Source organism: Clostridium hydrogeniformans DSM 21757, assembly GCF_000686705.1.
Lineage (GTDB): Bacteria > Bacillota > Clostridia > Clostridiales > Clostridiaceae > Clostridium_Z > Clostridium_Z hydrogeniformans.
Genome location: NZ_JMLJ01000013.1, coordinates 1 through 57671, shown reverse-complemented (window position 1 = coordinate 57671; position 57671 = coordinate 1). Strand labels below are relative to the sequence as shown.

At 29.6% G+C, this 57671-nt stretch carries 59 protein-coding genes, 4 tRNA genes and 3 pseudogenes; 20 read left to right on the top strand and 46 right to left on the bottom strand.

Annotated elements, in window-relative coordinates:
- Positions 1–402: 402 nt before the first annotated feature.
- From BR69_RS22390 to BR69_RS0108260, 23 genes and pseudogenes are all read right to left on the bottom strand, one after another.
- Positions 403–870 (bottom strand): annotated as a pseudogene (locus tag BR69_RS22390) (cyclase family protein); the annotation flags it as partial.
- Between the two features lie 90 nt (positions 871–960).
- Positions 961–1389 (bottom strand): annotated as a pseudogene (locus tag BR69_RS22385) (MarR family transcriptional regulator); the annotation flags it as partial.
- A gap of 327 nt (positions 1390–1716) precedes the next feature.
- Positions 1717–1917 (bottom strand): annotated as a pseudogene (locus tag BR69_RS22460) (M23 family metallopeptidase); the annotation flags it as partial.
- A 243-nt stretch (positions 1918–2160) separates the two neighbouring features.
- Positions 2161–2433 (bottom strand): CD3324 family protein, encoded by a 273-nt coding sequence (locus BR69_RS0108355; RefSeq protein WP_027632780.1) that lies wholly within the window; start codon positions 2431–2433, stop codon positions 2161–2163.
- Positions 2434–2583: 150 nt separating this feature from the next.
- On the bottom strand, positions 2584–3057 hold the full coding sequence (locus BR69_RS0108350) for a hypothetical protein (protein ID WP_027632779.1): 474 nt from the start codon (positions 3055–3057) through the stop codon (positions 2584–2586).
- Positions 3058–3264: 207 nt separating this feature from the next.
- Positions 3265–4122, bottom strand: a complete 858-nt coding sequence (locus BR69_RS0108345; RefSeq protein WP_027632778.1) for a pentapeptide repeat-containing protein — start codon at positions 4120–4122, stop codon at positions 3265–3267.
- 108 nt (positions 4123–4230) lie between these two features.
- Positions 4231–4599 (bottom strand): hypothetical protein, encoded by a 369-nt coding sequence (locus BR69_RS0108340; protein WP_027632777.1) that lies wholly within the window; start codon positions 4597–4599, stop codon positions 4231–4233.
- A gap of 346 nt (positions 4600–4945) precedes the next feature.
- Complete coding sequence (locus tag BR69_RS0108335) at positions 4946–5131, bottom strand: hypothetical protein (RefSeq protein WP_027632776.1); 186 nt, start codon at positions 5129–5131, stop codon at positions 4946–4948.
- Positions 5128–5715 carry a DUF1700 domain-containing protein gene (locus BR69_RS0108330; RefSeq protein ID WP_027632775.1) on the bottom strand — a complete coding sequence of 196 codons (588 nt, stop codon included), beginning with the start codon at positions 5713–5715 and terminating at the stop codon, positions 5128–5130. Before BR69_RS0108330 ends, BR69_RS0108335 begins: the two co-directional genes overlap by 4 nt.
- Positions 5708–6025 (bottom strand): PadR family transcriptional regulator, encoded by a 318-nt coding sequence (locus tag BR69_RS0108325; protein ID WP_027632774.1) that lies wholly within the window; start codon positions 6023–6025, stop codon positions 5708–5710. The genes BR69_RS0108330 and BR69_RS0108325 overlap by 8 nt, the downstream gene beginning before the upstream one ends.
- A gap of 263 nt (positions 6026–6288) precedes the next feature.
- Positions 6289–6843 carry a GNAT family N-acetyltransferase gene (locus BR69_RS0108320; protein WP_027632773.1) on the bottom strand — a complete coding sequence of 185 codons (555 nt, stop codon included), beginning with the start codon at positions 6841–6843 and terminating at the stop codon, positions 6289–6291.
- Between the two features lie 95 nt (positions 6844–6938).
- Positions 6939–7922, bottom strand: a complete 984-nt coding sequence (locus tag BR69_RS21140) for a phosphotransferase enzyme family protein (protein WP_051623545.1) — start codon at positions 7920–7922, stop codon at positions 6939–6941.
- A gap of 197 nt (positions 7923–8119) precedes the next feature.
- A complete protein-coding gene (locus tag BR69_RS0108310) occupies positions 8120–8941 on the bottom strand; it encodes a VanW family protein (RefSeq protein WP_027632772.1) in 822 nt (273 codons plus the stop codon).
- Between the two features lie 350 nt (positions 8942–9291).
- On the bottom strand, positions 9292–11529 hold the full coding sequence (locus BR69_RS0108305) for an ATP-binding cassette domain-containing protein (protein ID WP_027632771.1): 2238 nt from the start codon (positions 11527–11529) through the stop codon (positions 9292–9294).
- A 199-nt stretch (positions 11530–11728) separates the two neighbouring features.
- Positions 11729–12436, bottom strand: a complete 708-nt coding sequence (locus BR69_RS0108300; RefSeq protein ID WP_027632770.1) for a DNA alkylation repair protein — start codon at positions 12434–12436, stop codon at positions 11729–11731.
- A 420-nt stretch (positions 12437–12856) separates the two neighbouring features.
- Complete coding sequence (locus tag BR69_RS21135; RefSeq protein ID WP_051623544.1) at positions 12857–13684, bottom strand: GNAT family N-acetyltransferase; 828 nt, start codon at positions 13682–13684, stop codon at positions 12857–12859.
- Between the two features lie 442 nt (positions 13685–14126).
- Positions 14127–15035 carry a metallophosphoesterase family protein gene (locus tag BR69_RS0108290; protein ID WP_027632769.1) on the bottom strand — a complete coding sequence of 303 codons (909 nt, stop codon included), beginning with the start codon at positions 15033–15035 and terminating at the stop codon, positions 14127–14129.
- A gap of 268 nt (positions 15036–15303) precedes the next feature.
- Positions 15304–16173: an AraC family transcriptional regulator gene (locus BR69_RS21130; protein ID WP_051623543.1), complete on the bottom strand. Its 870-nt coding sequence runs from the start codon at positions 16171–16173 to the stop codon at positions 15304–15306.
- A 548-nt stretch (positions 16174–16721) separates the two neighbouring features.
- Positions 16722–17111 carry a VOC family protein gene (locus BR69_RS0108280; protein ID WP_027632768.1) on the bottom strand — a complete coding sequence of 130 codons (390 nt, stop codon included), beginning with the start codon at positions 17109–17111 and terminating at the stop codon, positions 16722–16724.
- Positions 17112–17293: 182 nt separating this feature from the next.
- Complete coding sequence (locus BR69_RS0108275; RefSeq protein WP_027632767.1) at positions 17294–18301, bottom strand: ROK family protein; 1008 nt, start codon at positions 18299–18301, stop codon at positions 17294–17296.
- A gap of 948 nt (positions 18302–19249) precedes the next feature.
- The gene (locus BR69_RS20200) at positions 19250–20530 is read right to left on the bottom strand and encodes a serine hydrolase domain-containing protein (RefSeq protein ID WP_051623542.1); all 1281 of its coding nucleotides are present in this window, start codon (positions 20528–20530) and stop codon (positions 19250–19252) included.
- A gap of 393 nt (positions 20531–20923) precedes the next feature.
- On the bottom strand, positions 20924–22750 hold the full coding sequence (locus tag BR69_RS0108265; protein ID WP_027632766.1) for an ABC transporter ATP-binding protein: 1827 nt from the start codon (positions 22748–22750) through the stop codon (positions 20924–20926).
- A 4-nt stretch (positions 22751–22754) separates the two neighbouring features.
- A complete protein-coding gene (locus BR69_RS0108260) occupies positions 22755–24482 on the bottom strand; it encodes an ABC transporter ATP-binding protein (RefSeq protein WP_027632765.1) in 1728 nt (575 codons plus the stop codon).
- Positions 24483–24590: 108 nt separating this feature from the next.
- Here BR69_RS0108260 and BR69_RS0108255 point away from each other — a divergent pair, with 108 nt between their 5' ends.
- Positions 24591–25391: a MerR family transcriptional regulator gene (locus BR69_RS0108255; RefSeq protein ID WP_027632764.1), complete on the top strand. Its 801-nt coding sequence runs from the start codon at positions 24591–24593 to the stop codon at positions 25389–25391.
- Between the two features lie 207 nt (positions 25392–25598).
- On the opposite strand, the gene BR69_RS0108250 is transcribed toward BR69_RS0108255, so the two are convergent.
- Positions 25599–26531, bottom strand: a complete 933-nt coding sequence (locus BR69_RS0108250; protein ID WP_027632763.1) for a helix-turn-helix transcriptional regulator — start codon at positions 26529–26531, stop codon at positions 25599–25601.
- Positions 26532–26653: 122 nt separating this feature from the next.
- Between BR69_RS0108250 and BR69_RS0108245 the strand changes: the two genes are divergently transcribed.
- Together BR69_RS0108245 and BR69_RS0108240 are read left to right on the top strand one after the other, a co-directional pair.
- Positions 26654–27076 (top strand): pyridoxamine 5'-phosphate oxidase family protein, encoded by a 423-nt coding sequence (locus BR69_RS0108245; protein WP_027632762.1) that lies wholly within the window; start codon positions 26654–26656, stop codon positions 27074–27076.
- 218 nt (positions 27077–27294) lie between these two features.
- The gene (locus tag BR69_RS0108240; RefSeq protein WP_027632761.1) at positions 27295–27618 is read left to right on the top strand and encodes a hypothetical protein; all 324 of its coding nucleotides are present in this window, start codon (positions 27295–27297) and stop codon (positions 27616–27618) included.
- A 254-nt stretch (positions 27619–27872) separates the two neighbouring features.
- Here the strand turns inward: BR69_RS0108240 and BR69_RS0108235 are convergent, their stop codons facing one another.
- The 6 genes from BR69_RS0108235 to BR69_RS21795 form a co-directional block, all read right to left on the bottom strand.
- Complete coding sequence (locus BR69_RS0108235; protein WP_027632760.1) at positions 27873–28331, bottom strand: methylated-DNA--[protein]-cysteine S-methyltransferase; 459 nt, start codon at positions 28329–28331, stop codon at positions 27873–27875.
- Between the two features lie 41 nt (positions 28332–28372).
- Positions 28373–28951, bottom strand: coding sequence for a bifunctional transcriptional activator/DNA repair enzyme AdaA (locus BR69_RS0108230; RefSeq protein ID WP_027632759.1), 579 nt, complete (start codon positions 28949–28951; stop codon positions 28373–28375).
- A 99-nt stretch (positions 28952–29050) separates the two neighbouring features.
- Positions 29051–29371 (bottom strand): CGGC domain-containing protein, encoded by a 321-nt coding sequence (locus tag BR69_RS20195; protein WP_051623541.1) that lies wholly within the window; start codon positions 29369–29371, stop codon positions 29051–29053.
- Between the two features lie 234 nt (positions 29372–29605).
- Entirely contained in the window at positions 29606–30703 is a 1098-nt protein-coding gene (locus BR69_RS0108220; protein ID WP_027632758.1) for an agmatine deiminase family protein, read from the bottom strand.
- Between the two features lie 49 nt (positions 30704–30752).
- A complete protein-coding gene (locus tag BR69_RS0108215) occupies positions 30753–31568 on the bottom strand; it encodes a MerR family DNA-binding transcriptional regulator (protein ID WP_027632757.1) in 816 nt (271 codons plus the stop codon).
- Between the two features lie 479 nt (positions 31569–32047).
- The gene (locus tag BR69_RS21795; RefSeq protein ID WP_160169940.1) at positions 32048–32212 is read right to left on the bottom strand and encodes a hypothetical protein; all 165 of its coding nucleotides are present in this window, start codon (positions 32210–32212) and stop codon (positions 32048–32050) included.
- 600 nt (positions 32213–32812) lie between these two features.
- Here BR69_RS21795 and BR69_RS0108195 point away from each other — a divergent pair.
- The 3 genes from BR69_RS0108195 (at position 32813) to BR69_RS21495 (ending at position 34633) form a co-directional block, all read left to right on the top strand.
- Complete coding sequence (locus BR69_RS0108195) at positions 32813–33454, top strand: TetR/AcrR family transcriptional regulator (RefSeq protein ID WP_027632755.1); 642 nt, start codon at positions 32813–32815, stop codon at positions 33452–33454.
- Between the two features lie 85 nt (positions 33455–33539).
- Entirely contained in the window at positions 33540–34385 is an 846-nt protein-coding gene (locus BR69_RS0108190; RefSeq protein ID WP_027632754.1) for an alpha/beta hydrolase, read from the top strand.
- A 92-nt stretch (positions 34386–34477) separates the two neighbouring features.
- Complete coding sequence (locus tag BR69_RS21495; RefSeq protein WP_479723102.1) at positions 34478–34633, top strand: cysteine-rich KTR domain-containing protein; 156 nt, start codon at positions 34478–34480, stop codon at positions 34631–34633.
- 491 nt (positions 34634–35124) lie between these two features.
- On the opposite strand, the gene BR69_RS0108180 is transcribed toward BR69_RS21495, so the two are convergent.
- The 4 genes from BR69_RS0108180 to BR69_RS0108165 all read right to left on the bottom strand — a co-directional run bounded on the left by BR69_RS0108180 (position 35125) and on the right by BR69_RS0108165 (position 37672).
- Positions 35125–35568, bottom strand: coding sequence for a hypothetical protein (locus tag BR69_RS0108180; RefSeq protein ID WP_027632752.1), 444 nt, complete (start codon positions 35566–35568; stop codon positions 35125–35127).
- Positions 35569–35686: 118 nt separating this feature from the next.
- On the bottom strand, positions 35687–36820 hold the full coding sequence (locus BR69_RS0108175; protein WP_027632751.1) for a DUF1266 domain-containing protein: 1134 nt from the start codon (positions 36818–36820) through the stop codon (positions 35687–35689).
- A 169-nt stretch (positions 36821–36989) separates the two neighbouring features.
- A complete protein-coding gene (locus BR69_RS0108170) occupies positions 36990–37220 on the bottom strand; it encodes an HNH endonuclease (RefSeq protein ID WP_027632750.1) in 231 nt (76 codons plus the stop codon).
- A gap of 206 nt (positions 37221–37426) precedes the next feature.
- A complete protein-coding gene (locus BR69_RS0108165; RefSeq protein ID WP_242840672.1) occupies positions 37427–37672 on the bottom strand; it encodes an RpnC/YadD family protein in 246 nt (81 codons plus the stop codon).
- On the opposite strand from BR69_RS0108165, the gene BR69_RS22455 reads away from it, so the two are divergent.
- Positions 37596–38306 carry a transposase gene (locus BR69_RS22455; RefSeq protein WP_084315366.1) on the top strand — a complete coding sequence of 237 codons (711 nt, stop codon included), beginning with the start codon at positions 37596–37598 and terminating at the stop codon, positions 38304–38306. The genes BR69_RS0108165 and BR69_RS22455 overlap by 77 nt on opposite strands.
- Before the next feature lie 174 nt (positions 38307–38480).
- Here the strand turns inward: BR69_RS22455 and rlmH are convergent, their stop codons facing one another.
- From rlmH to BR69_RS21480, 7 genes are all read right to left on the bottom strand, one after another.
- On the bottom strand, positions 38481–38960 hold the full coding sequence (gene rlmH, locus BR69_RS0108155; RefSeq protein ID WP_027632747.1) for a 23S rRNA (pseudouridine(1915)-N(3))-methyltransferase RlmH: 480 nt from the start codon (positions 38958–38960) through the stop codon (positions 38481–38483).
- A gap of 82 nt (positions 38961–39042) precedes the next feature.
- Positions 39043–39540 carry an SEC-C metal-binding domain-containing protein gene (locus BR69_RS0108150; RefSeq protein ID WP_027632746.1) on the bottom strand — a complete coding sequence of 166 codons (498 nt, stop codon included), beginning with the start codon at positions 39538–39540 and terminating at the stop codon, positions 39043–39045.
- A 247-nt stretch (positions 39541–39787) separates the two neighbouring features.
- Positions 39788–39955 carry a CxxH/CxxC protein gene (locus tag BR69_RS21485; protein WP_242840671.1) on the bottom strand — a complete coding sequence of 56 codons (168 nt, stop codon included), beginning with the start codon at positions 39953–39955 and terminating at the stop codon, positions 39788–39790.
- Positions 39933–40505, bottom strand: coding sequence for a GerMN domain-containing protein (locus BR69_RS0108140; RefSeq protein ID WP_027632745.1), 573 nt, complete (start codon positions 40503–40505; stop codon positions 39933–39935). Before BR69_RS0108140 ends, BR69_RS21485 begins: the two co-directional genes overlap by 23 nt.
- Positions 40506–40519: 14 nt before the next feature.
- Positions 40520–41305, bottom strand: coding sequence for an MBL fold metallo-hydrolase (locus BR69_RS0108135; RefSeq protein WP_027632744.1), 786 nt, complete (start codon positions 41303–41305; stop codon positions 40520–40522).
- 12 nt (positions 41306–41317) lie between these two features.
- On the bottom strand, positions 41318–42574 hold the full coding sequence (locus tag BR69_RS0108130; RefSeq protein WP_027632743.1) for a UDP-N-acetylglucosamine 1-carboxyvinyltransferase: 1257 nt from the start codon (positions 42572–42574) through the stop codon (positions 41318–41320).
- Positions 42575–42891: 317 nt separating this feature from the next.
- Positions 42892–43053: a DUF1540 domain-containing protein gene (locus tag BR69_RS21480; protein ID WP_084315361.1), complete on the bottom strand. Its 162-nt coding sequence runs from the start codon at positions 43051–43053 to the stop codon at positions 42892–42894.
- A gap of 176 nt (positions 43054–43229) precedes the next feature.
- Here BR69_RS21480 and BR69_RS0108120 point away from each other — a divergent pair, with 176 nt between their 5' ends.
- The 6 genes from BR69_RS0108120 (at position 43230) to BR69_RS0108095 (ending at position 47993) form a co-directional block, all read left to right on the top strand.
- Positions 43230–43775, top strand: a complete 546-nt coding sequence (locus BR69_RS0108120) for a hypothetical protein (protein WP_027632742.1) — start codon at positions 43230–43232, stop codon at positions 43773–43775.
- A gap of 118 nt (positions 43776–43893) precedes the next feature.
- Positions 43894–44379: a dUTP diphosphatase gene (locus BR69_RS0108115; protein WP_027632741.1), complete on the top strand. Its 486-nt coding sequence runs from the start codon at positions 43894–43896 to the stop codon at positions 44377–44379.
- Between the two features lie 67 nt (positions 44380–44446).
- Positions 44447–44878: a DMT family transporter gene (locus BR69_RS0108110; RefSeq protein WP_027632740.1), complete on the top strand. Its 432-nt coding sequence runs from the start codon at positions 44447–44449 to the stop codon at positions 44876–44878.
- A gap of 22 nt (positions 44879–44900) precedes the next feature.
- Positions 44901–45752, top strand: coding sequence for an MBL fold metallo-hydrolase (locus tag BR69_RS20185; RefSeq protein ID WP_051623540.1), 852 nt, complete (start codon positions 44901–44903; stop codon positions 45750–45752).
- A 20-nt stretch (positions 45753–45772) separates the two neighbouring features.
- Complete coding sequence (locus tag BR69_RS0108100) at positions 45773–46669, top strand: selenium metabolism-associated LysR family transcriptional regulator (protein ID WP_027632739.1); 897 nt, start codon at positions 45773–45775, stop codon at positions 46667–46669.
- A gap of 103 nt (positions 46670–46772) precedes the next feature.
- The gene (locus BR69_RS0108095) at positions 46773–47993 is read left to right on the top strand and encodes a S8 family serine peptidase (protein WP_027632738.1); all 1221 of its coding nucleotides are present in this window, start codon (positions 46773–46775) and stop codon (positions 47991–47993) included.
- Positions 47994–48250: 257 nt separating this feature from the next.
- On the opposite strand, the gene BR69_RS21120 is transcribed toward BR69_RS0108095, so the two are convergent.
- The gene (locus BR69_RS21120) at positions 48251–49471 is read right to left on the bottom strand and encodes a peptidoglycan DD-metalloendopeptidase family protein (RefSeq protein WP_051623539.1); all 1221 of its coding nucleotides are present in this window, start codon (positions 49469–49471) and stop codon (positions 48251–48253) included.
- A gap of 181 nt (positions 49472–49652) precedes the next feature.
- Between BR69_RS21120 and BR69_RS0108085 the strand changes: the two genes are divergently transcribed.
- From BR69_RS0108085 to BR69_RS20175, 7 genes are all read left to right on the top strand, one after another.
- The gene (locus BR69_RS0108085; RefSeq protein WP_027632737.1) at positions 49653–50627 is read left to right on the top strand and encodes a DnaD domain protein; all 975 of its coding nucleotides are present in this window, start codon (positions 49653–49655) and stop codon (positions 50625–50627) included.
- The gene (locus BR69_RS0108080) at positions 50620–51606 is read left to right on the top strand and encodes an ATP-binding protein (RefSeq protein ID WP_027632736.1); all 987 of its coding nucleotides are present in this window, start codon (positions 50620–50622) and stop codon (positions 51604–51606) included. The genes BR69_RS0108085 and BR69_RS0108080 overlap by 8 nt, the downstream gene beginning before the upstream one ends.
- A gap of 327 nt (positions 51607–51933) precedes the next feature.
- Positions 51934–54075: a formate dehydrogenase subunit alpha gene (gene fdhF, locus BR69_RS0108070; protein ID WP_084315357.1), complete on the top strand. Its 2142-nt coding sequence runs from the start codon at positions 51934–51936 to the stop codon at positions 54073–54075.
- Between the two features lie 126 nt (positions 54076–54201).
- Positions 54202–55416, top strand: a complete 1215-nt coding sequence (locus BR69_RS0108065; RefSeq protein ID WP_027632733.1) for a molybdopterin molybdotransferase MoeA — start codon at positions 54202–54204, stop codon at positions 55414–55416.
- On the top strand, positions 55394–55927 hold the full coding sequence (gene mobB / locus BR69_RS0108060; protein WP_027632732.1) for a molybdopterin-guanine dinucleotide biosynthesis protein B: 534 nt from the start codon (positions 55394–55396) through the stop codon (positions 55925–55927). The genes BR69_RS0108065 and mobB overlap by 23 nt, the downstream gene beginning before the upstream one ends.
- A gap of 136 nt (positions 55928–56063) precedes the next feature.
- Positions 56064–56573 carry a 4Fe-4S binding protein gene (locus BR69_RS0108055; RefSeq protein ID WP_027632731.1) on the top strand — a complete coding sequence of 170 codons (510 nt, stop codon included), beginning with the start codon at positions 56064–56066 and terminating at the stop codon, positions 56571–56573.
- 86 nt (positions 56574–56659) lie between these two features.
- Positions 56660–57166 (top strand): 4Fe-4S dicluster domain-containing protein, encoded by a 507-nt coding sequence (locus BR69_RS20175; protein WP_034849587.1) that lies wholly within the window; start codon positions 56660–56662, stop codon positions 57164–57166.
- Between the two features lie 110 nt (positions 57167–57276).
- Here BR69_RS20175 and BR69_RS0108045 read toward each other — a convergent pair.
- From BR69_RS0108045 to BR69_RS0108030, 4 genes are all read right to left on the bottom strand, one after another.
- Positions 57277–57352: transfer RNA gene (locus BR69_RS0108045), tRNA-Thr, on the bottom strand.
- Positions 57353–57357: 5 nt separating this feature from the next.
- Positions 57358–57434, bottom strand: a tRNA-Asp gene (locus tag BR69_RS0108040).
- A 7-nt stretch (positions 57435–57441) separates the two neighbouring features.
- Positions 57442–57517: transfer RNA gene (locus BR69_RS0108035), tRNA-Val, on the bottom strand.
- Between the two features lie 8 nt (positions 57518–57525).
- A tRNA-Glu gene (locus tag BR69_RS0108030) sits at positions 57526–57600 on the bottom strand.
- Positions 57601–57671 lie beyond the last annotated feature (71 nt).

The window sequence follows — 57671 nt, the reverse complement described above, 5'->3', positions numbered from 1 at the left end:
AATTTATTACTCATATTTATCTTAGTAAAAATAAAAAGAAGAGAAAATCATACTATATGAAACCTCTTCTTACTTATACTTTTATCTTTAAACTAAATTTTTAATATCTCTCTATCCTATGAATATAAAACTGTGTATTTAATTCTTTTATTCCGTCCTTAATTTTAAACTCTTTATTTTATCTAATTTAAAAAGTACATATGCCACTACATTAAAAATAAAAAATAGAATTACCCATGATAAACTTAATCTATTACTGTAATATATATTAATGGTCCCCAAAATACCAAATAATATCCAATATGCTGCAAAAAGTATTTTTGTACTAATTAATAATATAGATTTAATGAATAGATTGAATCTCTTAATATTAAATCCTTTTATCTTAAATAAACCATGTATTTATATAGTTTCAATTTCAACTTTTATTGCTGTTGCTCCCTCTAATTGTAACCATTTTAGGCTTGCCTTAAAATCAAAAGAAACTTTATCTAAGTTACATATATTCTCTACAACATATGAACCCTTACTTTCAACATACTTATCTATTTCAACATGATCTTTACCATGTTGTATTCCACCTAAATCTATTCCTATTAGCTTAACATTAAATTCTAATAACTTATCTACAAGATCTCTAGTTAAATAGGGCTTTGATTCAGAATTAAAATACTCCTCACTTCCATATCCGTATTTCTCTAAATATCCTGTTCTAAATATTACAAATGAATTTTTCTCTACTTTAACATTTTCCAAGATATTTGTATCTATAATATCTAAACCTCTCACATCTATTACCTTAACATCTATCTCTGATGGTAACTCTATATTTGATAGATTATAACAATCTATGTGAGTTCCTATATGTTGTCTCTGATGTGCTGGCTGTGAGTCTCCCCACTTTAATATTTCCTGAGGAATACTAAATTCCTTTAAATGTAAGTTCATATTTTTTCTCTCCTCTTCTTCTATTATTTCATCTAAATAGTTACTAAACCTTTTTAGAAAACTAACTATAACTTCTCGATTTTTTTTATCTATATCTTTAAAAAATTTATCATTTCTTTCTTCCCATTGTTTATGTTTTATCTCATGATACTTATATAACTTATCACCTAGTTCCGTTAACTTAAAATATATTTCCTTATTGTTATCAGGATTTTTATACTTATAAATAAGATTATTATTTATAAGTTTTTTACATATTTTACTTACAGCACCTCTAGTCATATTCATACCTTGCGATATTTTAGTAACATTAGGATCTTTTATCTTTCCTATTAAATCTACGCAATGTATTTCTGAAACTCCAAACTCCTCATATTCTCCCTTAAATGCTAATTTTCCTAAGGTTTCTTCTTTTTCATATATCTCTTTAAAACTATTCATTATAATATTAATCTTATCCAGTCTTAACCACCTCCATATTGTTTCCTCAGAAACAATATTATACCCTTTTTGTTTCTTTGTCAACAATTTAAACAAATTATTAAGGGTACTAGCGGAAATATTTTGTTTTATAAAAACTAAAAGTTGTAGTTAAACCTATATTTAACTACAACTCTTGAATAATACATTGGTTATAAAATAGGTATATATATTAAAATATTTAAAAATATCTAATATCTACACCTATCTTAAAACATTAGTCTTATAAATATATCAAAATTACTAACACAATTTTTTAATAATAAATTTTTTATTCTATGATATTTCTTATTTAGCATGAACCATAGTATATTCTTCAGTAATAAATTCTATAGGATCTCCAACTACGTTATAGATATTAGTAAAATGACAGGGTAAGCTTCTTTCTTCTTCATAAATACCAGTTACTAACTCAAAGTGAAGATGCGGACACCCTGATAGTCCTGTATTCCCTACTAATCCAATAACTTGTCCTTGTTTCACTTTTTCTCCAACTTTTAAATAAAAAACTAAATACTAAAATTAATGCTTTATTATAATTAAATTATTTATATCTCCTTCTTTACTAAAAATCTATTACATTAAATTTTTATAATTATATTGTAATAAATTCAATTATAAACCTATTATGTATTTTTATATTATCACTTACTAATTGGGAGTCTCAACCTAAAAAACTTTTCTTAAATAAAAATGAGCCATAACTATAAAATTAGTTTTGACTCACAGTTTTTACTTAGATTTTTCTTTTAATATTATTCTATCTATACTCTTTTTAGATAGAAAGTACTTTTCCGCCAATTCACCTCTACTGGTTCCATTTAAATATTCATTATAAATATAAGAATTCCTTAAAGTAATTTCTTTTCTAGCGCTTGTTTTTGTTCCCCAAGCTTGTCTATTAGACTCCTTTTTAGGAATATAAATGTATTCACCCTCAATATATTTTTGAATTAATTCGATTATCTCTGTAGGTAATACTTCTTTAGCTGCAATATAGCTCATAATGCCCTCCTAAATATTGTAATTTAATTTAGGTTTAAGCAAAGGCTATTTAATTTAATTATATATTAATGCAATAGCCTTGCTATGCATTGTTAGCAGGTGTCATTGTACATTCCTCCTTTTTATTTCGTTATAATTAATATAATTTATTTATTCAATTCTCATAGTATTTTCCTTTTTAGGCCCTATATTATATCCAAATTTCATCATTGAACTTGAATTATTATTTTCAAAATATATTATTACCTTCCATTGACCTTCCATGCCTTCATAGGCTTCTCTAAATGTTTCATTATCATATAATATCCCTGTCTTGACTCTCTCCCCCTTAGGATTTATAATATGGAATTCTAATCCCTCACTTACATTTTTACTGCCGGTACTCTCTAACATAATATTCACATATCTATCTGATGGACCAGAACTAAATACTATTTCATTATTATTTCTATCCATTATTTCACTTGATACCATTACTTTTGATCCTCTAGAAAATATCTTGCTTATACTCATTACCCCATCTGATGCTATTGAATTTGCCTCTGCATTTGACAGTTTAATTATGAAAATCACAAAAAACAATATTAATATTATTAATAATTTCTTCTTACTTTGCTTTTTCATAGAAAATCTCCCACTATGTAATCACATTCTATTTTATTGTATTTTTTAAATATATTCCCATTGAAAATGTATAGTATTTCTTATGTTTTTACCTCTTTAATAAGGTTTAAAACATATAAAAACACTATTTATATTCATAGTATATCACAGAATTTCCCAACCAACAATTTACATTTTTGCATTTCATTCAAATAATGAACTTTATCTCTACCAATATGTAGGGCGTGTTAATGCTACTGGCAGCTTGGTATTAGAGTCTCCTTTAGCACCATTAATCTGGCCTTGAGTAATAAATATACTATTTGTGAGATTAGCACCCCTTATATCAGCATCTCTAAGGTCTGCTCCAATAAGATCTGCTCCACTTAGGTCAACACCTCTTAGATCTGCTGCAATAAGTAATGCTCCCCTAAGGTCTGCTCCTCTGAGATTCGTTTTTTTAAGGTCTGCTCCAATAAAATTTGGTCTTCCAGCAATTGTTTTCTTCCACTTTAAAGTACTCTTTCTTCCCATATTAGTATTATATCGTACAACTTCACTAGTTTTAGAAAGAATAGCATTAACCTTATTTCTATGTGATACTAAATCTAGCTTCATAATATTAATATCTTCTAAGTTGGTAAGTTTAATTGTTTCCTCTATCATATGACTAATTTCTTCTTTAATAATGCTATTGTCTTGAGCATTAAGTGCATTTGTTAGGTACCATAACATTTCATGAAGTTGTCTCATGATTAAAAAAGTATCAAACATTTGATTTGCTCTTTGTGGATTTTCTCTCCAATCCTTGCCTCCATATGTAACTTGAGCAACTTTTTGTCCTGCTCCAAAGCAATCATAAGCAGTACACCCCTTAAGCCCTTTCTCTCTAAGATTTTTATGGACAGAACACTTAAAATCAGATTTTAAATTTATACATGGCTTACCAGCATCCTTATCATTTGGGAACCCTTCTGTCTTAGAAAAATATAATGCAACACAGCAAAATCCAAAACATTTCTCACAGTCAATCTTTAAACTTTTATATAATTCTTTTCTGTAATTAACCTCATTTTCATATATCATATTTATCATCTCTCCATATTTTAAAACTACAAGTTATATCGTAGATTAATATTAACTTATATACTAATTTTTGTCACAAATTCATTGCTATTTTGTGTAGCTAATACATTAATTAAATTCATATCTTATAGTGATTTCCTCACAACCATGTCTTAGCAAATATAAATCTTCTTCTACCTTTGAAGAAGAATAATGTTCAATTAGTATCCCTTCTGCTTCCTCTTCTCCTTTTTCATCATATGCTTTATTCACTTCTTCAATAAGAATTAAACTTAAGTTGTCATAAATTACCCATCCTTTATCTGAAAATCTTTTATCAAATAATTCTACTTGGTGAATAAAATTTTTTAAGCTCTTATTAGTTTCTCTTAATTTTTTTCTAAAATTCTTCCCCATTAAAAGCCCCCAAAACTTCATACCCCTAATTTCCTTATTTAGTTTTTTTATGCTAGGCATATCTTTAACTATGGCCTTCATCTTATTCCCCCAATCTTTAATAAACCTTTTACATCATAAGTATACTATATTTTACTAATGTATATTGGGACCTAAAAAATACATATAATTTGCTGAAACTAATAAATCAATATGCTTTTATCACAACATATATAAAAATCGCCTCAGTAAACTAAAGCGATTTTTATTATCTTTATACATAGAGTAATTATAAGGTTATAGTATTTTATTAAATAATAGTTATTTCTCTATATCCAGAGTTACTATACTCTTACTCAATATATTTAAGTATAAGTTCTTTAATTACTCTATCTCATATCCTTCTATATACACTATGTCCTTTTGGGCCTTCCTTCATTAAAATCATTTATAAACTTAAAGATAGCCCTTCACTAATTCTAATAGTTCGATACCATTTATATGTATCATTTTTTTCAAATTTACTTAAATTGAATCCAGATATTCCAAAGCCTAATATTGCAATTATACATCCTATGACTATTAGGTAAACACTCATTGTAATAGCCTTTTTCTTAAGCTTTCTTATTATCATAATCTCACTACTTTCTTATTAAATTTCTTACATATGATCAAGATTAATTGCTTTGTAATCACTGCAAGTTTCCTAGATAAAAATAGGGTTAAAAATGCTAATAATATAGAAAGACCAATTGATGCAATTCCCACTCCTAATTGCACAATACCTACTTCTAATATATCTGCCATCATAAATGGTGACCCAATTATACTAACTAAGGCTGCTATTAAAAAAGCAATTGAACTTACTCCTGTAGTGAATGGAATACACCAAATAATAATATTTGCAGACAGTATAAGTAAAGTTAATGCTAACAATATACTTCCCCATAATGGAAATCCTAAGATTAATAGTATTACATTTAATATATTATTACGGAATGGTGATACCTTAACATTAATATTATCTTGATCACTTAAAATATCATTAGCTATGATATGCGGATTCCCTAGTTTATCAATGGCCTCTTTTTCTGTTAATCCACTTTCTTTATAGTCTTCAAAAATTTCTTCATAATAAATAATAAACTTATTACACTCCTCTTTACTTAGAGGTGTTAATGACGCCCTTAAACTATTAAAAAAATCTGATTTAGTCATCTATTTTTTCTCCTTTTATAAAATAATAAATCTTCATAACTTGTTGCCAATCATTTAGAAACTCTTTTATGTGATCTTTTCCTTTTTCCGTGATTTTATAGTACTTTCTTAAACGACTATTATGCTCTACAGAGTATGTTTCAACATAAGAATTGGATTCTAATCGCTTTAATATGGGATACAATGTAGATTCTGATATTTCAATACACTCTGATACATCTTTTACTATTTGATAACCATATGAATCTGACTTTTGTAGTGCTGAAAGAACGCAAAATTCTAGTAGCCCCTTTTTCAACTGTGTATCCATAATACCCCTCCTAATACATTATACTATATATTACATAGTATAATGTGTCAAATAGTATATATTTAATTATTTTCCGTTCTCATAAGATTATGAACTTTCCTCTCAATATTCTCCATTAAAATCCAATAAATATAAAATAAAATATTATAAATAACAAAGAGACCTATTTTTAGTGTTAAATAAGTATAGCCATAAGATATTTTTATTATCTTATGGCTATTTGTTACGAATTGTTTCTACGCTGAACAGCTTAATTTAACTTATCAAAAAGAATTAGATTTACTTTGAATTCTGCCAAACAGCAATGCATCATAATATTTACCTTCTATAAAATAGTTATCTTTTAATCGTCCTTCTAACTCATACCCGTTCTTTTCTAATATCCTAGCAGAACCAATATTTGCGTCTACTACACAGGCATGTATCTTGTGTAGATTAAGTGATTCGAAGGCGAAATCACTCATCAATGCAACGCACTCTGAGCCATATCCCTTACTCCAATGATCTTTATGAAAAACATAACCAATTTCAGCTTGTTTTGCTTCTTCGTCAAAATTGAAAATCATAGCTGTACCTATAATTTTCTGAGTTGATTTTATAATAACAGAGGCATATAAATGAGTCCCATTCGCCTCACGCTTTAACATTGTTTCAATATGCTCACTAGTTTCATTTAAAGTTTTCATTAATTTCCAACCAATAAAACGTGAAACTGCTTCATCGGATGCATAACTATGTATATCTTGAGCATCATCTTTACTTAGTTTTTTAAAATAGATATTTTCACCTTCTAAGGAATGAAATAAATTTATGTTCATGTTTTTCTCCTCCTTACTATTATTTTAAATTTATTGTATTATTTGGAATTCATTCTGTCAATATAAGCTAGTGCATCATAAAATTTTACCTATATCTATACAAATAGATTGATTTTTGAATTATCCAAAACCAAACTTATCCAATTAATCATTTTAATATTATTCTCTGCCAGTTCTGTATATCCATCTCGTGCAAAAAATGCAATCATAATTAGTTCTATTGAATAGAACATATACTTAATACTACATTTCTCTTCTATTGTCATTTCAGATTTACTTTCATATCCGTTAATAACAGCCTTTGAAAAGTCCAGCCACTTTTCTCTCTTATCTTTTTCATCAAATACTTTTGCTAAAGCCCCTGTACATAAATAACACAGATCAAATATTCTTGCATTAATTTGAGTTAAGTCAAAATCTATATATCCTACTAGATTATTATCTTTAAAGATCATATTTTCTCCATGAATATCTCTATGAATAATCTGTCTTGGAAGTTTTAAATAGAGTTCTTTAAAGTTTTCATTTAATTCTATTCTAATCCTGTTAAAATTTTCTAATTTCTCTTTATTCAAAGTACATTTAGGTATATATCTACTAATTTCTTTCTCAACCCAACCATCTAACTCTTCTATCATATTGTTATCCCATAGACTATTATTTTCTTTTAACTCATGAGTAATATTTCTAAGGCCATCATGAAGCTCTGCTATACATTCTCCTAAATAGAAGCCATTCTTAATATAATTCCCTTGGTAATAGTCCTTTAATACTTCACCTTTAATTTTTATAAATAATGCATAATATCTATTTCCTACTGAAGCATAACTCTCTCCATCTAGTGTACATACTACTTTTTGAGTAGGTATACCTGCTTTTAAAAGTAATCTAGAAATATATACATTGTTTTTTATCTCATATTCACTATTGGTCATTTTTAATATATAATCTTCACTTACAGTCCAAATATGTGATTCTCTCTTAGTTTCATACTCTATATTTTCTTCTTTAATTTCTAAATTTTCTTTAAAACCCCATAAACTTAATACCAATTGTAATCTTGCATTTTTATTTACCATTGCTTATGCCCCCTTATCCAAAACTTAATTCCATCATATATCATAAATCTCTATAGCTTATCCAATACATAAAATCTTTTGTGTGACAATACTACTTATTAATATGCTACTATACATATTGCCATATATTGAACCTATAAAACTTTTCTGAAATAAAAATGAGCCATAACTATAAAATTAGTTTTGGCTCATAAACATTATTTCTCTTCAAATTCTTTAGGAATATATTTTACTAAAGCACAATTTTTAGTAATAAGCTCAGTATCTAAAATCCTACCACCTTCAAACTTAGCTATCTTATTTCTCCAGATTTCATTTTGTCTGTAATAATTATCTTTAATTTTAAAAAATTTATGATTTTTTTCAAACACATGATATGCAAAATCAAGCTCTTCACTTATCCTAAGTTCCCCTTCTAAACATTTTTCGCTCATCCAAATATTTATTTGAAATGTATAGCTTGTATTGTTCTTCACCTGAAAATCTCCATAATTATAAAATATAGTAGCACCACTACCAAAGGGAAGCACCCTTCCCTCATCTGGAAATGGATCAAAACTGTGGTGGTGCCTTTCCATTACAGTAAGAGGACTATGTATTACAAGCCAATTTAAAAGATTTGCAATTTGACAAAGTCCACCCCCAATTCCTGGTCTTGCTTCACCAAAACAAAGCTCCATCCCTGGAAGGTATCCTTTATATTTTGTTGGAAGTCCTACTGTTTTACAAAATGAAAAAACTTCTCCCGGACTTATGATAATTCCATCTATCTTTTTTATAGCTATCTTTAAGTTTTCAACCTTATTAAGCTGTAGTTCTATATCACTATCCCCTAATTTTCTAATTAAAACTGATTGATGCTTTTTAACTCTATACGGTAATTTACTAAAATCCCTTACCTTTGCAAACTTGATAGAGCTAAAATACCACTGCTTGTATCTAATTATACGTCTACACCAAACTGCCAAAAAATAAAATATTAAATTCCTTTGACTTAATAACTTCTTTTTCTTTTTCATTTTAATCTTCCTATTCCATATTATCTATGCAACTATTATAAATAATATATTTTAATTCACCCCTACATATTACAATATTATGGATACTGTTTCAATAACAGGATATTAATAGTTATTATGTCTTTATTTCAATATCTTTTGTAGAAGTCTCATTTATTTATGGTAAGATTCGCTGCAGCAAGTATGATCTAGGCTTCTCAATTTATTGTTCTATAAATATCCTAAATCTATAAAATTTTTCTGAAATAAAAATGAGCCATAACTATAAAATTAGTTTTGGCTCATAAATACTATATCTTAATATTTTAAATTTTTACAAATACTTATATATCTTTTAAATAGTAATATAATTATAGATACTTAGCAGTTAATGATTCATTACACTTATATAATTCTTTAGGTGTTCCTTCAAAAATTATTTTTCCACCTTTAATTCCACCTTCTGGCCCAAGGTCAATAATCCAATCCGCTCTTTTAATTACATCAATATTATGCTCAATAATAATTACTGTATTTCCGTTATCTACGATATTTTCAACAATATTTATAAACTTCTCAATATCAGCCATATGAAGACCTGTTGTTGGTTCATCCATAATGTATACTGAGCTTTCCTTATGTAATTCACTAGCTAACTTTAACCTTTGACATTCACCACCTGATAATGTATCTAAGGTTTGACCTAGTGTTAAATAACCTATACCCATATCATGAATAGCCTGTAGCTTTGTTTTAATTGCTTTCATATTAAAGAAATCAATAGCCTCTCCTACTGACATATGAAGAACTTCAATTATATTTTTACCATGTAATCTATAATCTAAGACTTCCATTTTAAACTTTTTACCATCACATACATCACAGATGCTCTTTATATTTTCCATAAAAGCAAGGTTTGTTTCTATAATTCCACTACCCTTACAATTTTCACAAGCCCCTTCTGAGTTTGAGCTAAATAATGATGGATTCGCATCATTTTCTTTAGCAAAAGCTTTTCTTATATTATCCATAATTCCACTATAAGTTGCTAAGCTTGATCTTGAATTTGCTCCTACAGGACTTTGATCTATTAGTACAGCTTCTTTGTTTTGCTTTAAAAATTCGTTCTTAATTAATGTGCTTTTCCCTGAACCTGCAACCCCTGTTACTACAGTTAAAACACCTTTTGGTATATTAACAGAAATATTCTTCAAATTATTTTTATTGCAATTAACAACTTTTAAATGTCCCTTATTTTCTCTCACCTTTTCTTTAATAGAAAGAGATTTATTTAAAGCATCTCCTGTTAGAGTCCCAGACTTAAGTAATTTTTCATAACTACCTTGATATACTACTTCTCCTCCATGTCTTCCAGCAAGAGGTCCTACATCTATAATATGATCTGCAATCTTAATAACATCTGGATCATGCTCAACAACAATTACAGTATTACCTTTATCTCTTAACTTTCTTAAAAGGTTATTTAACCTATAAACATCTCTTGGATGAAGTCCTATACTAGGTTCATCAAATATATACATTAAATCAACTAAATTACTATTTAGATGTTTTACCATCTTAATACGTTGAGATTCACCTCCTGATAATGATGAGGTTTCTCTATCTAAAGTTAAATATCCAAGTCCTATATCAATAATATTATTTAGCTTTTCAACTATACTCTTAACTAATGGTTCAGCTTCAGCCTCTTTAATGTTTTCCATAACTTTAATTAATTCATCAATTTGCATACTAGTTAAGTCTGCAATATTATACCCATTAATTAAACATCCATAAACTCTTTCATGAAGCCTTTTTCCCTTACAAGTAGCACATTCACCTTCAATTAGTAACTTACTAAGCTTCTTTTTGGCAGCTTCAGAAATTTCCCCTTCTTTCTTTAAATAACTTTTATTAAATTTAACTATTAATCCCTCATAAGTTAAATTCATTGTACCTATTTCAGCTATCTTAATTTTTTCAGCCTCTCCATATAAAAACTTTTGTAATTCTTCTTCTGAATAATCACATATCTTTTTATCATTATCAAAAAAACCTGATTCAGTAAACAGCTTCCAACTCCATGACCCTACTCCAAATCCTGAAAGTAAAATTGCTCCTTCATTTAAAAACTTATTCATATCAACTATTTCTTCCATATTAGGAACTAGCTTTTTACCAAGTCCCTCACACTCTGGACACATTCCATTTATATCATTAAAAGAAAACATACTAGCTTTTCCTATATATGTGCTTCCAAACCTTGAATATAAAGCTCTTAGGAATGAATTAATATCTGTAATAGTTCCTAAAGTTGATCTAGAATTACCACCAATTCTACTTTGATCAATAATAATAGGTGTAGAAAGATTTTCAATATGATCAGCTTTAACATGACCATACTTAGGTAAAAAGTTTCTTATAAACGCACTAAAGGTCTCATTTAATTGACGTTTTGCCTCCTTTGCAACTGTCTCAAAAACAATTGAAGATTTACCTGACCCAGAAACCCCTGTAAAAATAGTTATCTTTCTTTTAGGTATTTCTAGAGATATATCTTTTAAATTATTCTCCCTACATCCTTTTAAATAAATGAATTCATCTTTCACTTTATCCGCCTCCTTTTTAATATTTTATCTATATATTGAATTACTTTATTTTTTTATTGATTCTATTAATTATTAACTAATTCATGATTATAATTCAACCTTTTAATCTATTATTTATTGTAGGATTCACTACTAAAGGATTAATTTCTTTTTCTTCTCTTATTAACAACTAGATAATTTCTATGGCTGATACTAAGCCTTAACATCTTACATGTTTACGCTTAAAGCCTACTCTTCCCTTATCAACTGCATTTTGAATAGATTCTGTTGCAACATTTGTCTGGCAGAGGGTTTTCCCCGTAAAAACCTCTACCTTTCCTATTTTCTCAGCAATTTTCTTTGCCTCTTCATGAAGGGGTAAGTATGAAATGCCAACGGCTATAATAAAATTGTTCATGGCATATTTAGTACGATCTGGCTGGTCATGTATGGTGTCACCTACCCTATTAAGCATTGTCAAAAGTTTATCCTTGTCAAATTCGCTGTCTTTACGATTACCTAATAACCACTCATAGCAGCTCCACCCCGCTGACATTGTTAGTTCTTTTCCACTATCTATCCAGCGGTCTGCAACAGTAAAGGCAATATCTGTTTCAGCAAGGGTCACTGCTACAATATAGTCTGAAATCATATAAAAATAGGCACCTTCTATCCACCTGTCAAAATCTTCTTCCACCATTTTTTTAGGCTCAGCAATCATTCCAGCTAAATACATGGCATCATAATTTCCTGATGCATAAAGCTGATCTGCCAAAGTGTGGTTATATTTTATTTTCTTAAAAATTGGCTTCATAGCGCTTATGCTTACGCCAAAAACAGGTTCTTTGGCACCTTTGCCTATGTAAGTTTTTTTCGTACGCTCTGTACCAAGTGACTTTAATTCATCCATGATTTCGGTTAGTTCCATTTGTAACATCTCCTTAAAACTTATAGTAAAATTCGTTACTTGGTAATATCAACATCAATGTTTCTTAAGGACTATTATAATACTTTTGTGAGTTTTCAACTATGAAAACTCACAAAAGTTAATGATTAATCTGTTCACGTAACTTCATAACATACCCCTCCATGCTATATAAGTATTGATTATAAACTCTTACTATATTCTCCTAAAGATAAAGAATAACTTCTTAACTATTTTCTATATATGGAAATATAAGTACATTTTTATAGTTTTTTAATGCATAGTTATAATTTATAATACGGTATTATTTCTAGTAAAATAAGTCTTCTCTTATTAATATAGATACTTTGTATTTACTTATGTTATAGTTCTCCGTAACTGCTGCAAGTGATATCTTCTTTTTTAGTCTTAGATTTTTTATATTTAAAGATTTTTTCCTGGAAACATTAAGCTTTTTTCCTCTTCTTTATATCCAAAAGATTTATAAAGCCTTACTGCAAGTTTATTTAATTCCCATACTTCAAGTTTTGTTTTCTTTAATCCATTTACTAAGAAATAATTAAATATATAATTAAGTATAATTTTTGCTATCCCTTTTCCACGTGCTTCTGGTAGAACATATATGGTTTCAATGTAGCCCAAATCATCATTTTTAAAAATTGTACAACCACCACATCTTTTGCCGTCAACTAAAAAATATAAATTCTTAAAACATTCTTCTTTACTTTGTTCTATAAACCTATCCATATTTAGTGGTGATATAAAAATCTCATCATACATCTGTCTATATTCAATAAGTTCTTCTTCCACTTCTAGATTCATCTGAATTACTTCAACTTCTTTAGGCAGTGTATATTTAAAATCTTCATTAATATTTGCTTCCATAATAATGCTGTAGTCTTCCTCAAAGCTATTTCTAGTATAAAACTTCATGTTATCCATGTTATATTCAAACCCGGAGTATATTCTTGCATTTAAATCAGGTCTTTCCTTGCGAATCTCATTTGCTCTAAAAAAAGCTTTATCAAATAACTCTTGTTTAACCTTATCTTTTAATAATTTGTCCATATTTTCTTCTAAATTAATATCTATAAAAATAAGATAGGGTATTTCTTCTATCTGACAATGATTCATATTAGGATATACATACGAACTCCCTAAATAACTTCCATCATCACTAAATGCTAAAAAAATATTATTCTTACTATTACCATACTGATCTTTGACTGAATTTTTTATTTCAATATTCATACTTTATATCCCCCTCTTTCTTCTTTTTACAGGAATCCATGCCTCACAACTATAGTTGTCATATTGATTATCATCCAAAAATATTTTTCTATACACGATACTTCTATCTCTTAAAATCCTGAGGCTGAAAACTATTCTAAATATATTCATCTTCATAAATTTGATATTTCAAATCTATTTAAATTATTGCCTTTCCCATGTAAACACCCCAAGTACATGAAGTGATACGGTATTTTCACCTGTAAAAATAGCCTTAGGCAATTCATGTCAATCTCTAAGACTATAAACTTCATTTACTTATGGTATGGTCACTGTAACGTATATAGCCTATATTTATATATTACTTATAAATAATATATAAATATAGGCCTACCCTCCCTGAAATAAGCCCATTTCACATTCTTTATTGCAAAGTTTTTATCTGAAATTATTCTCATATATCTTATGTATTCATTGATAATACAATTGGTTCAATGGATACTCCATTCCACATGTTGTTCCATATCCCCACATCACTTGGTGTTATATTTTGATAATTGCCTCTCATTCCCTCTATTATAAGTTGTCCATCACCATTTATTGTTACAATAGCATGCAGTCCATCCTTATACAGTATCATATCCTTAAGTCCTGGGTATTTTTCATGAATTTCCTTTGAATAGTTGAAAGTTTCTTTTAACCCATGCCATATATAAGACATAGAATTTAGAGTATAATAACAGATTCCACTTATATCTACAACTGCATTTCCATGGTCATGTCCATTCATGCACATCAAAACCCGATTTCCCCTTCCATTTGCATTTTCAAGAATTGCCCTAACTTCCTCACGATTGGCCACTCCCCTTTGAGCATACTCGTTAGCCAGACTATGATGAGAAAAAATCATATAATACTTACAATTATCATTCAATTCATTTGATAACCAGGATAATTCTTCTGGTGGAATATAAGGATAACTATCTGATGTTTTATTGTAATTTCTCTTATAATATGGAATACATCCGTCTTTTCTCTTAATATAGCAACCATCAAGTACGATGAACTTTATATTACCTTTTACAAAAGAGTAATAATTGTTTTTCATGCCCAAAAAACCTATAATCTGCTCTCTTGAAAATGTATCAGAATCATGATTGCCAATAGTATAATAACAAGGAAGCCCTATGTTTTCTAACTCCTTCAAAACAATTCTATTTTCCTCCCTTGGATAGCAGAAGTCACCCAATTCAATAATAAAATCAATATCCGCCTTCTTAACCTTGTTTATGAATTCTTGAAGCCGCCTGTGGCCATCTGGTATATGATCATAATGCAAATCTGTGAATACGGCAAATTTGACTCTATCCATAACATTCCCTCCTACTCTTAGATAAAATAATTATGGGATATATTTTCATAGATTAACTTTTAAGGCATTTCCTCTTGTTATCTTAGTTACGAAAATTCAGATAAATTGTGATAACGTATCAACTACTTACAATAATCTATCCTTACGATGTTTATAATTATAGCATATATATTTAATTTACAACCCATAAATATCCAAATTGTTTTTAATTGTCTTAATCAACTATATGCTAATAATAAACACAGGAATATTTCCTGTGTTTATTATCTTAACTTAATGGAAAATAGAGGTCCCTATAGGTAATACCCTCTTCTTGAAGTTTTTCTTCAAGCCAATATTTTTCCTTATAATATTTAGCACTACAATCAGGATCATATCCTTTCAAGTCGACCCACTTAGCTAATTGCTTCCAACCAGCAGGTATTGCTTCAAAGGGATTTGAGAAAGGGTTAGTTATTCTCAGAATTGCATAGGTCATTTTATCTATTTTTTTCAGATTCATTCCTTCACATAGCTGGGTATCTTCTTTGATTTTTATCCAATACTCATACCCTCTAAGCTCCTCTTGTCTTTGCTCCTCTGAAACTGGAATATCAAATCCGAATTGTCTTGATTTAGGATCAATATTATTATCATCCATCCACTGTGTCATATAAGTTATAACTTCATCCTCAGGATTACAACTAATTACATAGGAACTTGCCACATACATGGTATCAAGTTCTTCAATTCTTATATCACTAAAACTATATTCCATATTTAACCCTCCTAAAATTATAAACTCATTTTTTTTGAGAATTGGTTTTTGAGGTATTGCAAAATGCTTATTTCTAAATTTACTTGGAGTTTCACCAAACTCCTTCTGAAAAGCCCTACAGAATGATCGTTCTGAACTGTATCCATAATCCAGTGCTATATCAATGATACGTCTCCCTCTATTAATTTCCTGCATGGCATAGGCAAGTCTTCTCCTTCTAACATACTCCATTAATGGAACTCCAACAAACAATGTAAATAACCTATAAAAGTGATATTTTGAGAATCCAGCAGCATCAGCGCAAACCTCGATTGTGATGGGCCTCTTAATATTATCTTCAATATAATCTATGGTTTTTTGCAGGTATTCAGCATAACTCATAAAATCCACCCCTCGTTGCAACGATAACTTAATTATAATACATAAACCCAACAATAAATGGACTCATTTTGCTATTTTAACAATAACTGTATTAAGCCTATACAATTCAAAGCTATTAATAATTATGAATTAGAATTATTGAACTACTTCATGACTTTTACCCAAACATAAGGGATAATCTTAATTTCACCTATCTCATATTTTTTATAATTACATTGAACTATATCAATAAACCCCAAGTAACTAATATCTAAAACTTATCCTTATAAATTTTTGTTGTAAATAAAAAAGAAGGTAAATCCTAACCCATCTTCGGATTTTCCTTCTTTATTGTTAATATGATTAAATATCAAATTCCTAACCTAAAGTTAATGTGATTTATGATACGGTTCACTGTGACAGGTATAACACAAATCTTTTTATAATTATTAAATCTAATATTTTTTAATTAAACTATTTCAAATTTTGAACAATCATTAGCTCCAGGGGGTAACCTCTTTCATACTAGCTTTTTATTATGGTTTGTTTTTATACTTTAGTTGTTAACCTTATTCTGTTATCTCTATTCGATTTCCATCAGGATCCAAAATACAGCTCTCGTAATAACCATCACCAGTATAACGTGGCTCACTTACTACCCTATACCCATCTTTTCTTAATGAGTTAGTAATATTATTTACTTTTTCAGCACTACCTACTGAAATAGCAATATGAATTAAACCTATATATTGATTAATAGTATCATTTAAGTTTAAAGGAATTGTTGGCATCTGCATAACTTCAAGTCTTGCCCCTGAATCAAATTTAATAAAGTATGACTCAAATTGTTTTTTATGATTTATATATTTATCTCCAGCAACACCTTCAAAATAAGTAACATAAAAATCTTTTAATTTTTCTATATCCATTGTCCATATAGCTACATGTTCAATATTCATATTCACACATCCCTTAATTAATTTTGGATTTAAAGAACCAATTCTTCCAAGTATATCTTTAATTAATTCACTCATTTTATTTTTTCACACTGCTATAAACTTCTATCTATTTAATTCCATAAGAAATGATATCTTTTAATAAATTAATATTTTCTTTATATTTGTATGTATTAATAATTTTCTTATCTTCTTAACTGTAAAGTTGGTTCTAAAGCCTTTAATGCAATCTGTTTTATTCCAACTTCAAAATCATGATTCAAATTTTTAGAAATAACTATTTCTGGAATCATAATCTTCTCAGCCTCTGAATTACATATACGCTTAAACTCTTCAATAATTGTATCTGGTATTTCTTCTCCATATATAACAATGGTATCTGGATTATACATACAGCAAAAAGATAATACTATTTTAATTATTATTTCTTTCATTTGCTCTTCATTATAATCAAAATTCTCCCAGTCAATTTCAAAAGGAAGATATTTAATTTCACCAGCAAGCCCATTTCGACCTTTATAAATTCCACCATTAATATAAATTCCAGCTCCCGGAGGATACTTACCTGGAAAATATATACCTATTACACACTGCTTCTCTGTAATTCTATGAGAGTAACAATATCCTTCAACAGCTGCATTAATATCATTTTCAAATATGACCGGCAATTTAAATTTCTCTTTAATATAGGATGTAAAAAATTGATCTTTAAGTTCTTTATAGTCACTAATTAATAATCTTCCCTCTATTTCTTCCCCTGGCATTCCAAAGCTAATTACTTTTATATTTGGATATTTTATAAGCATTTTCTCAATCAAACTATCAAAGCTATGGTTTTCTATTTTAATCATTGTTATTTCAGTTTTTTCTAAAATTTCTCCATATAGGTTTGATACACATATAAACGTTGTATCTTTCCCTCTTTGCTCATACATATAAATAACCAATGCCAAGCTAAACTCACTGTTAAATCTATATGCTGTAGCCGGTCTTCCTCCATTTGACGGTAATATTACATCTTCTATTACCTCTCCATTTTCAACAAGTATCTTAACTAAAGAATTAATTGTTACTACACTTAAACCCGTTAATTCTGCTAATTGAGGTTTTGAAGCTATTTTTTTAAATTTAAATGTATTTCTCAACTTATTTAAATTAATTTCTTTTACTAAATTGGCATTTACACTACTCATCAATCTCTCGCCCCTATTTATAAATATACTTTATTAAGTGCCTTTATAAAGATTTTAAATTATGCAAAGTAATATGTCAATAAACAAATACATCTAGACCATAGAAAAAAGGGTCTTGGAAAGGTTGTAATACTTGAAGCCTTAAATAGGACAAAAGTTCTTAGTTGTAAATCAGCATATGTAATATGTCATGGTGATGATAGAATGGCTTTCTATGAATCAGCAGGCTTTAAAAGTTATGATAAGGATGGCTTCTGGAGAAAATGTCTTTAAAAATCAAATTAATACCACTACCCTAATCACCCAATGATGAAGATATTTCTTTTATATTTCCCCCAAAAATCTTGCTGAAGCCTAAGTATATGAAGTTATATTTCTGATCCTAAATTGATATTTTAATTGGTATATAAATATAAAATAGGATTTTTCCCTGTAGTACAAAAGGTGTCAATGTATAAGAAGTCTGAAGGGTAATTCTTATACAAAAATTCACTTTCTAAATAAAAAATTCTTAGGGCTACTAGCACTAAGAATTTCTTATTTAGCGTATATAAAAATAAATATATTTTTTGTAAATTATTTAGGATATGTTACGTTAGTTGACACTATCTTCTCTCTTGGCCTTAATCATATCAATAGTTTAAGGAAACCCTACCTTACTTATGGTAATACTAAGTTTTTCACCTTATTAAATTATAAGCTTAATTTATAGAGTTTTTACCTTAAGTAACTTAATTGCTTCCTCTACATTTTCGTTTGTCAATCCTACGTTTGCATCTGTTTTTCTTTGATGTGCTTCAATCTCCCTATTATTTACCCCATAAAACTTTCTGGTTTCTTTAAGTTATGTTAACATCACTCTTCTCAGCCAAAGTTTATTTTCACTACAATAATTTTTATAAGATAGTCTTGAATAGAAACTCTTACAGTATAATTAAATGTATAAAATTATTGCTTTTTAGCTCCACAAAAGTAAAGCTCTCCATTTTCATCTTTATGAAAGCTATAACTCTCATCTATCCAAGTATGATGAAATTTTGTTTCTGATATGGGATACATGGGTATAATATATTCATCGTCTAAAATAAAAAACATTTTTTCCTGATCTCTTCCTACTGTAAGTTTTGTACACTCATCTTCATATACACCCATATATTTTTCATATACCTGGTAATCTAAATCATATTTTAATGGTCTACTTGGAAATTCATATTCCTCTTTAAACATTATAGCAGCAAGAATATCTGTAATACGCCAAACTGCTGTAAATCCATAATTACTTAATACAATAATACTTACTTGTTCATTGATGTATCTGTCAAATCCAGTTATGAAGCCCAATCCACCGCCATCGTGACTTATCCTCTTGCGCCCGTACATTTTATCTATAAACCATCCATAACCATAATCATTATCCTCAGTACCTCTTTCACCAGAATTTGCATATGGTGAAAATATAGTATCAAGTGTTTCCTCTGAAACAAGTCCTCCATTATATAAAGCCTGATCCCATATTAGCATGTCCTCAACTGTAGAGTAGATTGCCCCAGATCCAAAAGTTGTATCCATGTTTACATAATCAGTATGCATTAAATCATTATCATTTAGATAATACCCATTAGCTAACCCTGGCACAATTGCTCTATTTTTTTCAATACCAGTATTCTTCATATTTAACGGTTCAAAAATGTTTTTATTTAAAAACTCATCATAGGTTACACCTGAAACCTTTTCAACAATACATCCGAGTAAATAGTATCCGTAATTAGAATAATTCCACATTTCACCTGGCTCACACAAAAGGGGTTTATCTTTAAATATATTAAACATATCTTCATGTGCATGCTTAGATTTACTATACATTATTGGAAAGTTTGGTCCAAATAAATATTGAAGACCGGAAGTATGAGTTAAAAGATGATGTATGGTTATTCTCTTGTCCAATTCCTTATATTCAGGAAAGAACTTATAAATTTTATCATTAACACTAAGCAAGCCATTCTCTTGTAACATCATCACTGCCATAGCGGTAAATTGTTTTGCTATAGAACAAATTCTAAATTTGGTTTTTGATGTATTTGGAATACTATGTTCTATAGATGCCTGTCCATAGCCTTTTTTAATGATAATTTCACCCTCTTGAGCTACTAATATGGATCCACTAAATGCCCATGTGTTACAGTATAATTCCATAAAATCATTTATTTTTTCTGCTAATACACTGTTCATTATTGCACTCCTTATTTATATGCTTTATTTTTTAAGTTCTATTCAATCTAATTTTATATATATGGAAACTCAATTACAATGATAGAAAATATTTCTATATTGTTTTTTATCTTCTGGAACAATGATTTATAGTAGATTATTGATGTTACTCAATGAACCTTTTACTACTTAATATTGTATGTTTACCAACATCATTTATGGTACGCTTCTCTGTATCAGTACCAGTAAAGTTTTTCTATTTTATTCTTCCGTATAGAAAAAGGTGCCAACCCTCACAAGATTAGCACCCTTCTTCTTAACATATTTCGTTAAAATTCAATAATCCTAAAACAAAATAAATATTCTAAGGATTTCTCATTGCTACCAACACTAAGCTCTTTTCTTTTATATTATTTAATTAGCAACTTCAAACTGACTGTAATAAAGAGAAGCATAAAAACCATTTTGTATTAGAAGACTCTCATGGTTTCCTCTCTCTACAATATCTCCATCTTTAACAACCAAAATCATATCTGCATTTTGGATAGTTGATAATCTATGAGCTATTACAAAGCTTGTTTTATCCTTCATAAGTCTTGATAAAGCTTTCTGAATTTCTACTTCTGTTCTTGTATCCACACTTGAAGTAGCCTCATCTAATATCATAATTGTTGGATTAGTCAGCATAGCACGAGCAATAGTTAAAAGCTGCATTTGTCCTTGAGAAACATTAGCTATCTCACTAGATATTACAGTATCATATCCTTCTGGGAGTGTACGAATAAAATGGTCACAACAGGCTGACTTTGCAGCAGCTATAATTTCTTCTCGTGTAGCATCCATCTTACCATAAGCAATGTTTTCAGCTATTGTCCCTTCAAAGAGCCATGTATCCTGAAGTACCATACCAATATTTCGGCGCAATGTGCTTCTAGAAATTTCTGTGATGTTAACCCCATCAATTGATATAGCTCCTCCATTCACTTCATAAAAACGCATAATCAAGTTAATTAATGTAGTTTTTCCTCCACCGGTAGGACCAACAATAGCCACCATTTCATTAGGTTTAACTTCTAAATTTAGGTCTTTTATTAGAGTTCTATCTTGTGTATAACCAAACTTTACATTCTTAAAAACCACTCTACCATTAGATTTCGGGAATGTATTAGCTCTATTATCTATAATTTCTTCCTCTTCGTCTAATAGTTCAAAAACTCTCTCTGCTCCAGCAATGGCAGATTGTAGAGACATAATAACATAAGAAGCTTGAGTAATAGGCTCAGAAACTTGATTTACATATTGTAAAAATGCCTGAATTCCACCTAAAGAGATTTGTCCATTAAGTGTCATTATTCCTCCTACAATAGCTATAACGACAAAGCCTAATTGATTTAATATCCTTATAACTGGATATATGGCAAAATCAATGAATTGCGCTTTTCTATTTGCTTCGAACTGCTTTTTATTAAGCCGAGAAGCCTCTTCAATTATATTAGACTGTTGATTAAATATTTTTATAATACGATTTCCTGAATATACTTCTTCAATTTTCCCACTTAAATCACCCATGGTAGCAAAATTATCTGCATAATAACGTTGACTCAGCTTCGATACAAAATTTGTTGCAATAGAGCTAATTCCAATGAATATAAGAATTAAAAAAGATAACTTTGGATTTAAAATAACCATAGCAATAATAGTAAGCACAATTGTAAAGCAAGAGGATATAAACTGCATAAATCCAACTTGCATTACTAGTGATACTTTTTCAAGATCAGTTGTTACTCTGCTCATAACATCCCCTGTTTTATGTGAATCAAAGTATTTCAGTGGAAGTCTATTTATTTTTTCACTAATGTCCTTACGTAGTGATAGAGTTAAATTCTCACCAATGCTAGATACTATATATTGCTGAATATAAGAAAGCAAACTACTAACAATAGATGTTAATACTAACATGAAAACTGGCATAGCTAATGCATTTGTTACCATAGCTATAACACTCATACTGCCATCAAAGCTACGAATTGCATTTAGTAGATTATTAATAGCTGCTCCAACCATAAGCGGCATAACTGCATAAGATGCACTGCTTAACAATGCAGAAATACCTACAATTATTAGCTTTTTATTTTGTGTTTTTAATCTTTTCATTAATCTTTTAATAGTCTTTTTTGTATTTTTAGGAATATCCTCACTAAACACCATTGTATCTTTCTTTTTATCTTTATCCTTCTTCATAAAATCAAGCCTCCTTTATATTCATCTGGCTTTTAGCAATTGCTTGATATACAGAACAGTTTTTCATTAGATCATTATGTTTTCCAATACCAACTAGCTTTCCTTCTTCTAATACAAGGATTTGGTCTGCATCTATAATTGTACTTACTCTCTGAGCGATTATTATCTTGGCTGCCTCTGTCATATTTTCCTTAAGTGATTTACGAAGTACTGAATCTGTTTTTAAATCTAAAGCAGAAAAGCTATCATCAAAAATATAAACTGGCACCTTCCTTATAAGAGCCCTTGCAATAGACAAACGTTGTTTCTGCCCCCCTGAAAAATTAGATCCCCCTTGAGAAACCTCGGATTCTAATCCCTTCGGTAATTTATCTACAAAAGATTCTGCTTGAGAAATCCTTAATGCTCTTTTCATATCTTCCTTAGTTGCTTCTTTATACCCCATTCTTAGGTTATCTTTAATTGCCCCACTAAATAAGAAAGCTTTCTGAGGAACATAACCAATTCTATCCCTTAATTCCTTTTGTGAAAGACATCTTATATCTACACCATTTATACGAATCTCTCCCTGGTCTATGTCATGTAATCTTAAAATAAGATTAGCAATAGTGCTTTTACCAGATCCTGTACTTCCAATAATGGCTGTAGTCTGTCCTTTATCACATGAAAATGATATGTTTCTTATAACTGGCTCTTCTGCTCCATGATAAAAGAAGGATACATTCTCGAACTCAATAACTGCAGAACTATCCTTTATATTTTCTTTTTCTATGTTTAAATCCTGAATCTCTGAATTAATTTCTAAAACTTCCTCTATACGATTAAGACATGACTTCATTTTAGGAAGAGTAACACTTGTTGTTGTAGCCAATATTAAATAACTCAATGTAATAATAGAGTATTCAGTAACTGCAGTTATTTGTCCAATTTCCATTGTTCCATTCATAGAAAGTACTCCACCTATCCAAACTATAAGCGCCATAGACAAACCAATTACAAGCCATATTATAGGATTTAACACAGCAAATAGCTTATTTAGCTTTATCATATCTGTAGCATACCCCTTAAAAGCTTTATCGGCTCTAGCTTCCTCATGTTTTTCATTACCAAAAGCACGGATAACACGAATTCCAGTAATAGACTCCCTTATTACTTGATTAATATAATCTAATTTAGTCTGTACCCTTTTAGAAATATAAGTTGATTTTTTAAGAACTAATCCAGCAAAAACCATAAATATTACCACAGATAAAATAAGTATTAAAGCTAATGTAAGACTAGTGTATGCTGTCATAATAATAGATGCACCGATAATAAGTGGTGCTGGAACTATAAGCTGTAAGCTCAAGCCAAAAGTTTGTTGTAAATTAGAAATATCTGAAGTTGTACGTGTAATCATAGAAGAAACCCCAATAGTGTCAAATTCATGAACAGACAATTCCTGACTCTTACATAAAATCTTATCTCTCATGTAATATCCGAAAACTGCAGCTAAGTCAGCAGAATAGTAACTTCCTAAGACAGCTGCCACTGTTGTTATTAAAAGAACTACTATCATTTGAACCCCTATACGAAGAATTTCATTTATATCACCTTTCATAATTCCATTATCTACGATTCCTGCTATTAGTAGCGGAATTAGTAATGTTCCTATTACTTGTCCTAAAAGCATGATTAATGTTATTCCTACTTTTCCTTTTCTTTCTTTTAGGAATATTTTAAAATATTTCATAGTTACCTCCGTCATGTAAGCAATTTTGCAAAAACTTGTTTTCAGTGGTATTATAAAGCTTAAAGTAACTTTAATGTCAATAGCCTATTTAAAGTTTGGAGGTTATTTATGAAAAATAAATCTTATATGTCAATAAAAGAATTTTCTCATCTCACTGGAATTAAGCGTGAAAACCTAAGATATTATGATCAAATTGGGCTATTCTCTCCAGAAGTTCGTGGTAAAAATGGTTATCGCTATTATACTAGAAGTCAGCTTACTACAGCATATTTAATCATTTCTCTTAGAGAGATTGGCATTAGTATAGACAAAATCAAGGAATATATAGATATACGTACTCCTGAGCAGATGTTTTCTTTATTTAGTGAGCAGAAAAAACTTATTTCTTCGGAAATAAAAAAACTTAAACGTATCATAGAAATCATGCAATTATATGTAGATATGGCAGAAGAAGCTATTAAATATGAAGATAATAGCATAAATATTGAATATAAAAAGAAAGAGCCTATTTTTTTAGGCCCTATACTTCCTAATGATCCTTTAGATGATTCTACTATTTTATTTTATAATTTTGCTGCTGAAAATGGAATTGATGTAGGTTATCCTCTTGGTGCTATTATTAATACAGAAAACATTGATTCTAAAGATCATTTATTAGTAATGCACTACTATTTTAAAGTGAAAAATGACCAAAATTCATATAAACCAGAAGGCAAGTATGCAGTATTCTATGGTAGATGTGCTTATGGGGAATCTGATGATCTTTATGAAAAGCTATTTACGTTTATTAAAGAAAATAACCTACGAATTTGTAGTAATGCCTATGAGGAATATCCTCTAAATGAGCTTAGTACTAAGGATGAAAATCAATACTGTGTAAAGATAGAAGTTATGGTAGAGGAGATTTGATATTTTACAAATAAATATTACAGGTTAAAAGATAGTCCTACCCAGTTAATTTCAATAGTTAGGACCAAAAATCTCTTTTATTTTTATGAAACTCCTACTCGCCTACGCTCATAGGAGTAAGTTCGCCTTGCCAAATGTAAAATTTGGAGGCTTACTTGTGATACGGTTCTCCGTAACAGTTACAAGTGAGGTTTTTCTAAGTAAATATTAGTTTTCATAAATATATAATAATTTTTTGATACGTTTAATAAGTTCTACTCGTACATTTTCTGGAGCTAAACACTCACATTTGTCTCCAAATCCAATTAAAATATCATATCCTAAGTCATCCTCTACAAAAGGAAACTCAACTATAAATTTATCCTCTCCATAAGCCTTTATATTCTCTTCTCCGCATCTTTCAACCATTTGTTCTCTCAAAGACCAATCAACTAGAAGCTTAATTGTGATAAGTCTTTTATCTATCCACCCACTTCCATCTAATGGCTTTGATTTAAACTCCCTTGGTACAAATATTGATTCTAATATTTCAAGGTTTGAAATTCGAGATAATTTAAATACTCTAAAATCTTCTCTTAAAGTACAATATCCTTGTAAGTACCAGTTATTTTCTTTCAATATTAATTTATATGGTTCTATACAACGTTTATCTTTTTTTCTATTACCACCATAATATTCAAATGATAAATGCTTAGTATCATTTAAAGCGCTTTTTATTTTCTCAAGATTTGGTTGAAAACTCTTATTCCCCATCCACGTAGTAAGATCAACTGTTATTTGATTTGACCTTAACTCCATATCTCTAAATTGTTCTTTCGGAAGTAAACTCTTTACTTTTTCCAAAGTTCCTATAACTTCTTTATTGGATAATGTTGTTGAAACACTAGAAAGCCCCATTAAAAGTGTTGATATATCTGAAGCAGTAAAAAATTTTTTATCAATTTTATATTCAGGCATTATACTAACACCGCCATTTGCCCCAGTATAAGTAATTATTGGTATCCCTGCTAAAGATATTGTATCTATATCCCTATAAATCGTTCTAGGTGTAACTTCAAACATCTCAGCTAATTTTATTGCACTCATTCTTTCATTATTTAGTAACACCATAATAATGGATATTAATCTATCTATTTTCAATAATATCTCTCCTTGAAATCATGTATACATTTATTTTATAACCTTGACATAATGTGGTCATATTCACTGTGATATATTTAATCTATTAGAAATAATATACATAATATATAGGAGGATTACAAATGAATTTTTCACAAGAATTTAATAGGATTATGTTATGTCAAAAGGAGTTAGCTTTAGCAACAAGTGTAGATAATATTCCAAATGTTCGAATCGTTAATTTTTACTACAATATTTCAAAGAAAGGAATAGTATACTTTTCAACATTCTCAGATAATTCAAAGGTTGAGGAGTTTGCTAAAAATTATCTAGTAGCATTTACCACTATACCTCATATTGGAAATGAACATGTTAGAGTTAACAATGCAACCATTGAAAAAAGTCATTTAACCATATTTGATTTAAAGGATGAATTTATAAAGAAAATCTCTGATTATGAAATCACAATAAATGAGTTTGGAGAACATTTATCTCTTTATGAAATTCATTTTAACCAAGCCGCTGTTACATTAGATTACACTCAAAGTGATATCATAACTTTATAGTATAATAATGAATAATCCAAAGATAGTTAAGCTATCCTTGGATTATTCATTATCACTTATAAAACCCCTATTTTTCAATCTTACTTTGCAACTTAAAGTTACAATTTCTAATGGTGTATTGCACAAAGTTCCTATAATTCCTATTATTTTATGAACACTGAATTTGTATTTCACATATTATACATTATAATTAAATAACTCTCTGGGGGTGTTTCATTATGCAGAGTAAAAATATATTATATAATGTAAATAAAGTTATTGTTGAGCCAGGTTTAGAGTGCTCTTATATAGATTTCAGTAAAAATCTTAATGAATATTTATTATCAAAATACAATAAATATTATGCAGGTTTACAACTTTATCAAAACAATGATAGACCCACTGTATTTTATGTTGTAGCATCCTACAACTGTGTACCTGGATTATTTAAGGTTGCACCTTTAATTGCAAATCAAATAAGTAAAATTTATGATCGTGTATGGGATAACACTGTTAAACGTACTTCTGTATTTTCATTCCTTACCTCTACAAGAGTATTATAATAGTTAATATAAAAAATTTAGTTCCCCATCAAGTGGACACAGGTAGAAACACTGTATATAGTCCACTTAATGGGGTATTTTAAAGGATGTTTATTATCCCACGTATATACTGTCATTAAAACATTATTACTATTTTCACACCTATTAAATATATCTAAACTATAAAAATTGTAACAGATATAACCTAGGCTTTTTTAAGCCTTATTATTGAATAATCTGTTTTGTTGTTTATATAAGTATACTTTATACTATTTCTACTTCTCATGGTTTAAAAGCCATTGCTTTCTATCTATACCACCAGCATACCCATTTAAACTTCCATTAACCCCAATAACTCTATGACAAGGTACTATTATCCATATTTTATTTTTACCATTTGCACTTCCCACTGCCCTAACACTTTTTTCATTTCCTATTCTAATGGCTAAGTCCTTATAAGATAAAGTTTCTCCATATGGAATCTTCAATAGTTCATTCCATACATTCTTTTGAAAATCAGTTCCAGATAATGAAAACCTTAAGTTAAATTCTTTTCTACTTCCATTAAAATATTCATTTAACTGAATAATAGTATTTTCTAATATTTCATTTCCTTTATCCATCACATAATTTTCTTGGTCCACAAACATTACTGATAGTATTGCATCCTCAGAGCAAATTATTTCTAATATGCCAATAGGTGAATTATAATAACCATAATACTTTTTATTCATAAGGACACCTCCAATAAAGCTTTTATTATCTGTTATACTTTTCACTTATTTACACAATTTCTTTTTCTATACTCCTTAGGAGCTATACCTGTATCTTGCTTAAAACACTTATAGAAATTAGAAATGCTTTTAAATCCTACATCGTATGCGATTTCTAAAATAGTATCATTACTTTTACTTAATAGTTCCATTGCTTTATTTATTCTTATTTGTAATATATATTCTCTAGGTGTTAGTCCTGTATACTCTTTAAATAACCTTATTAAATGACTAATACTAACGCCAAATTCCTTTGAAATAAATCCAAAATTAATTGGTTTATTATAATTCTGATTTAACCTTTCCTTTACTTTATCAATTAATTCTTTATTAGGCTCAAAATTATGTTCCTTTATATCAGGTCTGCATAATTTACATGGTCTGAAACCTTTTTTGATAGCATCATCTATACTATTAAAAAACAATATATTTTCTTTTAATGGTGTCTTAGCTTTACATGATGGTCTGCAAAAAATACCTGTTGTTTTCACTGCATAGTAAAATATACCATCATAATGTTTATTACAACTTACTACTGTATTCCATTTCTCTTCTTCAGATATTACTATGTTTCCTTGCATAATTACCATCTCCTAAAAGCATTTATATATCTATTATAAGGTCTTAAGATCTTAACTAAACTTATGCTATACATTTCTAATCTTATAATTTAATTTTTACTAAACATCATGTGTATAACCTATTATATTAAATTCCTTATTTAGAGAATCAATAAACTGATTATAAAAAGGACACTTAAGCTTTATGCATGTAGCTAAATGTATAGTGTCTACACCTTTTGTTTTCATTTTATTTGCTCTATCTAGTACCTGAGCTATAGAATCTTGACCACAACCATTACAGTGAACAAAAGATATTATTTCAGAATCTTTATCATAATTCTCAAAAGCTGCTACTCTTTCATTAAAGGCTTTAAAGCACCCAAAGCTAGTACATTCCTTACTTTCATTATAACAATTAATAATGCCAAATTTACTCATAATTATAATTCCACTCCTTGTAAAAGTTTATTTTATATTTTGATTTTAGCATTACTAAAAGTAATAAATCTTCCTGTATTTTGCTATCTAATTTTAAGTATTTTCACTAGGTTATTTCATGTACTCAAAATAATAATTTTCACTGTTTTACAGTGTACTTCCTGTTAAATATCTTGCTACTTCTGAGAACTTAATAAAATCAGTTTTGAATTTAAGCATTCCAATAAGAGATTATTAATTAGGCTGTTGTTGAGTTATACAATGTATCATCCCACCATACTTGTATAAACTATTAACATCTATTGGAATAACTCTTCTTTCTCTATATAACTTTGAAATTATATCTATTGCAACTTTATCATTTTCATTGTTATATACTGGTAATAATACAACACTATTTCCAATATAATAATTTAAGTATGAACCCTTATATTCTAAGCCTCTAGGATTACTCTTAGTTAATGGCATTTCTATTATTTCATATTGTTTACCGTTTATATTTTTAGCATTATTAATTTTGTCATAGTCATCCATGTTTATCCCCTCATATAGTTCCCCAAACTCCTCCCTTGACACTGTTAATATTCTTTTATCATCAACAAATCTTGCTATTCCATCAATATGTGCATCAGTTATATCTTCGTCTACTACACCATCTAGCCATATAAAATTCTTAACTCCTAAATATTTAGATAAATGCTCTTCTGCTTTTTCAATTGTTAATTTTTCATTTCTATTCTTACTAATAATAGAACTTTTCGTGCCCATAAATGTTCCATTCCCGTCAATTTCTATTGAACCACCTTCTAATACAAAATCATTTATATCTATTATTTTAATGTTCTTTTCAGTTGATACCTTTTTAGGAATTTCATCATCATGTCTATATTTAGCCTTCTTACCCCATCCATCAAATTTAAAATCTGCTATTATAAAACACCCATTTTCATCCTTAACAAAAATTGGTCCAGTATCTCTAACCCAAAAGTCGTTAGACTTTGCTATAGTAAAATCTATGCTATTCATATTTACTCCATTTGTATCAAGCAAATTAGTTATTCTTATCTTTTCCTTTTCATTGTAGGCAATTATATGAACTCTTTCTTGTAAATGCAATGCCTGAGTTATTTTAACCCATATCTCCTCAACTTCGTCTTTATACTCATCTCCATATGCATATTTATGGGGCCATATTAACCAAGTACCTTCATGTTTATTTTCTTCTGAAATCATTTTATAACTCATATCATCCCGTCCCTTATGATTATAGTTTTTTAGAAAAATAAAGCCGACTGAAATTATAATTACGCAAAATATAATTGATTTTTTCATGTTATCTCTACCTCCTAAAAAAATAATATTCCTTGACACTATGTTAATGTCAAGGAATATCTAAAATTAAAGTTGATATTTCTGTTATATATTCTTCTTCTGTATATGTGTATTTGCTATCTACCAAGTATTTTTCCAAAAATAAAGTTGATATTTTATATTTGTTTTCTTCTGCATATTTAATAAGGCTGTTATACCCATGCCCAATATTATTATATCCACCATAATGCATAGTAGAAATATACTGTCCACCAGCTATTGTTATTGTACTATATAAATTTTCATCTATCTCTTTATCAATTTGTGCTGCCACTTTATAATACTTATCATCCATTTCACTTGTAAAATTTAGAATAATTGAACTTCCTTTAACAACTATATTATTGTTATTTATAAAATTAAATATATTAGTAAAAGCAACCTCAATTTGTTCCTCATTTACCCTTTCATTAAAAACAAGTACTTTATATGAATTTTTATTAGTTAGAGATATTTCATAAATATTAGTACTAGAATACCCTTCCTCTTCTTCTTTACCTATTAAATTTCTTAAATTCTTAATGGCATTATTATAATTATCATTTATATCTGATACTTCTCTTATTTTATTTATTCCATAGAATTTTAAAGTTTCATTATTATCACTATCTATTATATTCTTTATTTCTTCTAAAGAAAATTTACAATTTTTAAGGACTTTTATCTTTGATATTTTATCTATCTGGTCTTCACAATAATATCTATATCCATTGCTGCTTCTTTCACTTGGTTTTATTAGCCCTATCTTATCATAATGCCTTAGCATACGTGTAGAAATTTGATTTATTGCTGCAAATTCACCTATTACATATTTTTTATTATTCATATTTAATTTACCTCAATTAATTTACTCTCTTTATTCTACTATCATCATATTAACTTCACAACATATACACTACTTAATATATATTTATATATTAGTGTTTATCTTATGCAGTTTATATTAATAATTAAGCTTATAAACCTCATTTACTTATATGAAACTCCTACTCATATATGGTCCAAATTGCCACACCCATCTTGCCCATAAATAATTAGGTGTAATGACTTTATTCTGATTTATACGAATCAAAAAATCACACACTTTTCGAAAATCATGGGAATATCCTTTTTCCCTTGTATAGCTTCTTATTTCAATTGACATACACATTTCCCCCTTTAAAATATACCCTTGGAATATAAATACTTTTCAAATGGCAAAATATATGTATTATGTGCTCATAAGTATTATAACGTTCCTATTATTTACAGAAAATATAATAATCATTTCTATATTGTTTTGTACTTTATTTCTTCAAAGTCTTTCTATTCCTCTAGAGCTATGACATAGGCTCCATCACCCTCATATTTATTTCTATCAGCACCATATTGGGTGTCTAATATTTGCAATATGCCTTGAATAGTTTCTTGTACCTCCTTTTGCAAGAATCTTACCTCTTCACGCTCCTTTAAATAGCTTAATTCTAGCATCGTTACTGTCTCCTCAAAATAAAAACACTCTCACCAGTATTGCTAAAGTAAGAGTGTTCAATATTATAATATATGCTTACAATTTTTATCATTATAAAAAGATCTACGTCATTTATGGTAGGGTTCTCCGTAATTACTGCAAATGAGTTTTTTCCATTTTATTTTTCTGTAAGTATTCTACATAATTATGGTATAATTCTAAAGTAAAAATTAAGAATTCCGTAGTGGATGGCTACGGGGGTTTTGAGCACTTTATCCCCCTTGGACTATTGGTGTATATATCATCATAGTTAGAGGATGGTATTGGATATGCTTGAATTAATTATAACGAACCTTGTTGTTATTTATATAAGTTTGGTTATAGCAGCTTACTTTTGTCCGACAAGTTCTATTCCCAATTGCTTGAAATCTACAAAGCCGCAACGAGCGATTAGAGGGCTTATGCCTCAAATGGCAAAAACCACAGGCATCATAGAACAGTTCAAATTTTTGGTATACCTTTAGTTTTCACATTACATACACTGTGTATTTATCCATTGACAAAAGGGTTTATCTTTGCTAAACTACAAACATACAGAATGTATGAAAAGAGGTGCATTTATGCCAAGAAATAAATATCCTGAAGAAACCGTGCAAAAAATACTTGATGCAGCACTTCATCTTTTTTTGGAAAAAGGATATGAGCAAACCACTATTTTAGATATTGTAGAAAATATGGGTGGCATGACTCGTGGTGCGTTTTACCATCATTTCAAGTCAAAAGAAGAAGTATTAGATGCGTTAGGAGATAAACTTTTTTTTGACAACAATCCTTTTGAGAAGGTGAGGAAACAAACAAGTTTAACTGGTCTTGAAAAACTTAAACTGATACTGATACTTTCTACGGAAAGTGGCGATAGAAATAAAATAAATATTATGTCAGTACAAGCTCTTCAAAGTCCAGCCTTCTTGAAAAAGCTAATTGATAATAATCGAAATATAATTGAACCTTTTTATCAAGAAATTATTGAAGAAGGTGTAGCAGACGGCTCTATCAAAACAGAGTATCCTAAACTACTTTCACAACTGATAACTTTTTTGACAAATTTCTGGACATTGCCAATGATATACCCATCATCGATAAAAGAAAATATGGATAAACTTTTCTTTATTAAAGAAATTACAGAAAAAATGGGTATTCCTCTTTTAGATAACGAAACAATTAAAATAATTATGGAAAATACGACAAATATAATTTCTTAATAAAATTGCCTTAGAGCAGTTTTATTTTTAGATAATACATACATACTGAATGAATAAAAATTGTAAAAGGAAGGATTGAAAGCGTATGACTAGTACAGAATTTATTAGCATTGGTAGAAACAAAATATCAACACAATTACTTGGGGAGGGCGAAATTCTAATTGTTCTATTGCATGGTGCAGGTGTACTATCGCCGATTTTAGAATTCAAAGCACTTTCTAATCTATTAGCAGAAAAATATAAAATCTTAGTTATTGAAAACTTCGGATATGGTTGCAGTGATTGTATCAATAAGGAAAGAACAATTCAAAACATTGTTTGTGAAATACACGAAATAGTTTCAAAGTTTCATCACAAGCAATATATTTTAATGGGTCACTCCATGTCTGGAATCTATTCGTTATATTATTCCAATCAATATCCCAATGAAGTAATCGCTTTTATTGGCATAGATTCTTCTGTCCCTAAACAAATAGATGTTTTGAATACCCAAAAAATAAACATATTTTTACTAAAAATGACTCGTTTCTTAATGAAGAGTGGATTGCTAAAGCTAAGAGCTAACAAACCTTCAAGTTTTCTTCCTTCCATAGAAGGTGTAAATTGGTCGAATGATGAATCAACTCTTTTTAAACAATTATATTTACAAAATAATTCTAACGATACAATTTTAAATGAATTGCAGAACATGACCCAAAATTTTAAATCGGCTTATAATATGAGATTTGCAGACACAATACCCGCTTTGTTTTTTCTTTCAAAACAATCATGTAAGCAAGTGAAAAATTGGGAGCAACTGCATCTTGATATAACAAACCAACATGAGCAAAATAAAGTTGTTTTGTATGATGGAACACATTTTTTACACTATAGTCACCCTTTCCAAATTGCTCAAGAAACTTTTGAATGGCTTGAATCAATTGGATTATAGTACTTTTGTAAGATGCTTTATTTGACAAGGGTAATTACTTAAAACTCGAGGTGGTGTGTCATGAATAATGAAATTTTTTTGTTGTGTCCGATATGCAATGGAAAAAAAGAACTATGGCACGAGAAGATACAGAACTAAAAAACTTCCCTTTCTTCTGCCCCAAGTGCAAACAGGAAACAATTATCAAGGTGCTGCAAATGAATATATTCGTTATCAAAGAGCCAGACACACAGATACAGAGACGATAACCAATGAGGATAAAACTTGTGGTTGTATAACATATTATTTTCAACGAAGCGACAGTTAAAACATCTAGTAAAACTTTGCCTGTTTTGAATTTTGGTCCAATCAGTGTACTGACTCAGTATCAGAGACAAAGCGTTGGTTCTGCACTTATAAACGATATGATATCTTTTAATACATATTATGAGCATAATATGAAGTCAGACAAATTCATATTTACCTTTCACTTAAAAATATTACTTATTTATTATAACATAATTTGTAAATATGCCCTTACTTATGATACGGTATTTTTAGTAATAAAAATAGCCTTAGGCATGTTAAATCAATACCTAAGACTAAAAATCTCACTTACTTATATGAAACTCCTACTCGCCTGCGCTCATAGGAGTAAGTTCACCTGACCAAATATAAAATTTGGAGGCTTACTTATGATACGGTTCCCCGTACTACTAACACCTGCTATTCTTATATGTATAACCTTTTTCCTCATTGCTTAATTCAAAAGGGCTTTCTGTCTTAAATTTTCAAATTCTGTTTTAAGCACATCTTTATCCACCTTATCATTTAAGCTTTTTTGCCATGCTACATAATATTCCCTAATTTTATCTTCGTATTTTGTCCAATCCTCTTCATTAATTTTCAAGTATACGCTCTGCCCTACTTTTGCTTGTTGCTCTTGTGTCGCATCCTCTACACTGATGCTCTCAATAATTTGAATCACATCTTCTGATAGTGTTATTCCCTTTGCTGCATTATTCCATTCTCCCTGTATACCTACAACTACACCACTGGCTACAAGTAGCAAAGAAATAATTAAAAGTAAGAAACCTTTTTTTACACTTCCTTTTTTGAAATAAAGATATCCAAATAAAATCCAGATTGCCACAATAAATCCTATTGCACCTATAACAGCCATTCCCGTTCCAATTGTTAACATTTTTTTCCTCCTCATTGTTTTTTATCTATTTATTTTATATAATAATTTAAGTTAAGACAAGAATTTTTATTTAAACTTTACTCTATTGTTGCTTCTATCATGTTAAACTCCTACCCTCTTATTCCTCCTTATTCCTTACGAATACTACAAGATCATATACAATTTCTAAATAAGAAGATATCTCTTCCTCTGAATTTATGCAAAAACAGTCAATCATTTTATATTCATTTATAAATAATTCTTTAGCATAACCTCTTATAGCTAAACTGCTTTCATGTATTTCCTCAAGTGGTATATAAATATATCTTTTTTCTTCAACTAAAAAGCTGATGATGTGCTGATTCGTTAAAATCAATTGTACTTCTGATTTCTCAGGTTTCTTGTGGGTATACACATGCATAAAAATGATTTCTTCCGAGGGTTGAAGTTCCAGTTTCTCTTTCACAAATCGATATGTATTTTCATCTCTTTCATTATCAATGTTTTCATTTATTAAAATAAAAGGCTCCCATCCATATACCTTTTTATATACCTTCATCATATTTCTAGCTCTTTGAGAAACTGATACGATAGGTCCAAGAATATTTTCTCCAGTTTGAGCTAAGTCCTCATCTTCCTCAAATAATGTCTTCTTTAAAGGTGTATCTTTATCATTAAATAAGAAGTCTACCATCACTAAAATGTTTTCAATATCTGCAAAAATTTTAATATCCTGTCCTTCTAATTCTTTCAAGTCATTAAACTCTAATTTTCCTTTGATAAAATCTGTAGCAATTTCCTCCCAAGAAGTATAGTTTTCACTTAGTTTTTTGCCTAAGAATGCTATTTTTTCTTGTGCTAATGATAAATCGATGTAGCTAGTCGTATAGGCATCTTGTGTTATGCCAACCATTCTTATGATATCCCATGCATGTGTCAATCCTCCCTCTGCAAAGCTATCAAATGTAGCTTTATAAGATAACTTGTCCACTATATCATAGCCTATTTGCAAAGCTTCTTTCATTGCAGGTATAAATTGATTCTTCTGTTTATTCCAATACCATTCGGTGCCACCAGTATACCTCAGATTCAAAAAATTATTTTCTAAGAACTCATCCCTATTTTCATCCGTGAGCTTCATATCTAAAAATAAGGATGGATTTTGAAATAAGGCATTAGAACATATTGCTTTTCTACATAGGTCATCACTAAAAATATGACTTTCTACTTCCCTAATACTTTCTGCTTGCTTTTTCTTAAAAAAATTAAACATCTTTATTCTCCCTTTTTAATATCTCATTTAATTTTAGCACTCTAATAAACTTGTGTAAATATTTTACCTTTTACATTTCAAATCTTACAATTATCAATATTTTTACTGTGTGGTACGATCTATGTCTTCTTACTAAAACTTTTTTATTTATTATTGTAACTAATTGCCTTTATTCTCTACAATCAATCTTAAAAAGGGTAGCACTTACTATAGGAATAGGTAAGACTTTGATACAATCTCCATCTTTGCCACCTAATGTTTTAGGTATCTTATGATGTATTTCCATATAGTTAATTTCAAGCTTTTTGCCTGTTATTCCACATTTCCCATTCTGTCCTACATATAATGAAATTCTATTATCATTATATTCTGTTGATTGCTTTAGAATTGGGTTTTTCATTAGGTATTTGAATATATTATTGTCTATATATTATAGATTCTTATGGATTATTTTTCTCTCTTTAGCGGTATAATTACAAATATCTTGAGTAAAATTCATTGCTGGCTTAAGTTTTCATTATATTTTTATAAAAAAATAATATAACTTCAAGTTAACTGTTTTCTAGAAAACATATCACCCAAAGTCTATCCTATATAAAAATCAAATTACTTTATTCTATTAATTTCTTCCTCAGTTAGTCCTGTTGCTAAAATTATTTGATTCACTGGAATTTTCATGTTTATCAAGTTTTTAGCTATCTCTATTGCTTTTCTTTCCTCTGCTGAGCTAATCATATTCGCTCTTTCATGCAATGATCTTTCTCTCTCATAATATATTCTCATAGCTTCTTCATCACTACTTAAGTATTCGATTTTTTGTTCAGCTTTTTCTATCGCTGTATCCAAACTCATCAACTCCTTTAATATAGTTTCAGATATATCTTTTTCTAAAAACATTAGAGAAGTCATAAATGCTCATTTCAAAAAAGGTTATTATCTTATTGGTGCATTAAAAACTAACCGAGTTATTTACCCGAAAGGGATTGGAATTCAAATTAAACAATTTACTCAATATATTGAAAAGAATGATGTTTGCCTTGTTACAGTAAATAATTATAAATATTGGGTTTATCGTTATGAAGGTAATCTTAATGGTATTGATAATGCGGTAGTTTTATTTTGTTGGCCTGAAAACTCTTTTAAGAAAGAAGGTGCATTGCACACTTTCTTATGCACTGATATTGCACTTGATACCCAAACAATCCTTGAATATTATAGTAAACGATGGCCTATTGAAATATTCTTTAGACAAACAAAAAATAATCTTGGATTAAACACTTATCAAGTAAGGTCTACACAATACATTGACAGACTACTATTCTTAATTTCTTTAACTCATATTTATTGCTCAATCCAAGAAAAGGCTAATGATTCTTTTAGTAAAGGATTGATAGTTTGTAGAAATGAAGTCAAAAATATAATATTCAATGGATTTATGAATGTGCTCAAAGCAATGTGCCCATTGAGGCTATTTTTAAAACCATGAAAGTTGCATAGGGGTAGTCTAACTATGTATTATAAAAAAATGGAATTAAATTTCTCATTCATAGTATATAATTAAACTTATTATATAAATTACAAGGTATTAAGACTCATTAAAACTTATTGTTGGAATAATACATCTATTAATTTAATTATCCAATTTTAGTAAAAACCGTACTTACTTATGATACGGCTCCCCATTTATTATCCTAAACCCTCTGTAGATCTGCTCTAAAAGCATAACCCTAAATAGTTGATGTGGAAAAGTCATTTTACTAAAGCAAAGGCTATAATTAGCTCTTTTTATTACCTTATCACTAAGTCCAAGGCTTCCTCCTATGACAAAGCACAGGTTACTGTTTCCCCTTACTCCACAGTCCTCTATAAATGAAGCAAGTTCTTCTGAGGATAACATTTTTCCTTTTAGATCTAAAGTTATAACAAACATTGTGTCCTTTATTTGAGAAAGGATTTTATCTCCTTCTTTATCTTTTATTATAAGTTCCTCTTTTTCAGATGCGTTATCTGGAGTTTGTTCATCTGAAAGCTCTATTATATTTAACTTACAATATCTACTTAGCCTCTTACTATACTCTTCTATGGCTTGTTTTAAATACTTTTCTTTTAATTTTCCTACAGATATTAGAGTTATATTCATACTGCACATCCTTTTTCCATTTTTTTACTTTTGAATAGCAAAAAAGTCCTACACATAGTGTAAGACCTTCTTTTAAAAAATATTATTTACCACAGCACTTCTTGTATTTCTTACCGCTTCCGCAAGTACATGGGTCATTTCTTCCTATTTTTTCTTCATTAACTACTGTCTTAGATGCTCTCCATTGTTTTTGGATTTCTTTTCTCTTCTCTGCAGAGAATATTCCATCCCATTGTGGTAACTCATATAAATACTCTGCCTTAGCATCTAACATATTAAAGTATAACTTTTCAAAGTCTAATGCTAATTCTAATTCACTTTCTTCAGTCAAAGCTTCTAAATCCATTGGATTAACTAAGCTATCATTTACTCCATCGATAAATCCCATTACGAACTCAGAAGTTGTTTCATACTTATCTGCTAAAGCCTTAATGTTAGTCTTAACTGCTGATTTATGACTAGCTAATAATTCAGTATATATCTTAGTTTCTATACTGCTATACTCTTCCCAAAAAGCTTCTTCTCCTCTTGTTCTTACATAATTAACAACCATATCTGTCCATTGCTTATATAAACTCATTACTTACTCTCTCCTCTTTAATTGTAATTCATTACCTAATCATTATAATAAAATCCCTATAATATTACAATAATTTTCATATATCTACTATTCACTTAATAATATAACCTATCTATTCTATGATTTTATAACTTTAATGTCCTATATAACTTAAGGCTTAATCTAAGAATTTCAAAAGCTTTAACTTAAACAAATAAATTACATGTTTATAGAAATAGCTTTTTAATTTTCTAGTTATACATATTATTTACTCAATGTCCCCAACTATATATATAGCACGATTACTACAATAGTCACACTTATTATTTGAAGTTTTATCTATAGATGGAAATCTTTCTTCTTCTACAAGAAAATCATCTATAGCCATATCAATATGTTCTTCACAAGAAAATTTATTGTTTGTTAAGTTTGACAAGGGTATCATCCTTTCCTATTGGAGAAATAATACTATAGTTCCCACCTAAAGTTTCTACCTCACTATTATCAACTAAAATCTTAACCATATCTACTGCGGGAAGCTGAGTTAAGGTATTTACCACAGATCTTATACATGCTTCTTCTTTAGTTTTACTTCTCTCTAAAACAGCCTCTTTAGTTAAATTAACTACTGCAATATTATCCTTAATTGAAAAACTAAGAAGCCTAGTATCCATTGGGAATATAGGTTTAAGATTACTCTCTATAGATGGACCCTTAATTAAGGCATTCATAATATATTGTCCTAATACTTCTTCCTTAGGTAATATAAGTTCTTCCTTAACTACTTCCACCTTTTCATCTGACTTACATCCATCAAAGTATACATCTAATTCTAATGCATCTTGGTTTTCTAATGGCATTTTTATATTTTTTAGTCTTTCCTTATTATTAGAACTTATTTTATCTTTTTTAGAGCATGCTCCTAAAGATACAAAAGATATAGATACCACTATAAAGACTAATAATATTTTAAAGACATTCTTCATACGTTCATTCTCTCCTAAAACTCTATATAACTGCTTGGTTTACCTCTATGAGCCATAGACACTTCAACTTCCTTGCCTATTAATACTCCATTATCTCTAAGGACCGAAAGTACTGTCTCATATGCTAAGTCTGGCTGGTTGTTTGTTTCACTCAAGTGTCCAAGTACAACCTTTTTTCTACCACTTTGTAATAACTCTAATAATGCATTTCCACAAGCCTCATTAGATAAATGTCCTACATCACTTAAAATTCTTCTCTTAAGATCATAGGAATATGGTCCAAACTTTAGCATTTCAACATCATGATTACTCTCAAGTAATAAAACTTGAGAGTCCTTTATATTCTCTTTAACTTCACTGGTAAAACATCCAAGATCTGTTGTTACACTAGCCTGTTTATTTCCACACTTAATTGTATATCCTACAGGACAAGCAGCATCATGAAAAATATTATAATTCACAATATCCATATCCTTTATAGTTATACATTTATCTTTAATTACTCTTATGTTATCTTCTTTTATTTTTCCAACTTTTTTCTCCATGGCAATCCATGTTCCCTCATTAGCATATATAGGAATATCATACTTTCTAGACATTATACCTGCCCCTTTAATATGATCTATATGCTCATGAGTTATAAATATAGCATCAATTTCATTGGGATTTTGTTCTATCTCTTTTAATGCAGAATCTAAATGCTTACCTGCCATTCCTGCATCTATTAAAATTTTGGTCTTATCTGTTGATAGAAATATACTATTCCCACTGCTTCCACTATATAAAGAACAAAATTTCATACAAATCCCCCATTACTCTGTTTCTCTATGTATATCTGCTCCTAAGCTTTTAAACTTATCTTCTATATGAGGGTATCCTCTATCTATATGCTCAATGCTATAGATTTCTGTAGTTCCATCTGCTATAAGTCCTGCTATTACCATTGCAGCACCAGCTCTTAAGTCTGTAGCCTTAACAATAGCTCCAGTAAGCTTCTCAACTCCATCTAATATGGCGGTTCTACCTTCTACCTTTATGTTAGCTCCCATCTTTTTAAGCTCATCAACATGCTTTAATCTACTCTCCCATATACTTTCATTAATTATACTTCTACCCTTTGCTACAGATAGTATAGTACTCATAGGTTGTTGTATATCTGTTGGGAACCCTGGATATGGAGCAGTCTTTATGTTTACTCCCTTTAGGTTTCTATCTGACTTTATTATAACTGAATCATCTTCTTCAATAACCTCTACTCCCATTTCTGTAAGTTTTGCTGTTATTGACTCTAAGTGCTTTGGTATAACATTACTTACTCTAACTTCTCCGCCACAAGAAGCTGCTGCTATCATAAATGTACCAGCTTCAATTTGATCTGGAATTACACTATAGTTACATCCCTTAAGACTTTCAACTCCAGTTATTCTTATTATATCCGTTCCAGCACCCTTAACATTTGCTCCCATTGCATTTAAAAAGTTTGCAACATCTACTACGTGAGGTTCTCTTGCTGCATTTTCAAGAGTTGTAACTCCTTCTGCAAGAGTTGCTGCAATCATTACATTTATAGTTGCTCCTACTGTAACAACGTCAAAAAAGATATTTGCTCCCTTAAGCTTTTCTGCAGTTACTACTACTGCTCCATGCTCTATTTTTACATCTGCTCCTAAAGCTTCGAACCCTTTAATGTGTTGATCTATAGGTCTAACCCCTATTGGGCATCCCCCTGGTAGTTCAACTCTTGCCTTTTTAAATCTAGCTAATAATGCTCCTATAAGATAATAAGAAGCCCTCATTCTTCTTACATCTTCTGTGCAAGCATCTAAATTATTTAATGTTGTACTATCTATTGTTAATGAATTTCCGTTTCTTTCTACAGTACAACCTAAACTTTCAACTATTCTCTCTAAACAGTTTATATCTGCTATATCAGGTATATTATCAATTACACACTTTCCTTCTCCTGCTGCCACTGCTGCTGGTAATATAGCTACCGCTGCATTCTTAGCTCCACTTATATCAATGCTCCCAAAAAGAGACTTTCCTCCATTTATAACCAACTTTTCCATGCACTTCACCCTTATTACTAAATTTTATTTTTCTCTATCATAAAAACACTTATATTCTATAAATTAAATTTCACTAAATTTTCTTTAACTTTATCTAAGACTTTACATCTTAAAATTATCTTTCTTCATAACCCCCATTATATCATAATATGAGGGTAGTTTTACAATGTTTTTTTTAATATAATTTGTAAATATGTACAAAAATATTATTATTATAGCAATTAAATTTCTCTAAATTATATATAAATACAAAAAAAAGGAATCCAATTATGTTATCATAAGTGAATTCCTTTGTTTATTCTCTTTAATTGTTATCTCTATTTATCTAATTCAAAACTTCCACAATCTGTACATTGCACAGATTTTGCATTAGATTCATGCTTTACTATCTCAATCTTATCTAATGTACAATAATTATCATCTTTACAATGGTATTTACATTCATTAACTACGCATCCTATGCTATTGTTATGATCCATTTCTATCATCCTTTCTATCTGTTTATTATTTATTGAGTACATGATTATTATTAGTTTAAATATATGTTTTTATACCTACCTATTTTCTATATTTTTTCCACATATATGAACATACTATAATGTATGATATAATAAATTATAAATTTTCAAAATTTAAAACATGGGGGCGCCGTAATATGAAATACTATCTTGTAGCATTGATTGATGAAGAGTCTTATAAAAAGTTAGAGCCTGTGCAAAAAAATCTTTGCAGAAAATATAGATTAAATAGAAATCTTCCAATGCTTCATATACCTCTTCAGGTTTTAGATAATCCTAACTTAGATAAGCTTGATTCTATAATTATGGATATATTAAAGCCCTATAAGAGATTTAAAATTGAGCTAAATGAAGAAATATTCTTTTATGAGCCTATAAGGACCTTTAACTTAAAAATAGAGCCAAGAGGCTATATAAAAAGACTATCAAGACTATTCTATGACACCTTAAGAATCCATGGCTTTAATGTTAGAATGCCTATGGATTATGATGACATATTTATATCCTTAACCAACTCAAATAATTCTTCTAAGGGATCTTTTAATAAGGATTCTGCCAATAACTTCTTAGACAGGAATGCAAATCTTCTAAAAGTAGCCAAAATAGATAAAATAGAACTTTGGAAGGCTACTAGTGGGAAAAAAGACATAATTGTTAGAAGTTATCCATTAAAAACTTTTTAGAATTTTATACAAAATAAAAATTTATACCGAGTAATCGTTTTCCAAAACTTTTCAATTTTTATTATATAAGCTAAAATATATTTTGGGTACAATAATGGTAGAAAGGCGGCCTTATTTTATGAACTTACAAAAGTTATTTCAGCTTCAAAAGGAATTAAATGATAGGATTTTAACTGAGCATAATCTTGATAACTTCTCCATTTCACCAAAGAGGATTTTAGCTTTACAAGTTGAGCTTGGGGAACTAGCAAACGAAACTAGGTGCTTTAAATACTGGAGCACTAAAGAACCTTCTAGTAAGGAAGTGATTCTAGAAGAGTTTGTGGATTGTCTTCATTTTATACTTACTATAGGATTGGATAAAGATTTTTGCGATATAGATGTGGAAACAATAGACAGTGAATACAGCCTAACTGACCAATTCTTAAATCTGTACATAGATTTAAATGACTTAGTTATAACTTCATCAAAGGATCATTATGTTACTTTATTTGAAGATTTTCTAAGCCTTGGCCACACCTTGGGCTTTACAACTCAAGATATTGAAGAGGCATATTTAGAAAAGAATAAAAAAAATCATCTTCGTCAAGATAAAGGATATTAACTCTAGTTTTAAACTAGAGTTTTTTTTTATAAATTGGGAAAACTATCTTTTGAGGTGATTTTATTCTATGTTAGGTTTAATTTTTTCTATAGTTGCAGGAATTGCCATGAGTCTTCAAGGAGTCTTTAATACAAGACTAGGTGAAAAGGTTGGTTCATGGGAAACTAATCTTTTTGTTCAAGGCACAGGCTTTTTAATTACAATTATAGTAGTAATGTTTTTTGGAAAAGGAGATTTAAAAGCTTTAAAAGATGCTAATAAACTCTATCTTTTAGGTGGTGTTCTAGGCGTAATAATTACAATAACTGTTATGGAAGGAATAAAATTTATGGGTCCCTCCTATGCCATAATAATAATTTTAATTGCTCAACTTACAGCGGCGGCTTTAATAGATGCCTTCGGACTTTTTGACTCTCACAAAATAATATTTGGCTGGACTAAAATTATCGGTATTGCAATAATGGTGTTAGGTATTGTAATATTTAAGTGGAAAGGTTAATAATAAGAGTTGAGGGTACATTATGAATAAATTTTCTGTAAATCTTTTAAGTAAGGTAAAAAAGGTTTGCTTTAACTTAAAATTTTTATGTAGACTTACAGGTAGAAATATAAAAAATTGGTTTACACCTTATAAATTTCCTAAAAATGATCCCATTAGAAAAAATTCAGTTCATTGGATAGGTCACGCTACCACAGTAGTGAATTTATATGGTAAAATCATAGTAACTGACCCAGTTCTTGGGTCTCTAGGGCATTTTAGAAGGGTTACTAAACCATCTATGGATCTAAAATCAACATCAATAGACTACATATTATTATCTCATGGTCATATGGACCATATTGATTTCTTATCTTTACTTAGGTTAAATAAATCTGCAACGATTTTTGTTCCTAAAGGATATAAGAAACTTATTTCTCTTTTAGGTTTTAAAAGAGTTATTACTCTAAAACATAATGATATTTTTGAAGAGGATGATGTTGTAATAGAAACCCTACCTGCAAACCATGATGGAAGGAGATATTACCTGGGAAAAAATCACCATAGTAATGCTTATATGATTAAATGTAAGGATAAATCGGTGTTTTTTGCTGGAGATACTGCTCATACAGATGCATTTAAAGAAGTTCAGTGTGATATAGCTCTTATGCCTGTAGGCTGCTATAAACCAGAAGGTTTTGATAAGATGCACTGCACACCACTTCAAAGTTTTGAAATGTTTTCTAATATGAATAGTAAATTTATGATTCCTATACATTATGACACATTTATTCTTTCTTTAGAGTTTAAAGAAGAAATTCTTCATACTTTAAAGGAAATAGGGGATGAAAGAATTAAGCTCATAGAAATTGGGCAAACAGTTGATATTGTTTAACGTCAAGGGGGGATTTGGAAATGGATTTTAAACAAATAGAAGCTTTTATAAGTGTAGCAAAATTAAAAAGCTTTTCTAAGGCAGCAAATCATATTTATCTTTCTCAGCCAACAATAAGTTCTCATATCTCAAGCTTAGAAAAGGAATTAAGTATTCAGCTTTTTGATAGAAATTCAAAAGAAGTTAACTTAACTCCGGCTGGTAAGTGTTTTCTAGACTATGCAATTGATATTATAAATACAAGAAACAATGCAATAAGTTGCTTGTGTAATTTTGATAATAATATCTCTGGAACCTTAAACTTAGGTGCCAGCACAACACCTTGTAATACAATAGTGCCATCATTAATTAAAAAGTTCTTTAATGAATACCCACAAATTAAATTTAATATACTAGAACAAAGTTCTGGTGAAATCATCCAAGATTTAATAGATTTAAATTGTGAAATAGGTATAGTAGGTAATATATCTACTAATGATAAAATAAAAAGCTATTGTCTTATGGAGGATGAACTTGTGGTTGTATCTAGTCCAGCTCTTGGATTAGATAGTCAGCTATCTATTGATGAATTTTTAAAACAAAAGCTTATTATGAGAGAGAAAAATTCTGCTACAAGAAAAACCTTCGAAAGCATAATGGAAGAAAAAGGTTTGAACTTTAATAAAGTCAATCTTTGCTGCGAGGTAAATAACCTAGATACTTTAATACAATTCGTTAAGACTGGCATGGGAATTTCAATAGTATCTAGAGGGGTTTCTGAAGATTATGAAAAGCTAGGATTATTAAATGTTAGCACAATAAAAGACCTATCAATGAAAAGATATATATATCTAGTATTAAACTCTAAAAGGACGTTAACACCAACTGCAAAGGCATTCTTTGAACTTTGTAAGAGAGAGTTTAATATAGAAGAATAAGCTCAGCATTTGCTGAGCTTTTTTTATACATTAATATACTTTGAAATCAACATTTGTAACTCTTATCATATAATATACTGTAATCACTATAAAGGAGTAATCTATGTTTTCCTTTAAATCTAAACTTCATACTGAATTAATCTACTGTATTGAAAATAAACTTTATGCTAAATACAGGGTTATAATAAAGTGTAAAAAACTCCAAGAAGGTATAGAAGATAAGTTATCAAAGTATAAAAATGCTGTAATTCATAACTCTAATAAAACCTTAGGCATAATAGGATGTACTGTAACCCCCTCTATATTAGAAAGAATATGTGAATATCCTGAGGTATCCTTCATCTGCCTAGATGATCCATGTTTTCTATGTGCTACAAAATCCTATACTGGTAGTGGTATTAAAAATGCTAACCGTTTAAGACTAAGTAGTAAGCATGATTTATGTGGTAGAGGAATATCTATAGGTCTAATAGATACAGGTATCTTTCCCCATAACGATCTAAGTAATCCTAATAAAATAACCTTATTTTTAGATCTTATAAATAACTACAAATATCCCTATGATGACAATGGCCATGGAACCTTTATGGCTGGAGTAATATGTGGTAATGGCAAAGCATCCAAAGGTACTTATGAAGGAATAGCAAAAGGTGGAAGCCTGTGTTCTGTGAAAGCTTTTAACGGAAATGGACGTGGTTTCTCCTCCGATATATTATTTGCTATAGAATATTTAATAAATGAAAGTTCTGAGAATAACATAAGGATTCTCTGCCTCCCTTTTGAAATATTAACTCATAATAGTTTTATATTATCTTTATTTAGTAATATTTTAGATAAAGCCTTAGAAAAAGACTTAATTCCTATTGTTCCTAGTGGAAGTAATATAGGTGAGGGAAGTATTATGGGGATCTCCCTTTTAAAAAACTGTATAACAGTTTCTGGCTTGGATACCTCTAAGGGAGGTTATAAGGAATACACCTTTTCCTCTTATGGTCCTAGTAATACAAAGGAACAAAAGCCAACCATATCTGCTGGATGTAATAATATTTGTTCCTTAAATACACTGTCTTCCTTTATTCCTGAAAGAAATGGTTCAAGACTTTATCCTCCCCACTTAGAGGATTCTTATAAAACTTTAAGTGGCACTTCAATAGCTTGTGCTTATGCATCCGGGGTATTTAGTTTAATATTAGAAAAAAAGCCCTCACTAAAGTTCAAAGACCTTTTATCCTTAAGTTCTATGGGATGTAAAGACTTAGGTCTATCTAAAAATATACAAGGATATGGTGTCTTAGACTTAAACTCTATATTAGATAATTTATAAGCGGCTTATCATCTTACAAGAATTTTTTATTAGCCTATTAAATTTATATCTATCAATAATATTATTAAATAATAATTACTATTATGATATGCCCTATATATTATAATTTTTTAAATCTAAAAGGCTAAGAACTAACTTTTACATGGTTCTTAGCCTTTTATATTAAATATATGAGTTAAGATACTACTTTCATATTAATTAAAAATGTATTTTTTACATATTGCTATCATTTAAATGATATATTCAAACTATATAAACTATTTATTTATATAGTTTAGTGGGTTTTTAGGTTCCCCTTTTACCCTAAGTTCAAAATGCAGATGAGGACCTGTGCTTCTTCCCGTACTACCTACCTTAGCTATTACATCGCCTTTAGATACCTTCTCTCCAACCTTTTTATCTAAAGCACTACAATGGGCATATATGGTTTCAATGTTATCACCATGATTAATCTTTAAAACTTTACCATAACCATCTTGCCATCCTGAAAATGTAACAGTACCATCTAATGCTGCAAAGATAGGATCACCTGTATTTCCTGCTATATCAACTCCATTATGTTGCTTTCCCCACCTATAACCAAAGTTAGATGTAACATTATTAATACCTCTGGATGGTGGAGCAAGAAATGCTACTTCCTCATTAATAGGATTCTTACTTCCATTTTCTACGATTTTTTGTTCTGGCTCTTTTATAACCTTCTCTTCTATAACCTTTTCTCCTATTTTTTCTTCATTTATAAAAGTGATTTCTTTTCTTACAAGCTTTTCCCCTTCTGCTCCTTCTTGTATTACCTTACTTTCTCCAATATACATATCATTAGACGCTTTAATTACGCTAGGTATACCTATTTTAGTTTTCTCTTCCTTTATAATATCTATTTTAAATTTTAAATTTTTATATTTAGATTCTTCCAAGGTGCCTTTTACCTTATTATATGTATCATTAAGACTTCCTAAATCCTTAAGCTTTATATTTTTACTTTCATAAGTTATATTACTCTTAAGAGATGCTTCCTTTAAATTATCCTTTGAAATATTATTACTTTCAATGTAGGAATTCTTAAGCTTTTCTAGAAGCTCCTCCCCCTCTTTTTCATTGACTACAGTGGCTAACTCAACATTATCGCTTTTCATAGTTAAAATCTGTATGTCATTATCTAAGGAATTCTTTATGTTATTCTTTAAATCCTCAGTGGAATTAAAATATTCCTCTTTAACAAATGATATATTATATTTTAATATTTTATCTATATCTGCAAGGTTATATCTATTTCCTAAATCTTTTTCTATATCCTTTAAGGCATCCTTCATATAAGCTTTGTGCTTTACATATCCTACACAGCTATCGTTGACATATACACCATAGGCAAATACATGACTTCCAAAATAAAAGATTATAATCCATGGTGTTAGAAATCCAAGAAGCATTATTAAGATCTTTTTTAAACTTATATTACTACTACTATAGGGCTCCAATTGATTCATCTTCCTTTCTTCGCAAAAATTGCATTCCCCTTTAATTTAACCTATTAATTGAGAAATTATTCATTTTTCTTGTAATATATGCTTTTAATAGGAAGTCTTATCTATTGAGAGATTCATTTCCCTTTGCTATAATTGAGTATATTGAAGGAACTCCACAAAGGAGGTTGTGTTAATGAGTACTTTTATGTTTAAAAATTCATCACTAAACTATACTCCTGTAAGTAATATATTTATAGAAAAATTTATGCCAAATGCAAGAGGAGAGTTTGTTAAAGTATATCTTCTAATGCTTAAATATAGTTTAAGTGGAGAAATTGGAGTTAACTCCACAATTTTGGCCTCTACTTTAAACTTACTAGAATCAGATATAATGAATGCCTTAAATCATTGGAATGAAGAAGGAATAATAAAGTTAATCCCTGTTGATAAATTTGGTAACTTTAACATAGAGTTTGTAGATCTTAACAACATAGAAAAGCTTCCATCCTCTGATGTAAATCTATTAGATGAACTAAATAAAGATTCAATTCGAGGCACCATGAAAGAAATAGAGAGACTTTTAGGAAGACCTCTTAATCCTAATGAAATGGAAAATTATCTAAGTTGGCAAACTCAATTCAACTTCTCACCAGAACTTATATTAATTTTAATTGAGTACTGTGTATCTAAGGGTAAATCAGACTCTAGATACTTTGAGAAAGTAGCTATTGCTTGGTTTGATGCTGGAGTTAGAAGCATGGATGATGCTCAAGCCTACATAAAACATCATGAAGATAAATGGGTTAAATATAGAAATATTATGTCTTATCTAGGAATTAAAGATTCTGAGGTTATGAAGCCTCAAGAAGAACTTCTAGACAAATGGGTTAATCAATGGACATTCTCCGTAGACTTGATTCAAAAGGCAAGCAAAATATGTTTTGAGAGACTTAATAGAGCTGACTTTAAATATATTGACGGAATTCTTAGCAGTTGGCATAAAGATGGTATAAAATCCTTAAATGATGTCATAACTAAAGATAATAAAGTCTCCTTAAAAAAACCAACGGCTAAAGCTACTAAAGGAAACTTTAACAACTTTGATCAAAGAAGTTACGACTTTGAATCTCTTGAAAGAAAATTATTAGGATGGGATAAAAATGATTAGAGGATATCAAGAGCAAATAATAAAAATTTATGAGAAAATCCAAAAGGAAGAAGCCAGTGCTCTTAGTGCAAGAAAAAAAGAAATTTCAAAAAAGCATCCTGAAATAATAGACTTAGAACGAAAAATAGGCTCCTTATCTGTAGAGCTTGCTATGCTATCCTTTAAGGATGTTTCTAATAGAGAAGAAGAACTTAATAGAATAAAAACTAAAATAACAGATCTTAGAATATCTAAAGCAGAAATGCTAGTGTCTAATGGCTATAATAGTGACTACCTAACCCTTAAATATAGATGTCCTAAGTGTAAGGATACTGGTTTTATAATAACGGAAAAATGTTCTTGCTTTAAACATAAGCTTATTTTACTTCATTATAAGGACTCTAAGCTAACAGATATACTAAGAGCTGAGAACTTTAATACCTTTGATATGTCACTTTATCCTAACTATGCTGTAAGTAAGGATAAACTTACCCCTAGGAGAAATATAGAAGCTATAAGAAACAAATCTATATATTATGTAGATAACTTTAGATTTCATAATGAAAGCTTACTATTTTATGGAACTCCAGGTACAGGTAAAACCTTTATGACCCATTGTATAGCTAAGGAACTATTAGATAAGGGATATCTGGTAGTTTATAGAACAGCAGAGGATTTAATAAGTGATTTAAAAACTATAAGATATAGAGATGACAAAACCCTAAAAGATCTTGTATTTAATTGTGATTTACTTATAATCGATGACTTAGGCAGTGAAAATATCACTGACTTTTCGAAAACAGAGCTATTCAATCTTTTAAATAAAAGGCTTTTAACTAAAAGTAAAATGCTTATCTCTACTAATCTTTCTCTTGAGCAACTTCTACAAACTTATTCTGAAAGAATAACCTCTAGACTTTTAGGTAACTTTGATATGTCTAAATTTTATGGAGAAGATATAAGAATTCAGAATAACCTTAAGAGAATTCAATCAACTTAAAAATAAATAAACTTCATGATAAATAAGGATATACCATTAAAACTCTTTTAATGGTATATCCTTTATTTGTATTAATATATATAATATATTAAGTAGAATCAATTGATTATATCTATATATCTATATATTTTATGCTAAAATTTAGATATTTATATAATTTTACCTTATAGCAAGATATAAGGGCTTCTTTTATTTAAAACTTAAGAAAATTGTATAAATTTATATTAATACCTTATTTGACGTATAAAATATACTATCTTATAATAATTTTAAATATTATAATTATTAAAGTAATATTATTTTTTCTTATAAAGGGGGAATTGGTGAATGGAAGAAAAGGTGCTAACCGTCTGTCCATATTGTGGTACAGGATGTCAACTATATCTTGTAGTAGAAGATGGGAAAATAATTAGGGCTGAGGGAGCAAATGGAAGAACAAATGAGGGGAATTTATGTCTTAAAGGTTATTATGGTTGGGATTTTTTAAATGACACTAAGCTTTTAACATCTAGGTTGAAAAAACCTATGATAAGAAAGAATGGTGAACTTGAAGAGGTTTCTTGGAATGAAGCTATTAGCTTTATTGCAGAGAAATTAACTTATATAAAAGAAAAATATGGTGCCGACTCCATTATGGGTACAGGCTCTGCTAGAGGACCAGGAAATGAAGCAAATTATGTAATGCAAAAATTTATGAGAGCTGTAATCGGTACCAATAATATAGATCACTGTGCTAGAGTCTGACACGCTCCATCAGTAGCTGGTCTAGCTACTTCACTTGGAAGCGGAGCAATGTCAAATTCTATACCTGAAATAGAAGATACTGATTTGCTGTTTGTATTTGGATATAATGCAGCAGATTCTCACCCAATAGTTGCAAGAAGAGTTATTAAAGCTAAGGAAAAAGGGGCCAAAATAATCGTAACAGATCCTAGAATTACTGAAACCGCAAGGATTTCAGATTTATGGCTTCCACTAAAGGGTGGAACTAATATGGCCTTAGTTAATGCCTTTGGAAATGTTTTAATAAATGAAAATTTATATGATAAGGACTATGTTGAGAAACATACTGAAGGATTTGATGAATATAAAAAGTCTGTTGAAAAATACACTCCTGAATATGCAGAGAAAATTACAGGAGTTAAAGCTGAAGATATAAGAAAAGCTATGAGAGAATATGCTAGTGCAAAGAATGCTATGATTCTTTATGGTATGGGAGTTTGTCAATTCTCTCAAGCAGTTGATGTAGTTAGAGGACTAGCTTCCCTTGCTCTTTTAACCGGAAACTTCGGAAGACCGAATGTAGGTATAGGGCCTGTTCGTGGTCAAAATAACGTTCAAGGTACCTGTGATATGGGAGTTCTTCCTGATGTATTTCCTGGATATCAATCAGTTACCGATGATGCTCTAAGAGCAAAATTTGAAAAGGCTTGGGGAGTTAACCTTCCAAATAAACCTGGATATCGTATAACTGAGGTTCCACACTTAATATTACATGAAGATAAAATAAAAGCTTACTATATATTTGGTGAAGATCCTGTACAAAGTGATCCAAATGCTTCAGAAGTAAGGGAAGCCTTAGATGATTTAGAACTTGTAATAGTTCAAGATATATTTATGAATAAAACCGCCCTTCATGCTGATGTAGTACTACCTGCAACCTCTTGGGGAGAACATGAAGGAGTATATTCTTGTGCTGATAGAGGATTCCAAAGATTTAGAAAAGCAGTGGAACCTAAAGGAGATGTAAAAACAGACTGGCAAATTATAAGTGAAATAGCCACCGCTATGGGATACCCTATGAAGTATAATAATACAAAAGAAATATGGGATGAAATGAGAAGCTTATGTCCAAACTTTGCTGGCGCAAGCTATGAAAGATTAGAAAAATTAGGTGGCATCCAGTGGCCTTGTCCTACTGAAGATCACCTTGGTACCCCTTACTTATATAAAGACAATAAATTTTCAACACCTAGTGGCAGAGGAAACTTATTTGCCACTGAATGGAGAGCTCCTGGAGAGCTACCAGATGAGGAGTATCCACTTAGCCTCTCTACAGTAAGAGAAGTTGGACACTATTCCGCAAGAACTATGACTGGTAACTGTAGAGCTTTAAGAAGCCTTGCAGATGAACCTGGATATATCCAAATAAGCACTGAGGATGCAAATAAACTTAAAATAGAAAGTGAGGAGCTTGTGCGTGTATCATCAAGACGTGGAAGTATAATAACTAGGGCATTAGTTACTGAAAGAGCTAAACCTGGCGCAACTTATATGACATATCAATGGTGGGTTGGTGCTTGTAATGAGCTAACCAGTGATCATGTTGATCCTATTACAAAAACTCCTGAGTATAAGTATTGTGCAATAAAGTTAGAAAAAATAGAAGATCAACAGGCTGCTGAAGATCATATAAAAGAGACTTATACTAAGCTTAAATCTAAGATGAATGTAGAAAAACTTCAATAAAGGAAGTTTTATAACTTAAAAGTATTTTATGAATTGTATAAAAAGGATATGTTAACTCTAATCTTAACTTTAATTTAAAGCCACAGGTTAGAGTTAATTCCCTAAAATTTATTGAGAGGTAAAATTATGATTAATATAGAAGAAGCATTAAATATAATAAAAAAAGAAACTAAAATATTAGGAACTGAAAAATTAGATTTAATATCTTCTCTTAACAGAGTTTTAGCAGAAGATATCTACTCTAAAGATAATTTACCTCCTTTTGATAAATCAGCTATGGATGGATATGCAATAAAGAGCGATGACACCTTAAACTTCAATAACAGTAATAGTAGTATACATCTTAAGGTAAATGGTTTAATAAAAGCTGGAGACTATTTTGAAGGTAAGCTCAAACCTAATGAAGCAATAAAAATCATGACTGGAGCACCTCTACCTAAAGGTGCTGATGCAGTAATCCAAATAGAAAAAGTATCCTATTCAGGAGATGAAATAATTCTATCTGAATTTGTAAAACCCAATACCAATATTATAAAAATGGGAGAAGAAATAAAGATTGGAGCATTAGCACTTAAAAAGGGAACTGTAATAAGACCAGCAGAAATTGGACTCTTAGCTTCCCTAGGTTATAGCAGTGCACGCACCTACATAATTCCTAAGGTATGCATAATGTCAACTGGTGATGAACTTCAGGACATAAACTCTCCTATTGAAAAAGGTAAAATAAGAAATTCCAATGAGTACTCTTTAATGGCCTTACTTAAAAATTTAGGTATAGATGCCATATCTTTAGGTATAGCTTCTGATAATAAAGAAGTTCTTAAGGAAAAAATCCTTACAGCTATGTCTACTTCTAATATAATAATCACCTCTGGAGGTGTGTCTGCTGGAGATTATGATTTTATTGAAGATGTATTAAATGAAATTGGTGCAACAATAAAAATTAATTCTATAGCTATTAAGCCAGGTAAACCTGTAACATTCGCAGTACTTAATAATAGACTTTTCTTTGGGCTTCCTGGTAATCCTTTATCTCTAATTACAACCTTTGAAGAATTCATAAAACCTACTATTAAAAACATGATGGGGATTAATGGTTTAAATGACGAACTCTTCAAGGTTATAGCTGGAGATAACTTTAAAACTAAAAAACAAAGAAGAAAATATATTTATGCTGAAATAATAAATAGAAATGGAAAATACTATGCCTATGATATTGGATCTCAGTGTTCAAATCATTTAATGACTATAAGTCGTTCTAATGGAATAATAATAATTCCTGAAGGTGTAGATAAAGTAAATATAGGAGAGGAACTTAATGGAAGATTTATATTTAAATAATACTAAAAAGCCTGTGGTTATTTCTATTGTATCTACAAAATCTGGCACAGGGAAAACCACCTTAATTGAAGGTCTTATTAAAATATTTAAATGTAAAAATTTAAATGTAGGAGTATTAAAACACGATGCTCATAAATTTGATATAGACAAAGAAGGTAAGGATAGTTATAAATTCTCAAAGGCTGGAGCTGATAATGTTATTGTTGCCTCTTCAGAAAAATTAGCAATGATACAAGCCTTGAAAGAAGAGAAGACAGTTGAGGATATACTTCCATTATTCAGTGGTATGGATTTAGTAATCATAGAAGGTTTTAAAACTAATACCTATCCTAAAATAGAAGTTCATAGAAAAGGTGTAGATACTAATCTATTATATAATAACCCTAAATACGATAAATCTACCTACTTAGCAATAGCTACTGATGAGTCATTAAACATCAATCTTCCTCAGTTAGATTTAAATAATCTACATGAGATAGTAAAGTTCATAGAAGATAATTTATATAGTTAATCATCTATGACATACATATAGATTAAAGTAAACTTTATTTTATGAGTAAAGAGATGTCTCTATAGAATTATAGAAATATTATTGATATTAAAATTTGTATAGGTTAAATATTTAATATTTGAAAGGTGATTATAAAATGAATAATACAATTAATTCTTTTATTGTAGTTAATCCTAGAAAGTGTACTAGCTGTAAATCTTGCCAAGTTGCATGTCTTACAGCCCATAATAAAGAAGAATACTTAGACATTGTTCTTCAAGGTGACATTTCTTATGTAACTATGAAATGTAATCATTGCGAAAATGCTCCTTGTGCAAATAGATGCCCTGTAGGTGCTATAAAACAAATAAAAAACAGAATAGTTATAGATGAAAATATATGTGTTGGCTGTAGAGCCTGCACTAAGGTATGTCCTTTTGACGCCATAAGTATAATACCAAAATCTACTTCTTCAGAAGATGCTCCTAATAAGCGAGCTAAAAATATAGCTTATAAATGTGATTTATGCATGGATAAAGACAGTTGTAAATGTGTGGAGGCATGTCCTAATCACGCCTTAACTCTAGTAGATCCACTAAAAGATAAATCTGCTAAAACTATTAGATCAGCAGAAAACCTATTTAGGACTATAAATCTTTACAAATAATAATTTTTTAACTTTTAACCTTAATATTCTTATGTATAAATTAAAATGTTTAAGTAATACTTGTTTTTACGAAAGGAGCAAAAATAATGAGTTCATTTGTTATAGCAAATCCTAATAAATGCATTGGTTGCAGAACTTGTGAAATAGCTTGTGTTGTAGCACACTCTGAGAAAGATATATTTTCATCTAAGGTGGAAGTGGAATTTTACCCTCGTTTAAAAGTTATAAAAACTAATAATGTTACTTCTCCAGTACAGTGTAGACATTGCAAAGGCGCCCCTTGCGCTAAAGCATGTCCAAAAGACTGTATTTCTCATAATGAAGAAGGGGTAGTACTTATAGATGATACTAATTGTGTAGGCTGTAAAAATTGTATGGTCGCTTGTCCTTTTGGAGCCATTGATATGATTCCTATATATGATAATGATGAAAAAGTATCCCAACAAAAACTTAAGGTTCAAGATAAATCTGATTTTGTTTTAAAAGAAAAATTAGTTGCTATGAAATGTGATCTTTGTAGTAATAGAAAAGAGGGTCCTGCCTGCGTAGAAAAATGTCCTACTAAAGCACTTAAACTAATTACCCTAGCTTAAAATATAAAAAAGGACTTATTGATTCCTACAATAAGTCCTTTTCTTTTGTTCTATTTATACATTAATCATTTTAAGCAAAACAAAAAGCTTTGGATATATCCAAAGCTTTGTGGAGCTGACAACAGGAGTTGAACCTGCAACCTGCTGATTACAAGTCAGCTGCTCTGCCAATTGAGCCATGTCAGCGTATATGGCGACCCAGAAGGGACTCGAACCCTCGACCTCCGGCGTGACAGGCCGGCACTCTAACCAACTGAGCCACTGGGCCATATTTATGGTGGGCACAACAGGGATCGAACCTGTGACCCCCTGCTTGTAAGGCAGGTGCTCTCCCAGCTGAGCTATGCGCCCATAAATAATGGTGACCCATAGGGGAATCGAACCCCTGTTACCACCGTGAAAGGGTGGTGTCTTAACCGCTTGACCAATGGGCCTTGTATTTTGTTTTAAAAGTAATATGGCGACCCAGAAGGGACTCGAACCCTCGACCTCCGGCGTGACAGGC

Bases quoted from the DNA above. Each gene is read 5' to 3' on its own strand.
- BR69_RS0108355 (WP_027632780.1), bottom strand. From the start codon at position 2,433: ATGAGCTATATTGCAGCTAAAGAAGTATTACCTACAGAGATAATCGAA.
- BR69_RS0108350 (WP_027632779.1), bottom strand. From the start codon at position 3,057: ATGAAAAAGCAAAGTAAGAAGAAATTATTAATAATATTAATATTGTTT.
- BR69_RS0108345 (WP_027632778.1), bottom strand. From the start codon at position 4,122: ATGATATATGAAAATGAGGTTAATTACAGAAAAGAATTATATAAAAGT.
- BR69_RS0108340 (WP_027632777.1), bottom strand. From the start codon at position 4,599: ATGAAGGCCATAGTTAAAGATATGCCTAGCATAAAAAAACTAAATAAG.
- BR69_RS0108335 (WP_027632776.1), bottom strand. From the start codon at position 5,131: ATGATAATAAGAAAGCTTAAGAAAAAGGCTATTACAATGAGTGTTTAC.
- BR69_RS0108330 (WP_027632775.1), bottom strand. From the start codon at position 5,715: ATGACTAAATCAGATTTTTTTAATAGTTTAAGGGCGTCATTAACACCT.
- BR69_RS0108325 (WP_027632774.1), bottom strand. From the start codon at position 6,025: ATGGATACACAGTTGAAAAAGGGGCTACTAGAATTTTGCGTTCTTTCA.
- BR69_RS0108320 (WP_027632773.1), bottom strand. From the start codon at position 6,843: ATGAACATAAATTTATTTCATTCCTTAGAAGGTGAAAATATCTATTTT.
- BR69_RS21140 (WP_051623545.1), bottom strand. From the start codon at position 7,922: ATGGTAAATAAAAATGCAAGATTACAATTGGTATTAAGTTTATGGGGT.
- BR69_RS0108310 (WP_027632772.1), bottom strand. From the start codon at position 8,941: ATGAAAAAGAAAAAGAAGTTATTAAGTCAAAGGAATTTAATATTTTAT.
- BR69_RS0108300 (WP_027632770.1), bottom strand. From the start codon at position 12,436: ATGGAACTAACCGAAATCATGGATGAATTAAAGTCACTTGGTACAGAG.
- BR69_RS21135 (WP_051623544.1), bottom strand. From the start codon at position 13,684: ATGAATATTGAAATAAAAAATTCAGTCAAAGATCAGTATGGTAATAGT.
- BR69_RS0108290 (WP_027632769.1), bottom strand. From the start codon at position 15,035: ATGGATAGAGTCAAATTTGCCGTATTCACAGATTTGCATTATGATCAT.
- BR69_RS21130 (WP_051623543.1), bottom strand. From the start codon at position 16,173: ATGAGTTATGCTGAATACCTGCAAAAAACCATAGATTATATTGAAGAT.
- BR69_RS0108280 (WP_027632768.1), bottom strand. From the start codon at position 17,111: ATGAATATTGAACATGTAGCTATATGGACAATGGATATAGAAAAATTA.
- BR69_RS0108275 (WP_027632767.1), bottom strand. From the start codon at position 18,301: ATGAGTAGTGTAAATGCCAATTTAGTAAAAGAAATTAATTTAAATAAG.
- BR69_RS20200 (WP_051623542.1), bottom strand. From the start codon at position 20,530: ATGAACAGTGTATTAGCAGAAAAAATAAATGATTTTATGGAATTATAC.
- BR69_RS0108265 (WP_027632766.1), bottom strand. From the start codon at position 22,750: ATGAAGAAGGATAAAGATAAAAAGAAAGATACAATGGTGTTTAGTGAG.
- BR69_RS0108260 (WP_027632765.1), bottom strand. From the start codon at position 24,482: ATGAAATATTTTAAAATATTCCTAAAAGAAAGAAAAGGAAAAGTAGGA.
- BR69_RS0108255 (WP_027632764.1), top strand. From the start codon at position 24,591: ATGAAAAATAAATCTTATATGTCAATAAAAGAATTTTCTCATCTCACT.
- BR69_RS0108245 (WP_027632762.1), top strand. From the start codon at position 26,654: ATGAATTTTTCACAAGAATTTAATAGGATTATGTTATGTCAAAAGGAG.
- BR69_RS0108240 (WP_027632761.1), top strand. From the start codon at position 27,295: ATGCAGAGTAAAAATATATTATATAATGTAAATAAAGTTATTGTTGAG.
- BR69_RS0108235 (WP_027632760.1), bottom strand. From the start codon at position 28,331: ATGAATAAAAAGTATTATGGTTATTATAATTCACCTATTGGCATATTA.
- BR69_RS0108230 (WP_027632759.1), bottom strand. From the start codon at position 28,951: ATGCAAGGAAACATAGTAATATCTGAAGAAGAGAAATGGAATACAGTA.
- BR69_RS20195 (WP_051623541.1), bottom strand. From the start codon at position 29,371: ATGAGTAAATTTGGCATTATTAATTGTTATAATGAAAGTAAGGAATGT.
- BR69_RS0108220 (WP_027632758.1), bottom strand. From the start codon at position 30,703: ATGAAAAAATCAATTATATTTTGCGTAATTATAATTTCAGTCGGCTTT.
- BR69_RS0108215 (WP_027632757.1), bottom strand. From the start codon at position 31,568: ATGAATAATAAAAAATATGTAATAGGTGAATTTGCAGCAATAAATCAA.
- BR69_RS21795 (WP_160169940.1), bottom strand. From the start codon at position 32,212: ATGCTAGAATTAAGCTATTTAAAGGAGCGTGAAGAGGTAAGATTCTTG.
- BR69_RS0108195 (WP_027632755.1), top strand. From the start codon at position 32,813: ATGCCAAGAAATAAATATCCTGAAGAAACCGTGCAAAAAATACTTGAT.
- BR69_RS0108190 (WP_027632754.1), top strand. From the start codon at position 33,540: ATGACTAGTACAGAATTTATTAGCATTGGTAGAAACAAAATATCAACA.
- BR69_RS21495 (WP_479723102.1), top strand. From the start codon at position 34,478: ATGCAATGGAAAAAAAGAACTATGGCACGAGAAGATACAGAACTAAAA.
- BR69_RS0108180 (WP_027632752.1), bottom strand. From the start codon at position 35,568: ATGTTAACAATTGGAACGGGAATGGCTGTTATAGGTGCAATAGGATTT.
- BR69_RS0108175 (WP_027632751.1), bottom strand. From the start codon at position 36,820: ATGTTTAATTTTTTTAAGAAAAAGCAAGCAGAAAGTATTAGGGAAGTA.
- BR69_RS0108170 (WP_027632750.1), bottom strand. From the start codon at position 37,220: ATGAAAAACCCAATTCTAAAGCAATCAACAGAATATAATGATAATAGA.
- BR69_RS0108165 (WP_242840672.1), bottom strand. From the start codon at position 37,672: ATGAGTTTGGATACAGCGATAGAAAAAGCTGAACAAAAAATCGAATAC.
- rlmH (WP_027632747.1), bottom strand. From the start codon at position 38,960: ATGAATATAACTCTAATATCTGTAGGAAAATTAAAAGAAAAGTATTTA.
- BR69_RS0108150 (WP_027632746.1), bottom strand. From the start codon at position 39,540: ATGAGTTTATATAAGCAATGGACAGATATGGTTGTTAATTATGTAAGA.
- BR69_RS0108140 (WP_027632745.1), bottom strand. From the start codon at position 40,505: ATGAAGAATGTCTTTAAAATATTATTAGTCTTTATAGTGGTATCTATA.
- BR69_RS0108135 (WP_027632744.1), bottom strand. From the start codon at position 41,305: ATGAAATTTTGTTCTTTATATAGTGGAAGCAGTGGGAATAGTATATTT.
- BR69_RS0108130 (WP_027632743.1), bottom strand. From the start codon at position 42,574: ATGGAAAAGTTGGTTATAAATGGAGGAAAGTCTCTTTTTGGGAGCATT.
- BR69_RS21480 (WP_084315361.1), bottom strand. From the start codon at position 43,053: ATGGATCATAACAATAGCATAGGATGCGTAGTTAATGAATGTAAATAC.
- BR69_RS0108120 (WP_027632742.1), top strand. From the start codon at position 43,230: ATGAAATACTATCTTGTAGCATTGATTGATGAAGAGTCTTATAAAAAG.
- BR69_RS0108115 (WP_027632741.1), top strand. From the start codon at position 43,894: ATGAACTTACAAAAGTTATTTCAGCTTCAAAAGGAATTAAATGATAGG.
- BR69_RS0108110 (WP_027632740.1), top strand. From the start codon at position 44,447: ATGTTAGGTTTAATTTTTTCTATAGTTGCAGGAATTGCCATGAGTCTT.
- BR69_RS20185 (WP_051623540.1), top strand. From the start codon at position 44,901: ATGAATAAATTTTCTGTAAATCTTTTAAGTAAGGTAAAAAAGGTTTGC.
- BR69_RS0108100 (WP_027632739.1), top strand. From the start codon at position 45,773: ATGGATTTTAAACAAATAGAAGCTTTTATAAGTGTAGCAAAATTAAAA.
- BR69_RS0108095 (WP_027632738.1), top strand. From the start codon at position 46,773: ATGTTTTCCTTTAAATCTAAACTTCATACTGAATTAATCTACTGTATT.
- BR69_RS0108085 (WP_027632737.1), top strand. From the start codon at position 49,653: ATGAGTACTTTTATGTTTAAAAATTCATCACTAAACTATACTCCTGTA.
- BR69_RS0108080 (WP_027632736.1), top strand. From the start codon at position 50,620: ATGATTAGAGGATATCAAGAGCAAATAATAAAAATTTATGAGAAAATC.
- BR69_RS0108065 (WP_027632733.1), top strand. From the start codon at position 54,202: ATGATTAATATAGAAGAAGCATTAAATATAATAAAAAAAGAAACTAAA.
- mobB (WP_027632732.1), top strand. From the start codon at position 55,394: ATGGAAGATTTATATTTAAATAATACTAAAAAGCCTGTGGTTATTTCT.
- BR69_RS0108055 (WP_027632731.1), top strand. From the start codon at position 56,064: ATGAATAATACAATTAATTCTTTTATTGTAGTTAATCCTAGAAAGTGT.
- BR69_RS20175 (WP_034849587.1), top strand. From the start codon at position 56,660: ATGAGTTCATTTGTTATAGCAAATCCTAATAAATGCATTGGTTGCAGA.